This window comes from Fluviicola sp., assembly GCF_039596355.1.
In the GTDB taxonomy this organism is placed as follows: domain Bacteria; phylum Bacteroidota; class Bacteroidia; order Flavobacteriales_D; family Crocinitomicaceae; genus Fluviicola.
Genome location: NZ_JBCNJW010000017.1, coordinates 1 through 57,671 on the forward strand (window position 1 = coordinate 1; position 57,671 = coordinate 57,671).

The 57,671-nt window shown below is 44.7% G+C and carries 46 protein-coding genes, 1 tRNA gene and 1 pseudogene (1 of these 48 running past the window's edge); 10 read left to right on the forward strand and 38 right to left on the reverse strand.

Annotated elements, in window-relative coordinates; genetic code table 11:
• The 5 genes and pseudogenes from ABDV94_RS19520 to ABDV94_RS19540 form a co-directional block, all read right to left on the reverse strand.
• Window positions 1-1,553: pseudogene (locus ABDV94_RS19520) on the reverse strand (hypothetical protein); the annotation flags it as partial.
• The gene (locus ABDV94_RS19525; protein ID WP_343748907.1) at window positions 1,550-2,281 is read right to left on the reverse strand and encodes a hypothetical protein; all 732 of its coding nucleotides are present in this window, start codon (window positions 2,279-2,281) and stop codon (window positions 1,550-1,552) included. The gene ABDV94_RS19525 and the pseudogene ABDV94_RS19520, both read right to left, overlap by 4 nt.
• Window positions 2,254-3,387: an AAA family ATPase gene (locus ABDV94_RS19530; protein ID WP_343748908.1), complete on the reverse strand. Its 1,134-nt coding sequence runs from the start codon at window positions 3,385-3,387 to the stop codon at window positions 2,254-2,256. Before ABDV94_RS19530 ends, ABDV94_RS19525 begins: the two co-directional genes overlap by 28 nt.
• Window positions 3,377-3,994 (reverse strand): hypothetical protein, encoded by a 618-nt coding sequence (locus tag ABDV94_RS19535; RefSeq protein WP_343748909.1) that lies wholly within the window; start codon window positions 3,992-3,994, stop codon window positions 3,377-3,379. Before ABDV94_RS19535 ends, ABDV94_RS19530 begins: the two co-directional genes overlap by 11 nt.
• A gap of 468 nt (window positions 3,995-4,462) precedes the next feature.
• Complete coding sequence (locus ABDV94_RS19540; protein ID WP_343748910.1) at window positions 4,463-4,651, reverse strand: hypothetical protein; 189 nt, start codon at window positions 4,649-4,651, stop codon at window positions 4,463-4,465.
• A gap of 395 nt (window positions 4,652-5,046) precedes the next feature.
• On the opposite strand from ABDV94_RS19540, the gene ABDV94_RS19545 reads away from it, so the two are divergent.
• Both ABDV94_RS19545 and ABDV94_RS19550 read left to right on the forward strand, forming a co-directional pair.
• Entirely contained in the window at window positions 5,047-9,957 is a 4,911-nt protein-coding gene (locus tag ABDV94_RS19545) for a PKD domain-containing protein (protein ID WP_343748911.1), read from the forward strand.
• 239 nt (window positions 9,958-10,196) lie between these two features.
• Window positions 10,197-11,081 carry a pentapeptide repeat-containing protein gene (locus ABDV94_RS19550; protein ID WP_343748912.1) on the forward strand — a complete coding sequence of 295 codons (885 nt, stop codon included), beginning with the start codon at window positions 10,197-10,199 and terminating at the stop codon, window positions 11,079-11,081.
• 66 nt (window positions 11,082-11,147) lie between these two features.
• Here the strand turns inward: ABDV94_RS19550 and ABDV94_RS19555 are convergent, their stop codons facing one another.
• The 6 genes from ABDV94_RS19555 to ABDV94_RS19580 form a co-directional block, all read right to left on the reverse strand.
• Window positions 11,148-13,388, reverse strand: coding sequence for a phospholipase D-like domain-containing protein (locus ABDV94_RS19555; RefSeq protein ID WP_343748913.1), 2,241 nt, complete (start codon window positions 13,386-13,388; stop codon window positions 11,148-11,150).
• Between the two features lie 217 nt (window positions 13,389-13,605).
• Window positions 13,606-14,367: an SIMPL domain-containing protein gene (locus ABDV94_RS19560; protein ID WP_343748914.1), complete on the reverse strand. Its 762-nt coding sequence runs from the start codon at window positions 14,365-14,367 to the stop codon at window positions 13,606-13,608.
• Window positions 14,368-14,487: 120 nt separating this feature from the next.
• Window positions 14,488-14,907, reverse strand: a complete 420-nt coding sequence (locus tag ABDV94_RS19565; RefSeq protein ID WP_343748915.1) for a hypothetical protein — start codon at window positions 14,905-14,907, stop codon at window positions 14,488-14,490.
• A 60-nt stretch (window positions 14,908-14,967) separates the two neighbouring features.
• Entirely contained in the window at window positions 14,968-16,635 is a 1,668-nt protein-coding gene (locus ABDV94_RS19570; protein ID WP_343748916.1) for a WG repeat-containing protein, read from the reverse strand.
• Window positions 16,636-16,643: 8 nt separating this feature from the next.
• Window positions 16,644-17,921 carry a DUF2268 domain-containing putative Zn-dependent protease gene (locus tag ABDV94_RS19575; RefSeq protein ID WP_343748917.1) on the reverse strand — a complete coding sequence of 426 codons (1,278 nt, stop codon included), beginning with the start codon at window positions 17,919-17,921 and terminating at the stop codon, window positions 16,644-16,646.
• 5 nt (window positions 17,922-17,926) lie between these two features.
• The gene (locus ABDV94_RS19580; protein ID WP_343748918.1) at window positions 17,927-19,090 is read right to left on the reverse strand and encodes a serine hydrolase domain-containing protein; all 1,164 of its coding nucleotides are present in this window, start codon (window positions 19,088-19,090) and stop codon (window positions 17,927-17,929) included.
• 152 nt (window positions 19,091-19,242) lie between these two features.
• Here ABDV94_RS19580 and ABDV94_RS19585 point away from each other — a divergent pair, with 152 nt between their 5' ends.
• A complete protein-coding gene (locus ABDV94_RS19585) occupies window positions 19,243-19,710 on the forward strand; it encodes a DUF4375 domain-containing protein (RefSeq protein WP_343748919.1) in 468 nt (155 codons plus the stop codon).
• On the opposite strand, the gene ABDV94_RS19590 is transcribed toward ABDV94_RS19585, so the two are convergent.
• The 6 genes from ABDV94_RS19590 to ABDV94_RS19615 all read right to left on the reverse strand — a co-directional run bounded on the left by ABDV94_RS19590 (window position 19,694) and on the right by ABDV94_RS19615 (window position 25,531).
• The gene (locus tag ABDV94_RS19590; protein ID WP_343748920.1) at window positions 19,694-20,797 is read right to left on the reverse strand and encodes a hypothetical protein; all 1,104 of its coding nucleotides are present in this window, start codon (window positions 20,795-20,797) and stop codon (window positions 19,694-19,696) included. The two genes, ABDV94_RS19585 and ABDV94_RS19590, sit on opposite strands and share 17 nt — an antisense overlap.
• Before the next feature lie 126 nt (window positions 20,798-20,923).
• Entirely contained in the window at window positions 20,924-22,099 is a 1,176-nt protein-coding gene (locus tag ABDV94_RS19595) for a retropepsin-like aspartic protease (RefSeq protein WP_343748921.1), read from the reverse strand.
• Window positions 22,100-22,242: 143 nt separating this feature from the next.
• Window positions 22,243-23,667 (reverse strand): carcinine hydrolase/isopenicillin-N N-acyltransferase family protein, encoded by a 1,425-nt coding sequence (locus tag ABDV94_RS19600; RefSeq protein ID WP_343748922.1) that lies wholly within the window; start codon window positions 23,665-23,667, stop codon window positions 22,243-22,245.
• A gap of 45 nt (window positions 23,668-23,712) precedes the next feature.
• On the reverse strand, window positions 23,713-24,111 hold the full coding sequence (locus ABDV94_RS19605) for a hypothetical protein (RefSeq protein ID WP_343748923.1): 399 nt from the start codon (window positions 24,109-24,111) through the stop codon (window positions 23,713-23,715).
• 235 nt (window positions 24,112-24,346) lie between these two features.
• The gene (locus ABDV94_RS19610; RefSeq protein ID WP_343748924.1) at window positions 24,347-24,736 is read right to left on the reverse strand and encodes a VOC family protein; all 390 of its coding nucleotides are present in this window, start codon (window positions 24,734-24,736) and stop codon (window positions 24,347-24,349) included.
• A 30-nt stretch (window positions 24,737-24,766) separates the two neighbouring features.
• A complete protein-coding gene (locus tag ABDV94_RS19615; protein WP_343748925.1) occupies window positions 24,767-25,531 on the reverse strand; it encodes an AraC family transcriptional regulator in 765 nt (254 codons plus the stop codon).
• Between the two features lie 332 nt (window positions 25,532-25,863).
• Between ABDV94_RS19615 and ABDV94_RS19620 the strand changes: the two genes are divergently transcribed.
• The gene (locus ABDV94_RS19620) at window positions 25,864-26,301 is read left to right on the forward strand and encodes a hypothetical protein (protein WP_343748926.1); all 438 of its coding nucleotides are present in this window, start codon (window positions 25,864-25,866) and stop codon (window positions 26,299-26,301) included.
• Window positions 26,302-26,603: 302 nt separating this feature from the next.
• Here the strand turns inward: ABDV94_RS19620 and ABDV94_RS19625 are convergent.
• Window positions 26,604-26,677 (reverse strand) — tRNA-Arg (locus ABDV94_RS19625).
• 112 nt (window positions 26,678-26,789) lie between these two features.
• Here ABDV94_RS19625 and ABDV94_RS19630 point away from each other — a divergent pair.
• Window positions 26,790-29,108, forward strand: a complete 2,319-nt coding sequence (locus tag ABDV94_RS19630) for a two-component regulator propeller domain-containing protein (RefSeq protein ID WP_343748927.1) — start codon at window positions 26,790-26,792, stop codon at window positions 29,106-29,108.
• Window positions 29,105-29,812, forward strand: coding sequence for a DNA repair protein RecO (recO, locus tag ABDV94_RS19635; protein ID WP_343748928.1), 708 nt, complete (start codon window positions 29,105-29,107; stop codon window positions 29,810-29,812). Before ABDV94_RS19630 ends, recO begins: the two co-directional genes overlap by 4 nt.
• Before the next feature lie 163 nt (window positions 29,813-29,975).
• Here recO and ABDV94_RS19640 read toward each other — a convergent pair whose 3' ends face one another.
• Both ABDV94_RS19640 and ABDV94_RS19645 read right to left on the reverse strand, forming a co-directional pair.
• Window positions 29,976-31,610: an ABC-F family ATP-binding cassette domain-containing protein gene (locus tag ABDV94_RS19640; protein ID WP_343748929.1), complete on the reverse strand. Its 1,635-nt coding sequence runs from the start codon at window positions 31,608-31,610 to the stop codon at window positions 29,976-29,978.
• A 121-nt stretch (window positions 31,611-31,731) separates the two neighbouring features.
• Entirely contained in the window at window positions 31,732-32,013 is a 282-nt protein-coding gene (locus ABDV94_RS19645; RefSeq protein WP_343748930.1) for a hypothetical protein, read from the reverse strand.
• A gap of 151 nt (window positions 32,014-32,164) precedes the next feature.
• Here ABDV94_RS19645 and ABDV94_RS19650 point away from each other — a divergent pair, with 151 nt between their 5' ends.
• Entirely contained in the window at window positions 32,165-32,797 is a 633-nt protein-coding gene (locus tag ABDV94_RS19650; RefSeq protein WP_343748931.1) for a hypothetical protein, read from the forward strand.
• An 81-nt stretch (window positions 32,798-32,878) separates the two neighbouring features.
• Here ABDV94_RS19650 and ABDV94_RS19655 read toward each other — a convergent pair whose 3' ends face one another.
• The 10 genes from ABDV94_RS19655 to ABDV94_RS19700 form a co-directional block, all read right to left on the reverse strand.
• Window positions 32,879-34,897: an FG-GAP-like repeat-containing protein gene (locus ABDV94_RS19655; RefSeq protein WP_343748932.1), complete on the reverse strand. Its 2,019-nt coding sequence runs from the start codon at window positions 34,895-34,897 to the stop codon at window positions 32,879-32,881.
• A 34-nt stretch (window positions 34,898-34,931) separates the two neighbouring features.
• Window positions 34,932-36,056: a hypothetical protein gene (locus ABDV94_RS19660; RefSeq protein ID WP_343748933.1), complete on the reverse strand. Its 1,125-nt coding sequence runs from the start codon at window positions 36,054-36,056 to the stop codon at window positions 34,932-34,934.
• Window positions 36,057-36,489: 433 nt separating this feature from the next.
• A complete protein-coding gene (locus ABDV94_RS19665) occupies window positions 36,490-37,671 on the reverse strand; it encodes a hypothetical protein (RefSeq protein ID WP_343748934.1) in 1,182 nt (393 codons plus the stop codon).
• 72 nt (window positions 37,672-37,743) lie between these two features.
• Window positions 37,744-39,444: a lysine--tRNA ligase gene (gene lysS / locus ABDV94_RS19670; protein ID WP_343748935.1), complete on the reverse strand. Its 1,701-nt coding sequence runs from the start codon at window positions 39,442-39,444 to the stop codon at window positions 37,744-37,746.
• 197 nt (window positions 39,445-39,641) lie between these two features.
• Window positions 39,642-40,517: a hypothetical protein gene (locus ABDV94_RS19675; RefSeq protein ID WP_343748936.1), complete on the reverse strand. Its 876-nt coding sequence runs from the start codon at window positions 40,515-40,517 to the stop codon at window positions 39,642-39,644.
• 7 nt (window positions 40,518-40,524) lie between these two features.
• Window positions 40,525-41,442, reverse strand: a complete 918-nt coding sequence (locus ABDV94_RS19680) for a pseudouridine synthase (protein ID WP_343748937.1) — start codon at window positions 41,440-41,442, stop codon at window positions 40,525-40,527.
• A 256-nt stretch (window positions 41,443-41,698) separates the two neighbouring features.
• Entirely contained in the window at window positions 41,699-42,325 is a 627-nt protein-coding gene (locus ABDV94_RS19685) for a hypothetical protein (protein ID WP_343748938.1), read from the reverse strand.
• The gene (locus ABDV94_RS19690; protein WP_343748939.1) at window positions 42,309-42,662 is read right to left on the reverse strand and encodes a YraN family protein; all 354 of its coding nucleotides are present in this window, start codon (window positions 42,660-42,662) and stop codon (window positions 42,309-42,311) included. The genes ABDV94_RS19685 and ABDV94_RS19690 overlap by 17 nt, the downstream gene beginning before the upstream one ends.
• Window positions 42,663-42,786: 124 nt before the next feature.
• Window positions 42,787-44,493: a hypothetical protein gene (locus ABDV94_RS19695; RefSeq protein WP_343748940.1), complete on the reverse strand. Its 1,707-nt coding sequence runs from the start codon at window positions 44,491-44,493 to the stop codon at window positions 42,787-42,789.
• Between the two features lie 58 nt (window positions 44,494-44,551).
• Complete coding sequence (locus ABDV94_RS19700; protein WP_343748941.1) at window positions 44,552-45,205, reverse strand: LysE family transporter; 654 nt, start codon at window positions 45,203-45,205, stop codon at window positions 44,552-44,554.
• 219 nt (window positions 45,206-45,424) lie between these two features.
• On the opposite strand from ABDV94_RS19700, the gene ABDV94_RS19705 reads away from it, so the two are divergent.
• A complete protein-coding gene (locus tag ABDV94_RS19705) occupies window positions 45,425-45,784 on the forward strand; it encodes a hypothetical protein (protein ID WP_343748942.1) in 360 nt (119 codons plus the stop codon).
• A 79-nt stretch (window positions 45,785-45,863) separates the two neighbouring features.
• Window positions 45,864-46,829: an acyltransferase gene (locus ABDV94_RS19710; protein ID WP_343748943.1), complete on the forward strand. Its 966-nt coding sequence runs from the start codon at window positions 45,864-45,866 to the stop codon at window positions 46,827-46,829.
• Between the two features lie 73 nt (window positions 46,830-46,902).
• Here ABDV94_RS19710 and ABDV94_RS19715 read toward each other — a convergent pair whose 3' ends face one another.
• The 8 genes from ABDV94_RS19715 to ABDV94_RS19750 all read right to left on the reverse strand — a co-directional run bounded on the left by ABDV94_RS19715 (window position 46,903) and on the right by ABDV94_RS19750 (window position 56,972).
• Complete coding sequence (locus ABDV94_RS19715) at window positions 46,903-47,619, reverse strand: glycosyltransferase family 2 protein (protein WP_343748944.1); 717 nt, start codon at window positions 47,617-47,619, stop codon at window positions 46,903-46,905.
• 27 nt (window positions 47,620-47,646) lie between these two features.
• Window positions 47,647-48,303 carry a CoA transferase subunit B gene (locus ABDV94_RS19720; protein ID WP_343748945.1) on the reverse strand — a complete coding sequence of 219 codons (657 nt, stop codon included), beginning with the start codon at window positions 48,301-48,303 and terminating at the stop codon, window positions 47,647-47,649.
• 5 nt (window positions 48,304-48,308) lie between these two features.
• Entirely contained in the window at window positions 48,309-50,099 is a 1,791-nt protein-coding gene (locus ABDV94_RS19725; RefSeq protein WP_343748946.1) for a hypothetical protein, read from the reverse strand.
• Between the two features lie 7 nt (window positions 50,100-50,106).
• On the reverse strand, window positions 50,107-51,852 hold the full coding sequence (locus ABDV94_RS19730; protein WP_343748947.1) for a hypothetical protein: 1,746 nt from the start codon (window positions 51,850-51,852) through the stop codon (window positions 50,107-50,109).
• Between the two features lie 53 nt (window positions 51,853-51,905).
• On the reverse strand, window positions 51,906-52,604 hold the full coding sequence (locus tag ABDV94_RS19735; protein WP_343748948.1) for a CoA transferase subunit A: 699 nt from the start codon (window positions 52,602-52,604) through the stop codon (window positions 51,906-51,908).
• A 2-nt stretch (window positions 52,605-52,606) separates the two neighbouring features.
• Window positions 52,607-55,129 carry a transglycosylase domain-containing protein gene (locus ABDV94_RS19740; protein WP_343748949.1) on the reverse strand — a complete coding sequence of 841 codons (2,523 nt, stop codon included), beginning with the start codon at window positions 55,127-55,129 and terminating at the stop codon, window positions 52,607-52,609.
• 342 nt (window positions 55,130-55,471) lie between these two features.
• Window positions 55,472-56,221 carry a uroporphyrinogen-III synthase gene (locus ABDV94_RS19745; protein ID WP_343748950.1) on the reverse strand — a complete coding sequence of 250 codons (750 nt, stop codon included), beginning with the start codon at window positions 56,219-56,221 and terminating at the stop codon, window positions 55,472-55,474.
• Window positions 56,222-56,252: 31 nt separating this feature from the next.
• Complete coding sequence (locus ABDV94_RS19750; protein WP_343748951.1) at window positions 56,253-56,972, reverse strand: DUF4271 domain-containing protein; 720 nt, start codon at window positions 56,970-56,972, stop codon at window positions 56,253-56,255.
• Between the two features lie 275 nt (window positions 56,973-57,247).
• On the opposite strand from ABDV94_RS19750, the gene ABDV94_RS19755 reads away from it, so the two are divergent.
• A protein-coding gene (locus ABDV94_RS19755) for an acyl-CoA dehydrogenase family protein (protein WP_343748952.1) crosses the window boundary here: on the forward strand, window positions 57,248-57,671 show its start. Its footprint extends 776 nt past the window's final position; 424 of the gene's 1,200 nt are visible here — the first part of the coding sequence; its start codon is at window positions 57,248-57,250; the stop codon falls past the right edge of the window.

Consider the following 57,671-nt stretch of genomic DNA (forward strand, 5'->3'; position numbering starts at 1 on the left):
AATTCCCAGCCTTTGATAATCGTTTCTGCCGGAACGTTCGGGTTCAATTCCCGGTGGTAGCGGAAAAGCATCTGGTTTTTGGAAAGCAGGAAGCATTTTTGACCGTCCGAAGAAGGAATGACTTCACGTGTCTGGGGAGTCATGAACAAAATCGGGTAGTGTCCCTGGAACAGTTGCATCGGAGTTTTGGATCTCTTTCCCGGTGTTTTCCGGGTCCATAATTCCACCAATGGCAGTTTCAGATACTGCAACAGGCGTTTACTGTGCTGTTGACGTTTGTAAACGCTGATATCTCCTTCCGAAGAAGTGTAAATCCAGTAATCGACCGCCTGATGGTATTCATTGACGGTTCGGAGCATCGCTGCCCGTTTGATCGTGGATTCCTCGGTAATAACAAAGACTTCTTTCTTTCCTTTTTGAGGATAGTTTTCCAGGAAATCCCGGATTCCGGAAGCGGCATCGGGTTGTGGTTCCAATTCTTCCAGTGCTTCAATCACGGCATCCACCGTTTGGGTAGACACTTCTTTGTAGCCTTTTCCAATTACAAAACATCGGCATGGGATGTCTGTTTTAGGATGCGAAGAAATGGCGGTTGCGATGGCAAATGCCATTGTCCGAGGTGTTCCCCAGTTTCTCAGGGAAACATCAATCAGGATCAGGCGTTCCGTTTCGTTTTGGTGCGGAGGAATTTCACGCTGTACGTACAAGGCTTCGTTGTTTGCCAAACGCGAAAGGAAAACCAGGTCGTCATTGGCAAATTCGGAAACCAGCAGTTTGTCGAAATCTCCTTTGTTAGTCAGATCCGCAATACCGCCCAATGGCTGATTGCTGGGTGCAGAACTGTGAGCCGGAATGGAAAGTCCGCCCCACAAGTAGCGGATCAGTGCTCCTACCTGGAAGGTTTGATTCCGTTCCATGAGCTGATCCACCAAGTCTCCGGTTTCTTCCGGGGTAGGTTCTCCGGGAATTTCCTCCAAATCCGGGATGTATGGAAGGCTCGCAATCGCTTCCAGGATTTTCTCCGGGGAAGGAAAACGCCGTCCGATGATACTCAGCTGGCGAAGTTCGTTGGAAAAAATCTTGGTGTTGAAAGGAATGTGTGTTTCGTCCCGCCCGATTGTTTGCGGAGCATTTCTCAAAACGGTTGCAATCCGGGCGGAATCCTGGATGGATAATTTGCCGTGACTGTTTTCAAAGATTGCTTTGAAGAGCAAAACCCGTCCGTTTTTCTTTTTGTATTGGGGTGGAAGTTTTCCCAGGACTTTCAGAAAATCCAGCGCTTCCAATACGTATTCTCTGTCTTTGAACGGCTCAGGAAAGCGCGCGTATGCCTGTTCAATAGCTTCGGAACCGTTTACGTTCGTTGCGGCAAGTGCCAAAACCAGGCTCCCAAAATAGGGAAGTCCCTGGAATTCGATTGCCTGGATGATTTCGACCAGCACTTCCTTGTAGGCAATGGTACTTCCGTGAGGGATAGAGACCACGTTTCCGCCTTCTTCCCATTGCCAGAAATACGATTCCTGTGTCCGAAAGTATTCTTTCCTTGTTGTCATAGTGTTTGCAAAGTCATTCGGTAAGAACTCCGTGATAACGGAACCAGATCACTGTTTTTGATGTGTATATATGTTCCGTTTTCGAGGAATAAAGCGGATTCTCCCGGGTTCAAATCAAGGATTTCTGCTGCCAGTTCGCCCAAAAACGGGATTTCCAGTTCGTAACCCGTCGGAAGCAGCCATTTGCCATGCTGCCAGTAGGTTTTTCCGTTGACTGGCAAGAGCGGTTTTCCCAGTAGTAAAACGGAATGGTTTTCCAGTAAAGTCCACCGGATGGCTTTCAGCCTCACCTCAGGAGCCGTTGCGATATAGTCGTTCAACTGTTCTTTGGTGCAGATCATGCCAGATGCTTCCTGTTCGGAATCACTTTCCTTCAGGTGGATTTCAACGAATTCCGAAACTCCGAAATAGTTGTGGTTCAAAGCAGGAAGTTTTACCGGCAGCGCCCGTTCAATCGGAGTCCACATCAAAGCAGGTGTTCTTCCTTCCGGCAGCAAACTGTTCAGTGGAAACAACTTTCCGTCTTTCTCGTAGAAGCACTTTTTATCGGGAATGGTGGCCACTTCCGTCGCATGAATCTGCGCATAATCCAAATCCTTGATCCAGATTCCGTTTTCATCCAGCCCCACTTTCAGATTGCTCCACATCCGGATCGCTCCGAGTGCATCTTTCTGTTCATGCAGCACGAATAAAAAGTAGGTCAGATGGTCTGAAGCATCTTTTGCCATAATCCTTCAATCTCGGTTTGTATATGCTGTTTGTGTTCCGGGTTTTTAATCCAGGAAGACCGTGTTTGAACATAGCGGAGCTTGTCTTTGATCACATTTCGTTCTTCAAAAGACAGGTCTGTTGCATCCCATTTAATTCCCAGCATCCCGATTTCTTTCATCAATTCTTCCGGATTCGGAACTTTGTTGAAGAGGGCTTGGGGGTGTGCAGGGCTTGCGGTATCTTTTTCGATGATTCCGTCAATGACTCCTGCCAGGATCTCAATTTGTTCTTCCGTATCCCAGATGTACTTCAAGACCCACAAATCGGAGAGAATCGCTTCCTGGCGGTTGCACATCAGGGCACTCGCGGCAATGATGTTCTGAATTTTGACAGCCCGCCGGTCAGAAACTTTGATTCCCGTATTCCGGAGGTTGTGAATCAGGTTTACGTATTCTTTGCGGATCGGTGAAAGGTCTACCTGACGGCATAATTTCTGGAGTTCCGTAATTTCTGTCGGCGTAATCGAAGGGATTTCTGTCGGGGCCTGGTTTTCCAGTTTCCAGCCCGCCAGCAACACTTCTTCCAGGTGATCGGTGTCTACGTAATCACACTGAATGCGGATCAGGAAACGGTCGAGCAATGCATTGAGGGATTCATCTTCCGGCAACACGTTGCTTGCTCCCACGAACATCAGCGCCGGAAGCTTGCGGCTTTCTTTTCCGCGCCGGAACAATTTTTCGTTCAAAGCCATGAGTAAACTATTCAGGATGGCACTGTTGGCATTGAAAATCTCGTCGAGGAACACCATCGATGCTTCCGGGAGCATTCCTTCCGTGTTGGTTACCAATTCTCCTTCTTTCAGTTTCCGGATATCAAACGGCCCGAAAAGCTCATTCGGTTCGGTAAAGCGCGTAAGCAGGTACTCAAAGTTTTTCCCATCGCGAATGCAATTGGATAACTGACGAATGATGGCACTCTTCGCTGTTCCGGGAGGACCCAGCAAAAAGGCATTTTCGCGCGCAATCAGGGTGATTCCCAGCAAGTCGATGATTTCATCTTTTCCTACGAACGATTGCTTCAGGTGCTGAAGAACCGCATTCAATTGATCTATTTTATTCGTCATGTTGTTCCAGTTTAAAGGCCTTCCAAAAATGATCCGCATACAGACCGAGATTGGCTTTTACGTGATGCTGAATCAGTGGATGTGCCGAAAGTTTTAAGTTTTTATACCCAATGACCCTGTCGGTATATAGTTGAAGCAAAGAAGGATCGGAAACAATTGCTTCAAAATCGAGTTGTTCCGTTTCCCGGATATACCGGATGGCGGAATAATGCCAGGTTTGTGCGATCTGTTGCAACAGCGGGATCAGTGCATCTTGCGAATCGATAGCTTCGAGTTGGTAAAGCACATCAGGTAAAAACCGCAAACACAAATCCGCCGAAACGATTGCTCCAGCATCAACCGGGTTTTCAAAAGCCGGGAAGAATGGTTGCAGGTCTTTCTCCTGGTGGTTTCGGTACAAAATAAATTGCGCTGCATTGTAAATGATCTTAGCTCCCCACAAAGCGGCTTCCGGGTTGAAAGACAACGAATCCGAAGGGAAATTCAGTGTTTCGATGAGGTATTCGCGGTGCAGGTAATCGGTTACTTCGTGCTGTTCCTGCTCATCAATGGTCAAAACATGCGCATATAGCACCACTTCCTCCTGTTGACGGAGAACCTGGATCATGTTTAGGAAGTATTGTTGATGCACGTTAAGTGAGTTGAGTTATTTGATCGTAAATATACTAGAAATTGAGTTTCGAAGCTTGTCCGGATGATGATTATTCTGCCTTTAATCAACTGTTTTTAAGAATGGAATAACGACATAGAGTGCTAAACCGGAAAGGCACAAAGTTTATACCATTCATTTGCGAACTTCTGCGCTCTCGTTCGACTGCGCTCACGCCGAAGTCTGCGGGATACATAAAACCACATAGGTATATAGAGCACATAGAAGGTTTACTACGTTATCTGCGGGAATCTTGATAAATACAGAACGTAATATCTTACGATCATTGGAAACTGACCGGGAGCAAACTTTAAAAACTGCTGAAAATGATCTTCAGGCTGGTAACCAGGGAGGAAAACATACCGAATGTCTGGTTGGTATCTCTGATGTGTTCTATGTTTCTATGTGGTTTCGAAAATAGCGAATTTAATATCTGTTCTGATTTTTCGCATGCAAAACCAGTGCGATTAACCCTCCTGCGAAAAGAACGGAACCGGAAATTATTTCTGCGGTGCCTGATGGGTTGTGGAAGTCCAAATCATGCATGCCGCCGAGCAAAAGACATAAGCCGAGAATTAATGCAAGTGTTATCAGTGACCAGATGAGGTATTTCATAAGATAGGATTTGAGCCAAAAGTAAGTAGAAATAGGAAGCGGATTTTGATCGTATTTAAAAACGAGCTCAAAAACGTGATCTGGTTTTAAAAATCAATTCCGAAACCCCAGTAAATAGGGTAAGAGTTCTGATCCGGAACGATTTATTTTGACAACCGGCTTCGGAGATAAGGGATTTTTACCTATCATTGTGCCACTATTTACCAATCACTATTAAATGAATTACAATCACTCACGTGTGATTAACACGCTCAAATCCAAATTCAAAGAACGTCTTTTATCCTGTTTGTTTTCATGCTGAAAAGCGTGGAACTGATTTGACTATTGACTACTTTGAGAGAGCGTCTGTGTGCGGTAAAGGGACTATTACTTAGAAACAATTAAACACAGCAAACATGAAAAGACCACTATTCAAGCGGGCTTGTCTGTCTGCATTGATAGCCATGAATATGGCCTTCAGTTATGGACAACAAGTACAAAACCGAGCCTCGGTTCCCTGTTATTCCGATGAACTGATGTCCGAACAGCTGAAAAAGGATCCGTCCATTCAGAATCGGGCAAACGAACGGGATTTTTTAATCCGGCAGTTTATCAAGGATAAACACAAAAACGAAGGATCGGGAACTCTGAAAAGCCTGAACGCGAACCTGATCATCCCTGTAGTTGTTTACGTCGTCCACGAGTATGGGGTGGAGAACATCACAGACCTCCAGGTAACCAGTCAGATCGACGCGTTAAACACGTACTACGCACCTTACGGAATCCAATTCTGTCTTGCGACTAAAAAAGGGACTCAGAACCTGACTTCCATTACAACACCTTCCGGAATCACCAGTTCCACTCCCGGAATTTTCCATTACGGGAGCTCTGTTTTGACCAATCACAACGTGAGTCAGCAGGCTGCATTGACAGCCATCGGAAGTACTTTGCCGGCAGACCAGTATCTGAAAATCTGGGTGGTGAAAGGAATTACTTCCAGCACGCTGCCCCCGGGAGAAAAAATTTTGGGTTACTCCATGCTTCCGGAATTTGCTGCTCCTGCCACAGACGGTATCGTGATGTCATACGATGCGTTCGGAGACATTGCTTCCTGCTCCTGCAGTACGCTGGCAGCTTACAGCCAGCATGGAAAAATCCTGGTGCATGAAGTAGGTCACTACCTTGGGCTTTACCACACGTTCAACGGTGGTTGCCAGGGAATGACTGCTTCTGATTGTGCTACATCCGGAGACCGGGTGTGTGATACACCTCCTGTAAATGCTCCGAACTCAGGTTGTCCGCCAAGTACCTGGAATACCTGTAACGAAACTCCGAACCTGCCGGATGATATCCACAACTACATGGATTATGTGTCCGAAACCTGTATGACCGGGTTTACAGATGGTCAGAACGACCGCATCCTGGCGGAAATTAACTTGTTCCGTGCGAACCTGGTAAGCTCCGGTAACCTGACGTATACAGGAGTGAGCTGTACAGGCGGACTTCTTTCCGATTTCACGGCGAGTAACTACAGCCCGTGTATCAATACGGCGATTACATTTACTGCAATTGCAAGCCCGGGAGCAACTTATACCTGGGATTTCGGTGACGGTACAACCGGTACGGGAGTAACCACTTCACATACGTACACCAGCGTTTACCAGCCTGCGAGCGTGGTGCTGACCATCAGTAACGGAACCAATTCCGTATCTTCTACCCGCATGATTTTCGTTTCACCATGTGAGCCGATCAACAAAGACCAGGGAATCTGGTATTACGGACAAAGAGGAGGAATGAACTTCGGTTCGGGAGCACCCGTTTATGACAACGGATCATACATCCACGGAAATTATGTCGATGAAGCGTGTGCCGTTCAAAGTACCACTTCCAATACCTTGTTGTTCTATACAAACGGAATCAATGTGTGGGATGTGAACCACGCAAGTATCAATACCGGAAACTTGTTGAAATCAGATATGTCTGCACACCGCGGAGCACTGATCGTACAAAATCCGGGGAATGCCAACCAGTATTACCTCTTCACAAAAGACGGAGGATATTATACTTCTACACTTAGCAATACTGTTCCGGGAAACAACGGATTCAGATACAGTGTGGTACAGGTGAGTGGTGGATTGGCTTCCATGACTTCCAACTGGAACGTTCCGATTGCACCACCGTCTTCACTGGGCTACATGACCGGTAACGACGGAGCAGTAATGGGAGGTGAAGGAATTACGGCGGTAAAATCCTGTAACGGTTACTGGATTTTGACAACCAGCAAAAAAGGAACCCAGTACTACATTACGATCTTCAGTTTGACTTCAAGCGGTTTGGCATACCATTCTGAAACCTTGAGCCCTTTCAATACTTCACAGCAGGCATTGGATGTATCGCGCAACGGACAGAAAGTAGCTATCGGATCGGGAACAAACGGTTCGCTTGAAACAGCGGGATTGGCTGTTTTCGACTTCAATACATACACCGGAGTACTTTCCAACCAAATCATTCTGAACAGCTTCCTGACTTACGGATTTTCGTTCAGCCCGGATTCCAAATTGCTGTATTCCAGTGGTTGGAGCGGAAGTAACCTGTACCAATATGATTTAACAGACCCTTCTCCGGCATCATCCGGAATCGTGGTATCAAATTCAGCTTCCTATGCGTGTGAGATGCAGTTGGGGCCTGATGACAAATTGTATCTTTCCAGCGGAACAACTTACGTACAGGTTGTTCACCAGCCGAATGTGAGAAGTACGACAACGAACCCGAATGCGTGTTTGTACACTCCGACCGGGCCTGTCATGCAGACAACATTGACACACAGCATGCCGAACCTGATTGATGCAACGGGGAATTCCGTGTATTCAAATACAATCGGTGTGACGCGACTCAGCTGTTTGCAGTACAGTTTCAGCAGCCAGCTTTGTGCTGCTTCGGTGACCTGGAACTTCGGTGACCCGGCATCCGGATCAGCGAACAGCTCCACATTGTCAAACCCAACGCACACATTCTCTGCTCCGGGAACATATACCGTAACAGTGAGTGGCGGTGGAACAACGCTTTCCACAACGGTTCAGATCGGAACGTCCTCTACCATTTCGGGGTCTCCGACGATCTGTTTGTCAAGCAATCATACCGGGAATTACGCAACAAACCTTCAACCGGGACAAACAGCTTCCTGGTCTGTTTCAGGAGGTGGAATTGCAGGTTTGAACAACCAGCCGGATGTCATGGTAATCTGGACATCTCTTCCGGGAACAGTGACATTAACAGTGACTGATCCTGCTACTGGGTGTTCTTCCACATCGACTTTTGTAGTAACCGAATCGTGTGATTCGTGCACAAGCTGTGCGGTAGATCCGTCATTCACGTATTACATCAATAACAATACCTGTGAGGTGACATTCGTTGCTCAGCACGGAGGGAATCCTTGTTTACAGAATGTCACGTACGACTGGACGTTTGACGGAGTGCCTGCAAGCGGAAGTACCGTAACCCATACGTTCTCAACTGCGGGAGCACATACGGTTTGTCTGATTGTAACAGCAGCGTTGGATGGGCAGGAATGCATCAAACAGGTTTGTCAGACAGTTGTAACGAATTGTCCTTCTCCATGTGACTGTAAACTGAAACCGACGTTCAAATACACCCTGGATGCCAACACATGTACGTATTACTTTGAAGGATATACGGGTGGGCCATCTTGTCTGCAGAATGTAGAATACCACTGGGATTTCGGTGACGGAACAACTGCTACGGGAGTGACACCGGATCACATGTATCTTGCAGCAGGTAACTACACGGTTTGTTTGACAGTGACTGTGCGAAACAGTAAAGGCGATGTTCAGTGTGAAGAGAAATACTGTGAAGACATCGATGTAACGTGTGAAGGTAAATGTGACTGTAAATTGGATCCATATTTTTACCATTGGGTAGATGAAAGCACGTGTACGTATACCTTCAGAGGATATACCGGAGGGCCATCTTGCCTGCAAAATGTGGAATACCACTGGAACTTCGGAGACGGAAGCACCGGATCGGGAGAAATTGTGAATCACATGTACACAGCAGCCGGATATTACGATGTATGTCTAACGGTGATTGTACGCGACAGCAAGGGAGACATCCAATGTGAGGAGAAATTCTGTGAAACGGTTGAAGTAAAATGTGCAGGAACCTGTCAGTGCAAGCTGAAACCGGAGTACAAGTATGTTGTCGATAGAAAGACCTGTATTTATTCCTTCGAAGGAGCAAGCGGCGGACCAAGTTGTTTGTCGAATGTAGAATACTACTGGAATTTCGGTGACGGAACAACAGATGTAGGACAGTATACGAACCACATTTTCACATCAACAGGAACATTCACTGTTTGTTTGACGGTTGTTGTGTATGACAATAAAGGCGATGTACTGTGTGAAGACAAATACTGCGAAGACATTGAAGTGACTTGTAAGGGTGATTGTGAATGTAAATTGCAGCCTTACTTCAAACTGGAAGTCGATAAGAAAGAGTGTATCTATACCTTCAAAGGATTCTCCGGTGGACCGAACTGCTTGCAATTTGTAGAGTACTACTGGGATTTCGGTGACGGTACAACGTCAATGGGACAAAATGCAGGACACGTGTATGCTGCTCCGGGAGGTTATGAAGTATGTCTGTATGTCATTGTTCGCAATGATAAAGGAGATGTAGTCTGTGATGAGAAATACTGCAGAAAGATCGAAGTGGAATGTCAGGGCAGATGCGAATGCAAATTGGCACCTGTTTACACGAAAACGAAGATCGGAAGTTGTAACTACCTCTTCACCGGATCTTCTGGTTCTCCGTGTGCGAATATCGAAGAGATCAGATGGTATGTGAACGGCAGCTACGAAGCTTCCGGACAGAACTTTACGTATGAGTTCCAGGTGAACCAAAGCTATTCCGTTTGTATGCTGGTGATCGGTTACCTGCCTACCGGAGAACGTTGTGAAGATACATACTGTGAATATTTCTTCTATACAGACTGCTATCCGTTGTTCGCAGCGAAATCAGTAAGTGATGGCGGAACAGGTATTTCTTCAGACCAACACCTGGAGCTGTATCCGAACCCGGCGCACGATGAGTTCCGTTTGAAATTTACGGATGCATTGGATGGTGCAGTTGAAGTGACACTGAAATCCATGGACGGAAAAGTGTTAGGAAACACTGTTTACAGCCGATTGGATGTAACGAAAGAACTGACTGTACAGCTTCCAGCTTCCCTTGTAACCGGATTTATCATGGTTGAAGTGAAAGCAGAAAACCGTATTTATACAGAGAAACTGATGGTTTTGAGAAATTAATCACAGGTGATCGATTGAAATGAATGAACGCCCGCGCAAGCGGGCGTTCGCTTTTTAGAACGCTTTGACATGTTGTTTCAGGATCGTAATCCCGATATTCTTGTGAATACTACTAATGGTTGCTAAATAACAACTAAAAGTAGTGCATTTACAACTATAAGTATTTGTAATTTTCAGGATTCGGAGAAGGCTCCCCATACCTTTGCAGTATCGCAAAATTCAAAAACAGGTTGGTAGATATGGAAACAAAGATCATTGGTAATAAAATTGCCGAAGCACGAAAAAAGAACACGATTTCCCAGGCGCAACTGGCCGAGCGCTTATTCATCAGCCCGCAGGCTGTCGGGAAATGGGAACGGGGTGAATCACTTCCGGATATTATCACGTTTAACCGGCTGGCGAAAATCCTGGGAGTGGATCTGAATTATTTTTCAGAAGACTTTCCGTCAGTTGGAACGGGAACAGCTGTTTCTCCGGTTGAATCTTCCGAATTGGATTTTCCATCAGGGAAGAATAAACTCCATTGGGATATGTCGCGTGGAAATTGGGTGGATGCGGATTTTTCCGGGTTAAAAGACCTGCACGAAAAATTCAGTTCTTCCAACATGAAGAATTGCCGTTTCATCGGATCGGATTTGTCGGGATTACTGCTGAAGAGCAACAACATTGATCGCTGTGATTTTTCGGATTCCGACCTCAGCGGTAGCCAGATCCGGAACTCAAACCTGGCGAATAACCAGTTCAAAAACTGTTCGTTGAGAGATGCCGAATTTTCTGGAAGCCACGTAAGCGGTTGTGACTTTACCGGAGCAGATTTTACAGGGGCGTTGATCAAATCCGGCGGGTTGGAGAAAGGATCGATGTCACAAGTAATCTTGAAGCGCACAGCGTTTCATGCAGCCTATCTTGCCGACCTCGTTTTCGACAGCACATTGGAGGATTGCTCGTTTGAGAACTGTTCATTTGCCCGCGTCACGTTCCAGAATGCAACATTGGTCAACACCTTTTTCAAGTGCCGGAGCCTGAAACGGATCAAATTCATTGATTGCCAGGCAGACCGCATGACCTACGAGTTCCTGAAAAATGGCCGGGCCGATCTGAGTGGGATTACTCTGATAGCATAAGAAAACAAAAAAGCGCCCCAAACTTGGAGGCGTTTTTTGCTTATTTGAATGTTGGTATGCTTTCGCTTACTGGATCAGGATGCGTGTTGTCATTGTTTTTCCGTTGGTTGTGTAGTTCAACAGGTAAACGCCGCGTCTCAGGGAGGATGTTGTGATATCAAACGTGTTATTCCCCTGCACCGTTTGGATTTCCGTTGTGTAAACTTGTTTCCCGGTGATGTCCGTCAGAGATACTTTCGCTGCACTGCCGTTGCCCGGTGTGTTGAGGATAAATGTCCCGTTATTCGGATTGGGGAATGCGTTGATTTGCTGATCTCCGCTTAATTCGTTCACTCCCAAAAGACAGTTACCGTTATTGCGCTCACACCATCTGCCCATGAATTCCTGGTAATACTGATTGGCGATCGAAGCATCGTGTACAATGACCGTATTTTCATCGTTCATTTGGTTTGCGCCGCTGCTCCAGTTATGCGAACCGGTCAGCACCGTTGGGTCGGAAGCAGGATTGGATTCATCCACAACCAGGTATTTGTGGTGGAAGATCCAGTTGTGGCCGTTTACAGCAAGGTTTTGACCCATCTGCGGAGAAAGAATCGTATAAGCGGCAGAAGAGGAATTGGCATCATCCACCATTCCTTTGGAATCCAAAGACTGCTGCTGAATCTGGTCACGGATTGCATACCCCAGGTCGGTGCGTGTGATCACCATCACTCCGAAATGCAGGTCGCTGTTCGCTGTTGCGATTGTTTTTAAGATTTGTGCATTGGTTTGATCAGACGGACTGAAATACGACTCCACACGTTTTCCCCCGATGATGTATTCATGCGGCGTGTTATCGGTCTTAAACTGCCCGAATCTGGACAATGAGGTATTCGCAGGAGCTGTTTGGCTGGTATCTCCCCACATTTCGTCGAATTCCATTTTGTAGCCGCGTGCCAAACTCTGATCCTGGAAGATGATCACATTGTTCGCATCGTCCACGAGTTGTCCGCCGGTGAAATTCGTTGATCCCGTCCATACAACCGGGAGATTCGGGTTCGCTGCATTGGCATCCATGATCACAAACTTGTTGTGCATAATGGAATAGCTGCTTCCTTGCGGAGAGTTCAGAACCGGAATCTGGCTGTTGATGTAGTTCAGCGCTACGTTCGTAGTACTTGCATCGTTGATGACACGGATTTTCACGCCGCGGGCATACGCATTGTTTACTGCCGTAATGATTTTGTTCCCGTAGGTAGAGTGATCCCAGTTGTAGATACAAATATCCAATGAGTAGTTTGTCCGGTCAATGTAAGCCGCCAGTGTATCTGCCACCAGGTGGTTCAGGTAAACAGCATTGCTTCCGGTTGAATAACTGGTATCGGTGTATCGGTTGAAATACGCTTTAATTTCTCCGGTAGAAAGTGATTGTGTGGCAAAGGTGCGTTCCAGTGTCACAGCGCTGTCTGCATTGTTCCAGGAATAGGCACGCACATAATAAATCGTTGCGGGAGATAATCCGCTGAGTGAAGCTGTGTGATTTGCCGTGTTTCCGGAAGCAAGTGTTCCCAGCTCCAGCGCAGGTGTTAATCCGTATTTGATGTAGGAATTGGTTCCGCCGATGTTGGTGGACCAATGAATGTCAAAACCGGTAGTCGTAATGGCTGAAGTACTGATCGGAGCTGTTTGGTAAATGGATGAACTGCTGACGATATCGTTTACCGTTCGTAGCAGCATTTGATACCCGGAAGTACAGCCGGTAGTCGGAGAGGTACAATATTGCGACATGATTCCCGTCAAATCCACCTCACCACCCGGAACAACCTGTCCGATGAGCGGACTGCCGTTGAGAATGCGGATCTGGAATGTTTGCCCTCCGCTGGTGACATTGTAATTGGTGTTTCCTGCAAAGGTGGCTCCTCCGTTGGCGAATGTACACGCATTCACACGCACCAGCTTGCTTTCCTGCAAGTCACTGATCGTAGAAACATCCGTAATGACTTCCGGTGCGGGAAGCGCTACATTGGAGATCACGTTGAAGGAGGTAACGGGTGTTACCTCTGCCAGGTTGTTGTAATTCGTCAATGTTCCGGTAACGAGTACGGAGTCTCCCGCATTGATGGAACTCAGGTTGGTTCCATAGATTGCAATTCCGGCAGCAGCATCCTGGATGTACCGGATGTTGGGTAATTCAGCCCCGTTCAACGAAACTCCGCGGAAGGTAACCGTACTTCCCAATGCCGCATTTCGGGCTGTCGAAATATCCTGTGCATGCGCCGAAACAACCGACAGAAAGCAGCTGATACCCGCTATTAAATGTATCTTCATCCTAATCAACTATAAAAATCAGCAACAAAGGTGGGGAATAGCTGTTACCTGATTATTAAAGAATTATATTTTAATAAATTTCTAATGATGAGGGGCTGTTTTGCTTTGTAAAGACAACGATCGAAATGGCTCAAAAAAATCGGGATTACTCGTCACAACGAATAATCCCGATTTTTTACCTAACTTCTGATTATAAAGATTTTTTAAAGACGATGATTTACTCCAGGAACCAAATCAATGTCACGGATTCCTGCAGTTCCATTTCCTGTGGAGCAAAACGCAGATCAGCACCGTCAGACATTCCTGAATCTGCAAATGCGCGCATTTCTGCTTTGTAGTAAACCGGCCCCGCGTTGTCAACTCCGTAGATGATTGATTTCACTGCTGCGAGTTTCACACCTGCCGCTGCAGCAAGGTTTGTTGCTTTCTTACGTGCATCAGCTACTGCTTTTCCCTGGAGGTCTGCTTCTGTTTTTTCACGCAGCGCATCGGAAAGGTAAAAACCGATGGTGAAATCTACCGGGTCTTTGGATTCGGAGAAACGCGCCGCAATTTTCTGTAACGTTGCCTGGTTGTAGGCAAACTTCACCGTCAGGTTTTGGGAAACCACGTAACCGCTGTCAACCGGGCCATTCTGACGATAGATTCTGTTTTTCGAAGCAGCATAGTTGGTTGTTTTCACATCGGATTCCTGGAACCCGAGCTGCTTCAGAATTTTCAAAAATTGCTGGGTTTGGTCACCGATCGCTTTCGTCGCATCTGCCATGTTCATTTTCACTGATGAAAGATGAATGTTGAGCTCTGTCATATCGGGAACAATGGAACCTTTGGCTGTCCCGTTTACGGTCACAGTAGGTTTTGAAGTGTGCTCTGTTTGCCCGAACACGATTCCTGAAGTCAGGAATAGGAAGAGAAAGCAAAGCTTTCGAAGACTGAAGCCAGCCGCTTGCGGCGTAGACTGAAGGAAGAGCGTTTTCATGATTACTTGTATTTGTTTCAACTTATGTATGGACGATTAAGCAAGACTTGTGCCAGAAATTGTGGCTTTCCGGGAGTGGCTGAGAATGAATTGAATCCGGTTTCCCAAATGGGTATTATTTCATGACCAATGACCACAACAACGCCTTTTGATGATTCTCAACAAACGTTTTGGTGCTTCATAGCTCTTGTTTTCGATGTGAATCATGCTGCGCTGATTGTTAAAACCAACCATTTTGGTGTTACCGTTCTGATCCTGGTAGCAAATCACAAAGTTACAGGATTTCAGAACTTTTGGTTCTATCGTATCCAACTGTTCAATCCGGGAAATCTCATCGGAAATTTTGGTGATACTCTTCCGGTCACTGATCACACTCTTCTTCTGATAGTGAGAGATGATTCTTTCATGAGGCAGCGTATATGCTCCTTTTGAATTATCGTAATAAAAGACGGATATGAAGACACTTCGTTTGCGTGCGGAAAAGCTGCTAAGCATCAAAGCACACAGCAAAATCAGACCAATACTTCTCAAAAACGACATCCCTCTATTCGTTTGGGTTCAGAAACAAGATACTCATTTCCAGGTTCTCAATGAAACAAACTACCGCTTATTTTTCCAGGGCATTTGTTTGTAAATCTCATCCAGTTCCTTTTGCTTCACACGGATTGCGATTTCAGCAATTTCCGGGTTCGAAAGGTATTTCTGGTATTCTTCTGACATGTTGTTGAAGGATGTGGTCACATGTTCGTAAGACGGAAACCGGTCAATCAGCGTTCCACGATAGTTGATAAACAGAACTTCTTTTCCTTTGTAAATTTTAAATACTCCCGACTGGGTAAACTGATAGTGTTTGTTTTCACTTAACGAATAAGACTGATCCAAATGACAGCTGTCGCAGGAATACACCACTTCGCCGGTTCCGTTCGTCATGGTGAGCACGGTTCCCTGCTTTGAAATCGCGGTATTTGTAAACGGATCAAAATAGCTGTCCGTAGAACGGTAGGGGAAAAGCTGTTCTCCTTTGAGATTCACGAACGTGTATTCGGCAACGCCCGACTGCTTGTCTTTCCGGATGATACAGGTCATAAAATCTCCCGGATAGGAAAAGAAGGAGTATTTGTAGTGTTCATCGTTCCGGGCGAGGAAGAACTGTTTTTCGAGTTTCGAATTGTAGAGCGTTTTTCCTTTTTCTTCTACTGCAAAGAAATACTCCAGGCCGGTGATATCGGTAAATTCCAAACCATCCTCACCGAAGATCCCGTTTTCCAGTTTGAACACCGTGTTTCCGGCGGTATCGATGATCTCTTTGACAAATACGTTCTTGTTGTTTTCCCGGAAGGTATGATAGATCAGCGTATAACCGTGTTCGTTGAAGTCGTTGTAGATCGAAACCGTTCCGGGCCTGTTGCTGAAATCGATGACTTCTTTCCCGGTTTGATCCACATACAACCCCGTATCGCCTTTGAATACAAGCGCTCTTCCTTCATGAAATGCCGGTTTGTATTCCCAGGCCGACATGCCTCTTCCTCCGGTCAGGTATTTTGCCGAATAGATCGGTTGAACAGCTATTTTTCCTTCCTGATTCAAAAAGCCGATGGTTCCGTATCGTTGTCCCAGTCCTCCAAAAATGATCGGGTACATGACAAAAGCGGTCATTCCTTCCGAACTTCCCAAAACCTTGAAAACGTAGCGCGAATTCTTCAGCTTAAACAGCGTATCTCCCTTTTTATTCAGCAAAGCATAACTGTGAGTGGATTCGGAATCGTGGTATTTAGTGCTCAGGTTCACACTGCGCAAGCCGCTTCCCGGATCGATGAGGTAATTCCCCGATACTTTTCCGTTTTTGTCCAGGTTGAGGTATTTTCCGGCCGTGTTTTTCACGCTGAATATCCCATTTGCGTAACTGGGTTCCTCCAGGTAAATGCATGGAATGATTTCTTTTCCCAGGCAATTAATGGCTCCGTATTTACCTTGTTTTCTCACAATCAGGATCCCGTCTTTCCAATTGGGTTTGTAGGGTTTAGAAGCTTCGCTGCTAACGTTCCCCAATTTGTCATACACCGGCGCAACGACCCAGTTTCCCAACGCATTCACCATTCCGAACTTCCCGTTTTGGACTTTCACACTCAGGAAGGAAGCCGCAACCGTATCGAAGGATACCGAAGGATTTTCCAGGTCAAGGTAATCTTTGAGGGAAATCTGACTGTAGCTGCGTTGAGACAAGCCGATTACTAAGAACGAAGAAAGGATCAGAAGCCGAAATTTCATTGGAGTTTCTATTGATACGTTTTTATTTTTTCTTCCCATTGGCTGTCTTTTAAAAACTGCCGGTAATCCGTGATGTGGAACATGTCGTAAATGGCTTTTTGCTTGTCGGCTGCGTGTTCGTAATACGATTTGCAAATTTCATATCCGATCCAATATCCCAAATCGGGGAAATTGTCTTCGGAAGCATTCTCGTAATTGGCGATCCAGTTGCCGTAGCGGTTAAAATACATGTCTTGTTTGAACCGTTCCCACACTTTCTGCTCTTTTCCTTTTACCCATTCCGCTACCTGGGGATTTGCCGATTTGCCGCTGATCAGTTCCCCGATGAAATCCGCCATTCCTTCATTAATCGCATACCCAAGCGTTATCGTGTCGTTGATATTTCCGCCCTGTTGGAAATGAATGAGTTCGTGTGCAATCACATGTGGGAGCATTTCCAGTTTGTTCATTAACAGCTGTTCTCCGAAATTCAGTTCTTCCAGGTTGGTGCTTTCGTCTTTGCAAATCTGGTTCACCCCGATTAAAAGTCCGGATTCCGAAACGGTTCCGCCGCTGGTGAATGCTCCGATTACGAAGTACACATCCGGGAATACGGCCTGCGGGTAAAGGGCTTTTAGCTGTTTAAACGATTCGTAAAATCGGGGTTTAAAAGCATCCACTTTGAGCGTATTCTCCCGGATGGAGCCATACAATTTCGGGTGGGTTTTGATGTGCCGAACAAATTGGTTGATTGAACCTACTTTCATTCCCATGTAATCGCCCATTCCGACGCTTGCCGGTTTAAAGTAATTCGCTTTGAAAATGGAACACGCATTCGAAGTGTCTTTCAGGTACAGGCCGTAACTTTTCCAGAACCGGTGCACGTCGTCCGTTACGAATCGGGCTTTTTCCGGATTGGTATTCAGGGGCTTTTTGTCTTTTAATGTTGCCAGCAAACGGTTCCATTTTTTATCGGCGTGCAATGAATTCAAATCAGGATCCTGCAGCAGGTTGTTCTTGTCGATTCGTCCGAATTGAGCCGCTTTTTCCAGGAGGAGGAAAGCACTGTCTGCTTTATGCTGCAATGCCAGGCAGCAAGCTGCATTGTAGGCTGCACCGACCTTTTTGGAGTTGAAATCGGCAATATCTGTGAGTTGAATGTAGTATCCGGCTGCTTTGTCGTATTCTTTTGCCTGGTAATACCAATCTGCTAAATCACTGGTTCTTTGCGGATCGGGTTCGGTCTGTGCAGAAGCAAGCCGCACCAGGGAAAATGCCAACAGCGTTGCAATGTATTTCGTTGTCATTGGTTTTATTTCGTTTCAATATCAATGATTTGTTGTCCCTGATCGCCCAAATAATGCCTGATCAACGGTTCATAGACGTTTACGCCCGTATCTGAATTGGTAAAAATCAATAATCCGTTTTTAGTCTTGGGAAAGAGAAAGAAGATGGTTTGCACACCTTTGTCAGAACCGCCGTGAGATAAAACGATTTCTCCGTTACTCAGGGTATAGATTTCAAAACCTAACCCCATATGTTTGCCCCGTGTGCTTGCGACCTGGGGTGACATCATTTCCTGAAACACCTTGTTAGTCAGCCCGTCACTGTTCAGAACACTCACTAAAAAAGTTCCGTAATCCTCAAGGGTCGTCAACAAGTCATCTGCTGCATTGGGTGTTTTGTTTTTGATGGTTTCGTAGGCTTTACCGTCTTTGTCATAGCCGGTTGCCAGCCGTGTTGTGTCCACCTGTTTGTTCCAGACATACCGTGTATCGCTCATTTTTAACGGTTGAAAAACAAGTTCATCCGCTAACTGCTGCAATGATTTTTTGAACTTCTTTTCCAATGCCCTTCTCAAGTATTCCATCCCTTCCCCGGAATACTGATACGCTGTGCCCGGGTCAAACTGAAAGTGCAATTTTTGGTCATCGTTCATCCAGCGCCAATTCGAAAAACCCGTTTGGTGGCTCAAAATCAGTCGCGTAGTCAATTTTTTGCTGCGTGGATCGCCGGCAATATCCGGATCTGTCCAGTACTTGTAAACAGGCTCATCCAAATCCCATTTCCCCAGGCTGACCAATTTCAGCGCAACCAGTGCCGTTACCGGTTTGGTTAGGGAAGCTACGTTGAAAATGGTGTTATAGGGTGCTGAAATACCCGGAGTAATTTCGCCGAATACTTTTACCTGTTGCAACTTACCTCCTTCGATAATTCCAATTCCCAATGTCGGCACGTGAATGTCTTTCAGCCGATTTGCAATTGCCGGATCATTGTCAAAAAGCAAACTGTCCTTTGAATCAAGGGGTTTAGAGCGTTCCGGATGTTTGTCAGCCTGTGCAAATGCTGAAAAAAGGGTCAGGGTAATAAAAAAGGTAAGTAGTTGTTTCTTCCATTGATTCGTGTTTGTTTTTTGTCCGGAAGAAACCTGCACCAGGGAAAATATGAACAGCGTTACACTATCTTTCTTTGTCATGGGTTTTTAATCGGTTGTTGGACGAAGTTAGTGAATATTGAGTTACACAATGCCGGCGGAATGATAAACGGAGCTGAAGCTTAGCCGGATGAGGAAGTAAGAAGGATGAATCAAGAAATATGTTTATCATTGTGATTCTAAAAAACCGGCCTATGAAAGCAATCTTAACAACCCTGACAGAAGAAAATAAAGCAGCTGTTTACGAACAGATCATCGACCCGATTTGGGATAAATGCAGAGACGGATTTGCCTTGGATCAGCTGAATGCATTTGAAAAACCACTGATTATTGCACAAATCATTGAAGATTCCATCAACGGTGGCGGCATCAATTCGTACTTCTACAATACCTGTAACAAGTACATAGCCGATGGACTGGCTGCCTTTCAAACATTGGGAATGACACACGTTTACGACATCTTCAAACAGGCTGTTGATGCTTTTCCTGCGTCTGAAATTCCGGGTGACCTTGAAACTTGCAGACAGCTCATAGAAGCACTGCCGGATGAAAATCCAGCGGATGAAAAATGGAATGCGCTGACCAATGAGTTTTACGACCTGCATGATTACATCCTCGACAAAAAACTGGAATATATCCGGGAATCTATGGAGAGGGGGTGAGTTGGAGAATACCTGCAGATGAGCTTATCTGAAAAGTTTCTTCCACCACTTCAGGTTCGTTTTGGGGGGAGGTGTTGCTATCTGTAGTTTTCCTTTCCGGTACTTTGTAGCGTTTGACGTCTTTCGTTAAATCAATTTTGCCTTCTTTGGTAATGACAATAAATTCATTGTTCTCAAATTTATAGGGACAATAGATGGGTAAAGTTGAGTCTAATTTAGTAATGGAATTGGTTTGAAGGTCGATAGCAACCAGTTTAAACCCCTCTTTCCGGTTGAAGGTCGTGCAGCAAAGAAACTGATTGTTGTCGTCTGCAACAAAAGGTCCGCCGATAGCTTCCGGAAGTTTTTTATTGTTTAGTTCCAAATCCGTAATCAATGGACTTGCCATGGCAAATTCACTGATGCCGCCGGTTATTTGAATGTTTACGCCCAGGTCTGAAAGCTCCCTGATTTTTTTATCTGTATAATTCCACGGATTTTCAATCTCGTGAAACCAGAGTTCATCGTTGTTGATGTTTAGCCCAAGCGATTTTTCGATTTCTCTGGATTGGAATTCATCAAAGGTTGTTTTGGGCCAGGTATTGTTTAATTGTGTCCAGATTTCAATTTCCTGCAATCGGTATTTTTCCCGAAACCAATCGGGCTGTATATAAAGCCAGCTGATTATTCCTTTGGCAAATGATGCATTACTCCCGATGTTTTGAGTCAGGTAATTTTGTGTTCTCTCCTCATCGATATAAAACATCAATCCTCTTGACAAGGCTTCAATGATTTTTTCATTTTTGGCTTCCAACAGCCATTGATAAATCAATTCGAAAAAATCGACCCGGATTCGTTCCTGATTATACGGGCTTGAAAGTTCCCTGGCGAGCTTTAACTGATCATTTTCATTGCCTGATATCGCGATATTTACAACCACAACTTTTCGAAAGTCAGGAAAACATCCGTAGATATGTTCCAATGATTTGTAGTAACCTTCAGAAGTCCTTTCGGCGTATATGTCAACTAAGAAGTGCCGTTTTGATTCTTCGGTAAAAGCTGCAAACAGATTCTCTCCTTTTGTAACATCTTCCGGAGAAATTTTCATGATTCGGTATAGTTCGTCTTTGATCATAAATCACACCACTTGCTTATAAAATTAGTGGTTTCATCAAGATTTAGAAGGAACCCGAAGTCTGCAATCACATAAAATCCGCGCTAACCCTTCGTCGTTTTAATACATCGAACTGTAAAACAAATTATTGGGCCTTAAATACATGCAGTTGTTTTTGAAATCAATAATGGTTGTGAACCGTTTTAAAATCAAATTGCCGATGTTTCCCAGTTTATCCGGCGTTTCGGGATCTTTCTGCGGAACATTTAACGCCAGGTTATACAATTCAAAACCACCGACTTGTAACCGGGGTAGTAACAGGACGTCTATTTTTACTTCAATACCGGCACTCCCCATGGAGATTCCTTCACCCATTTTTGGCAGTTTTCCCTGAAGGTGATTTTGAGTGAAATACTCATTGGAGATGCTTAATGATCCGTCTGAACCGGAATCGAAGTCAAACCATTCCTCGTATACTTTCCCGCCCACAATGAGGTGGCATTTGATGTATGGAATGCCATCGATCAGTTTGAAATCGACTTTTGTGAACTCACTATCGATTTTCGGCAGCGAATCAGATACGGTCATTTTTTGGGATTCATAATTGATTTTCACTACTTTATTCTGAAAGGCGACCCAGCCTAGAACCGCATCAAAAGGCGAGTCCCCAAAATCGATGGCTAAAAGCGGGACCTTATTCCAGGTAAATCCTTGAATATCAATCGTGTTTTTAGAACTTGTTTTTACGCGTTCCATGCCGTCAGTACCACCGTTTAATACAGAACCATCGATTGTTGCTTTTACCTTTTTGTCCAGTACGGAAGTGGATACGACCATTGCAGATGCACCCGTGTCGAATAGAAAATACAAACTATCCGACTGGTTTATGGTTCCCTTCAGGTAAATGCGGTTATCATCTCCGATTTCAAATGGAATGGTGTTCGTTTCGCTGGTATACGTATAGTTCGGGTAGCTGACTACCTGGTTGCTAAACGTATTAATTTGGGTGTAGATGGTGTCTTTATTGTTTTGAATAATGAGGAAATCGTATTTTTTGTTTGGCTTCACATGGAACGAAATCGAATCAATATCAGAGATATAGGTGATTGTTTGTGTTTTTGCAAAAGGTTTCGGCACATAAACGTCAGGCTTTGCCATGGCCACCGGATGCTGCTCGTGAATTTCACGAACACCCTCCCTGATTTGGATGGTTTTTCCAGTGGATTTAAGAACAGGTAGTTGAGCCGCTGCATGGTTATGCAATACTACGGAGAGGAAAAAAAAGATCACTTTCATATTTTTATGAGTTCATCAAGACAGATGCAAAAGAACAAACTCCGGCCGCAAAAAAATAGAATCAAATTAGCCTGTTTGGAGGTTTGGGAAGAATTTGGACTTGCCACCCTCCTTAATCCTCTCTCAAGGGAGGAGACTCTAATTCACTTGATCTTCCGCTGACTTCTGAACAGCCTCTTTTTAATAACGACCCGGTTATGTGGTTTTTCATCATAGGTTACGACTTCGAATTGATCGGAGGTAACTATTTTGCCATCTACATTAAATCTAAAAAAGTATTCATCGGGAACTAAAGAATATTCTCCCACCCATTTATCACCCACTTTCACCAGCAAATTTTCAAATTGATAATAGGAGAATCCATCAATCAGTACATATGTTGCGTCCTTAAAATCATCCAGTTCCAACCTGTAATTCTTCTTAGAGGGGAATTTTCCTTCCAGTTGGTTTTTGAAATCGGTTAACGTTTCATCCTTCGGGTAGTTTTTCAATCCTTCGGTTAAAGATTCGATTGCTTTTTCTTTTTCACCTCTGCAATACAACGCAAAACTGTTTATGTAATAATCTTTTGCCTCGGGTTTTATTTGCTTGAAAAAATGTTCAAATACCGGGTAAGCATCAATATTTGCTTCCATATCAAGCAAACCGGTAACAAGTAAACGCATCATTGTTAAACGTTGTTCCGGATCTTGAATGGATTCAATCAGTTCAATGGAGGTTGCATACTCTTTATTTTCCGCCGCGGTATGCGCTTTGACCAACATCTGATCTTTGAACAGATCGCACAGATAGATGGATGTTTTTCCCCTTTTCAACAATTCCTGAATCGATGTTTTGCAGGCATTCTTAAAATCCAACCCGAAATAGAACCAGATTTCACCGGTCGACAAATTGTGAATGTTCGAATAGATTGTACTGGAACCACTGGGATAAAATTGATGGGTCGAATCACAAATTTGTGTGAACAATTCAAATGAAGGTTCGTTGTTTTTTAATAGGCGTTGTGCAATCGGCATCCGGAAACACGGATCGTCCTGCTGGTCTCCATGGCACAAATTATAATTCGTGGAAGCCAGGTGGTTTTCTTTGGTGATCCACATACTATCCGCAACGATAATTCCTAAATTCCCAAATTTGTCTGCCAAATGAAGTTGACTGTATTCAAGTCCGGGAATTCTATATTTTTTGTAAAGATCCATTACTTCCTGAACCGTTGAGAAATGCTGCATGATGTACTCAAACATTTTCACATGTCCCCCGGGGTAATACTCCTTTTTTTCATTCGCCTTACTTTGAGTATATTCCACCGCATTGAAGTCAAAAAAGAGCCCCGCCTCATTGACACCTCCCTGCATTCCCTGTTTGGGATCATTATACGTGAAAAACACATATCCATAGCTATCACTGCCGGAGGGAACGATATTGATCAGATTTTTGAAGGTGAAAAGATTGTCTTCATTGTTGCCCGTCCAGACCTGTCCTTTTTTATCCTTTGCGCTGATAATTGTGCAGGAAAACGCGTGTAATTGAGCGAATAAGGCAACGGTAATAAATAGTGTCTTTTTCATTGATTTGGTTGATTTGTTATACTTGCAAAACGCTTAAACTACCGGCTAATTTGCAACATGTTTCAATGTTATGACAATTAATTCTTCTTCAAAAGTGACGGATTCTAATTTTGTTCCGAAAACGGCTTTGTTCAATGCCAGAAATGCCGCATTCATCGAATCATCCATGCAGTGTTCATACTCCAAACTAATGAAATCAAACTTCCACTTTTTCTTATTTAGTTTTTCCATTAAAACAGCGTACGATTCCTTATTTCTTTCAAAATCCTGAAAAAAATCACAGTACACACCCGTTAATTCGAGGAAACCTTCGTGTTTGTATAATCTGATCGGGTTATTGTTCTTTAAATAAACCGATATATTTTCCGGCATATCGCTTTTTTCTTTTTGTACGCAGGAAGAGAAAAGCGAAAGTGATAGTAGAATTCCTAAAATGAATTTCATTTTTTATGTATTATCAACAACATAAAGATCTCCCATTTTGGATGGTCTGCTTACAATGGAGGATCTCTGGTTTATGGACGAATATAACTAGTTTTTCCGGTTATGAGGTAATTCGGATTCCTGTAGCTTTGATCCGTTGTTCGTACTCACTATCCGCTCTCGCTCTGAAAAATAAAAGCACCATCCGCCCTGGCAGACAATGCTTTTATTTTTGTGATCTTGAGCGGGGAAATCTTCAGAGGTCGGAGTCCCCTTGTTTGAAAGGGTTAACACTTATTTCGATCATCAGATTTTCAAAATAAAAATAGAACCCGAACGTATCTCTGATTTTCTTTGGACCGCTCTCAAACGATAATCCCTCCACAGCTGTTAGTTTTTGATAAACTGCGTGTACTGCGTCTTCATTTTCCTGGTAAAAGCCAATATGAAAATTCTTCGGATAATTGGGAACCTGCTCCTCCTGGTTTAGCACTTGTCCCCAGAGTACGAGTGCGAACGTATCGTTTTCCAGCACGGCCATCATGCTATTTCGGTTCGTTATCAGGCTGAAGCCCAAAAATCCGGTAAATAAGTTTACAGCTTGATCTACATCTTTCACGACGAGATTTACGTGATTTAAATTCATTTGTTCCTGTGTTTATAATTGGGAACCAAATTAATCTTTGGGTAAGAGGCTCAATTGGATAAATCGGTCATTTTCGTTTTTTCCCAGTACGGTAGGCTTCACTCCTGAAAACTTCTTTACTTCGCGGATAAAATGGGATTGATCCACATAATTCAGTTCCGGGTAAAAATCTCCGTTTTTCAATTGTTTCAGGGAGTTTGAAAAACGAATAACATTGATGTACGATTTTAGTGTTATTCCAAGCCAGGCATTAAAATAGCGGTTGATCTGCCGACTGCTCCAACCCGTTTTTTCGGACAATTCTTTTACACTGATTTCGCCTTTCGACGTATAAATAAGCTCGAATAAATTCTTTTTACGGTAATCAATCTCTTTTGTCAGCATTCCGGTTATGATCCGGCAGGCTTTTTTGCAGAAGTTGTCAAAATCTGTCAGATCCGTTACTGAAAATCCCCAATAATCTGCAGGAAGCATCAGACTTGTGTTCTTAAGACCGGAAAATGATTGCTTGAAAATGTATTCGGCAGCTACGGGATAAAAGCTGATGGCGAACATCGTCGAATGGGGAAACGGAGGTTTTATGACAGGCTGTGTACAAATCCCGGAAATAAACAGTTCAAAATCGCTGCCCGCTTTATCAAACAGGAACAAGTCGATCTTACCGTCCGGAATGATAATTCCTGTTGTGCTTTCACCTGAATAGTTTCTTACCATCCAGATACTCTCCACGATGTCTGTAAGTGATTTTTCGGGTTTAACCGCGACGTATTTCAACTCAAGATGCTCTGAATCCATAGTGGAAATGTACGTAAAGCATCTCGAAAACCGGGTTTTTATTTATCCATGTTCTTACCCAGGTTCAAGGTTGACTACGTTCAGGATGATCTGTTCGTCTAAATAGTCAAATGACGTCTGATTGACTTTCTCTAAAATTGAAAGCGCATTTTCGTCAATTGTTCATCCGCTGGCACAAACTGATTTGAAGTCAATGAGTGTATCTGCATACTCATCCACTTTCCTGAGAAGAAAAGGAGCACTCGACTTGTGTTAAATTCAGATCGAAATGTTAAAATAAAGCACTGTAATGAATAATAAATTACTTTCAGCACTAATCTAAAAATATCACTATGAAAACAATCACTTTTTTGGCCTTCGTGCTAACCGCCTACGTCGGGATTTCTCAAACAGTAATCACTCAAAATGTTAAACATGGTAATAGTTCGGGCATCGGGACTACCAATGGTTGTTCTACTGTCAGACTGATCGTAGATTACACCGTAGGTGGTGTAGGTTATTCCGTGAGCAGCGCGAACACGTCCTTAGATGAAGGAAATACGGTTACATTAAGTGCAACTGTACCTGCATCTGCCGGGAGCCGGCCAACAATCACAGCTAAGAGATTACTGATTTCGGCTCCTTCAAACTCGTATGTTTACACCATTACGGGTGCGGCAAACGGTGTGACCATTAATTATCCAACGCAATTATGCCCAAATGAGGTATACTCAACACAGTTGTTGATTGATGAGATCCCAACTTTGGTTGAATACGTGTTTACCTATTAGAAAGAAGATAGGATCTCAATACGAAACAAATGTAAAGGCTGTCTTATGTTGAGACAGCCTTTTTTACTTAAAGACCGGCAAGATGTTGGTATGAAATCAATGATTTTCGGGAGAATTGGATGTATCCTCCCCCCTTTGTCCCCCTCCCAAACCGGATTGAAACTTCGAACACCAATCCCACTCTCAAAACTCACACTCGTCCCTGAAAAGAAAAAGCCCTGAAAAACAGAGCGAGTGTGAGAGTGAGTATTGAGGGGAAAAAGAAAAAGCGAATTACGGTAGTAGTTCGCTTTTTCTTTTTGTGACCCCGGAGGGATTCTAACCCCCAACCGCTGGAGCCGAAATCCAGTGCTCTATACAGTTGAGCTACGGAGCCTTTTTGACCGGAATTTCCGGTTCAGACCCCAAAAATAGTTCCTTTTTTCACTTCTCTTGCGAATTTTCCAATAATTTTGATGAGTTTGCGTTTATACACCAAAATAATTTCCATGCGAAACGCTCTTTTATTAGCTTCTATCGTTTTTTCTTCCACGGCTTTTTCCCAGCTTGGAACCGGCCAATGGCGGATGCATGTTGCGGCATCCCAGGCAATTGACGTTGCTTATGGGGGCGGCCTCGCGATGGCGGCTCTTGGAACCGGAGTGATCGAATACGATGAAGCGGCCGCAGAGAGTAAAATTTACAACGACCAGAACGGACTTTCCGATATCCAGGTCTCCTGCATTGTATACGAACCCGGTACAAAGTGCTTCTTCATCGGATATGACAATGGAAACATCGACCAGCTGTATACCGACGGCTCCATCGTCAATATTCCGGCGGTCAAACTGGCAACCGTTACCGGGAACAAGCGCATCAACAGCTTCACGGTACGCAACGGAAAAGTATTTGCCGCAACCGGGTTTGCGATCATTGTGCTCGACCCCGTAAAACACGAGGTAAAAGATACCTACTATCCGTTTTCGATTCCTAAAAACTACCAGTCGGTGCTGTTTTTGAACGATTCGATCTATGTGTTGCACAACGACGGAATGGTGCGGGCGCTGGAAAGCAATATCCTGTTGGGAAACCCGAATAACTGGACTGTCGATGCACGTGTGGGAGCACCCGCTTTGGATGTGTCCTATGCAAGTGCGTCTGCTTACAACAACGACATCTATATTCTGGCGAAGAAAGAAATCTACGGAAGCGATTCCATTATGAAAGTCACATCTTCCGGGCTGCAACTATTTATCGGGGATGCCTTTGACATGGAAATTCAACGATTCCAGGTAGTAAACAACAAATTCGGAGTCAGCTTCTCCGATACGTATATTTTGTTTAATGAGGATAAGTCCATTTTCTTCGGAAGTTCCAGTTATTCCAACCCGTCTCCGCAGATTCGCGGGGCCGTTTTTGACGGAAACAGTTACTGGTTTGCAGATTACAAAAACGGATTGGTTCGCTACGATACTTACGGAAATGCGAAGATTATTTCGCGGGAAGGTCCGCCTAAGAACGACTTTTTCAGCATCAACGGACAGGACGGAAAAATTGTTGTAACCGGAGGTACAATCGACCGCATCGAGTTGAATTACAGCCTTGCGGGAGCGTATACGATGAAAGACGAGGTTTGGACCTTGTTTGATAAAACCAGCCAGGCTCCGAAATGGGACAACGAAGTGTGGGCAATCGGTTCGGCGGCAATTAACCCGAAAGACCTGGAAGAAGTTGCGCTTGGAGGATATTGTGCCAACGGGCTGAGTATTGCCCATGGGAGCCAGATTACGGATGTGTACAATGCGACGAATTCGATCCTGGAAAATACAACCGTCGGGAATAACCAGATGTGTATCACTGACCTGGAATACGATGAAGACGGGAATTTGTGGATCGCCAATGCGTATTCCATGAAACCGCTGAAGGTGAAAACAGCTGGTGGAAGCTGGTATGAAATGGCGACTCCTAATACGGCTGCTACGGTTTATATCACCAAACTGGCGATCGATTACAATGGGAATAAATGGATTGGAGTTTACGGAAAAGGTTTGATGGGGTACAAAGACAATGGAACGATTTCCAACACAGCCGATGATATCAACCGACTGATGCAGACCGGTTCCGGATCCGGAAACATGCCTTCCAACAACGTAACAGCGCTGGCTGTTGACTTTGACAACGAGATTTGGATCGGGACGGATAACGGATTGGCCGTTCTATACAACAGTGCAGGAATCTTCAATACTGCCGGAACAACCGATGTTTCCCGAATCCTCGTAACCTATGACGGAAATGTGGAAATGCTTTTGGGAACGTCATATATTTCGGATATTGAGGTCGATGGAGGAAACAGAAAGTGGATCGGAACCGCTGAATCAGGAGTGTTCCTGGTTTCTGCCGACGGACAGGAAGTGATTGCGAATTTCAACAAAGACAACTCCCCGATGATTTCCAACAACGTGCTGGATATGGAATTCAACCAGCTTACGGGAGAATTGTTCATCATCACCGATAACGGGATGGTTTCTTACCGTGCAGATGCTACGTATGAAGACGCGGATTACGCTTCGACAATTGTTTTTCCGAACCCGGTTAAACCCGATTATTTCGGACCGGTAACCATCCAGGGAATCAAATACGGAAGCGATGTGAAAATTACAGATGCAGCCGGAAACCTGGTCTACAAAACCACTTCAAACGGAGGAACCGCAACCTGGAACGGGAAGCGATTGACCGGAGAAGATGTGAGTTCGGGAGTGTATTTCATTTGGACAGCGCCGACTGACGGAAAAGGGAAGAAGGTTGGTAAAGTGGTGGTCATTCGATGAAAATAACGGATAAAGCCATTGTTTTATCGCGTTTGTCCTATTCAGAATCCAGTCTGATCGTCAACTTGTTTACCCTGGAATCGGGGCTTCAAACCTTTTTGTTCCAGGGAGCTAAAAAGAAGAAGGGATTGATCCTTTTTCCACTGGAACTGGTCGAAATTGCCTATTACAAGCGCAATGACAGCAGCCTGATGAAGCTAACGGAAATGCAGGCGCTTGAGCCCTTGCACCATTTGCTGGACAATCCCCTGAAATCAAGCATTGCATTTTTCATTTCCGAATTGATGATGAGCTGTCTGCGAGACAATCACCAGGACAAGAAACTATTCCTGTTCCTGAGCGAACAGATCCACTGGCTGAACCTCACCGAAGAGTTGAGTAATTACCTGATTTGGTTTTTGGCACAAATTTCCAAACTGGAAGGCTTTCAACCTGAAATTCAGCATGAGAATCCGCGGTATTTTGAGCTACAGGAAGGAAAATTCACGACTGAACTACCTTTTCTGCCGTCTTACCTGGAAGAACCCTGGCTTCATTGGCTCACGGATAGTTTGCGGTTAGAAAAACTCGATTTTCTCGCACTTTCCATCCCCAAAGACGAACGCGTGAAATTAATCGATGCCTGGCTGGAGTATTACCAGTTTCACGTGAGCGGCATGCGCAAACTGAAGTCGCTGGAAGTGATCCGGACGGTGTTTAGTTAATTGAATGAGACTTAAGACTTTGAGAGACATGAGTCAAGACATTCGGAGAAAAGACACCAAGACATCAGGAGTCAATACAAACACTGGTTTTTATTCTTGTCTCTTGTCTCAATAAGTCCTGACTCTATAAATCGCGCCTCTACAAGTCTTGTCCCAATGTGAGTTACTTTCGTTCAATTTCCTTCAGGTTTTCCATCTTTTTCGTTGCCAGGAATCCGTTGATATCATCGAAATGCGTTTTTACCCGCTTATTTCCGAATTCGTAGACCTTGGTTACCAGCCCGTCCAAAAAGTCACGGTCGTGAGAAACGAGGATCAAGGTTCCGTCGAAAGCATTCAAAGCGTCTTTAATGATGTCTTTGGTTTTCATGTCCAAATGGTTGGTCGGCTCATCGAGAATCAACAGGTTGACCGGCTCAAGCAATAATTTGATGAGTGCCAAACGCGTTTTTTCCCCTCCTGAGAGCACTTTGACCTTTTTGGTAGATGAATCCCCGCCAAACATGAAAGCACCCAGCAAATCCTTTATTTTCGTGCGGATATCGCCTTCTGCAATGCGGTCGATCGTTTCAAAGATCGTCAGCTCCTCATCGAGCAAAGATGCCTGGTTCTGCGCAAAGTACCCGATCTGGATATTGTGGCCCAATTCCAGGTTTCCATCGTAGCCGATTTCCTGCATAATTGCTTTTACCAGCGTTGATTTACCTTCCCCGTTTCTTCCTACGAAAGCCACTTTTTCGCCGCGTTCAATCGTTACGTTGACATCGTTGAAGACGACATGGTTATCGTATTTTTTACTCAATTCGGTAATCACCACCGGGTATGAACCGGAACGTGGTGCCGGTGGAAACTTCAGGCGGAGCGCAGAATTGTCTACTTCATCCACTTCAATGATGTCGAGTTTTTCGAGCATTTTCACACGGGATTGAACCTGCAGCGTTTTCGAATACGTTCCTTTGAAGCGCTCGATGAATTCGGTTGTTTCCGCAATGAATTTCTGTTGTTCTTCGTATTGTTTCTGCTGCTGTGCTCTTCGTTCCTTGCGCAGTTCGAGGTAGTGAGAATATTTCGCTTTGTAATCGTAAATACGTCCCATGGTCACTTCAATGGTGCGGTTCGTAATCGCATCCACAAATGCGCGGTCGTGAGAGATCACTACCACCGCTTTGGCACTGTTCACCAGGAAATCCTCCAGCCACTGAATGGATTCGATGTCCATGTGGTTCGTCGGCTCATCCAGCAGGATCAGATCCGGTTTTTGAAGCAGGATTTTTGCCAATTCAATGCGCATTCTCCATCCACCGCTGAATTCGGAAGTGGGGCGGGTGAAATCTTCGCGCTCGAATCCCATTCCCTTCAGCACTTTCTCTACTTCACCGTCGTAATTGATCTCTTCGATGGAGTAGAATTTTTCGCTCAGTTCCGAAACGCGCTCAATCAGTTTCATGTAATCGTCCGAATCGTAATCCGTGCGCACCGTCAGTTCCTGGTTCAATGCCTCAATCTCGTCGCGCATGGCGAAAATGCTTGCAAATGCTTTGCTGGTTTCTTCGAAAACCGTACAGTTGTCTTCCGTCAATAAGTGCTGTGGCAAGTAAGCAATCACGGCATCTTTCGGAGCAGAAACGCCTCCTTTGGTCGCTTTGTTCACACCTGCAAGGATTTTGAGCAAGGTTGATTTTCCTGCACCGTTTTTTCCCATCAATGCAATTTTATCTGTGTCATTGATTACGAAAGACACATCACTGAACAAAACTTTTCCGCTGAACTCAACCGTTACACTATCAACTGAAATCATATTTCCGATTTTTTAGAGGTGCAAAGGTACTGACAACTTTGGACTTCCGGGAGTTTCAAAACACAAAAAAGGTTACCTGACGAAGAGGGTAACCTTTTTCGGTTATTGGTATCGGTTTCAGTTAAACGAGGAATAGGACGATCATATCAACCAGGACTGTGAAGATGAAAGCGTTCAGAATCCATTTCATCGGAGCTACAGCCAGGAGCAGACTCAGGGTGGTCATGGTTGGTATGACAACTGCAATCAAAGACCATGTATGGAGCGCGGCACCGTAACTCATGGTGATGCCGCCCAGACAACCTATAATTAGTAATGTGATTGCAATTACGCCAAATCGATATTCACTTGCTGCGGTTTCTAACTTCATCCAAGTGGTTTGTTTTATTTCCTGCGGTTTCATAACTTACTGATTTTGATAGTTCAAAGTTCCGGAATGAAAGGCGGAGTAAAAATGAGACGAATCACAAAAAAACCTGATTTATGTTAGTAAATCACTATTGTTTCATCTACTTCCTTATATTTGATTTAATAATTAGAGTAAAAAAGTGGTTATGAAAAAGGTAAAAATGATGCTGTTGTTGGCGGCTTTAGGGTTGTCTTCCGGCAATTTGCAAGCTCAGGGATTTGGAGGAAGTGGAAGCAGTTATTTGCAATTGGGCTTAGGTTTGAACCAGCACTATTCCATTTATTCGGATTATGACAAGGCGTACAATACCAATTATGGTGCGTTTAATTTTCAGATGGAATTCGGTGTTCACAAGTACATTGGAATTGGATTTATGGTGGGGGCAGAAGTCGCAGTGAGAACTTCCGGGTATTATTACGGCGGAGTATACGCTCCCGGGTATGTTGTGCCATCTAATTCTCCGTACTGGAATTTCGGTGTGCCGATCGGTTTTATTGCGAACTTTCACTTCCTGCAGCTGATTGCTGATAAGACAGGAAAAGGATTTGCGAATAAAATGGACGTTTATGGAGGATTAAATATCGGAAGTGGACCGGTTTTCCGAAATGTACGTAAGAAATACGACAATGACCCGTATTACGACTCACATGTAGGTGCGTTGTTCTTCATCGGGCCGCACGTTGGATTCCGCTACTTCCCAAGTGAAAAAGTGGGAGTTTATGCGGAAGCAGGTTACGGGAAATCATTGATTACAGGAGGAGTGATCTTCAAGATGTAATCCGGAAATCAAGAAAATAAACATAAATAAGAAGGGGACGCGATGCATCGCGTCCCCTTCTTATTTGAATACAATTCAACCTTACATTTTAATAAATGATTCGGAATATTTCTCTCCGTCTTTCGTTTGGATCACCAGGAAATAGCGCCCCGGAGCCAGGGATGAGATGGAGATTTTCGCATCTTTCTTTTCGGTTTCCATTACTTTCTCGCCCAGTTGGCTAAAGATTTGGATGTTGGAAGCATCAATCAAATTGAAGTTCTCAATGGTCAGAATGTCTGTTGCAGGAACCGGGTAGAGTGCAATCTTTTTGCCGTTGATCTCCAATAAACTTAACGGATGTGCGCCTTCTACCACCGTGAGTGGCTGGTTGATCGTCGGGTTGTTGACCTGGTCGATGTGTCCTGAAGGCCATTTGATCATCACGGAGTCAATGGTTGTTGCAGTACCGATTCCGAAATGCGCGTTCAGGGTATTCATGTATTTGAATCCTTCACCGCTTCTCACATCGCGGATTTGTTTTCCCCATGATCCGTAAATTTCAACACGTGCACCAATCGCATTGGAGTTACTTTGAATTCCCTGCAGTTGAATTTTGATCCAGTTGTTGTCGTTTCCGTCATTCATGTAGACTGTGTTTCCGTTGCGTACATCGAGGAAACCGTCGTTATTCAAATCTCCGATTGCTCCGTTGGTGAAGCTGTAAACGATCGGGAAGAAGGTGAAATCCCCGTTACCGAACATGATTTTGTTACCACCACCCAAAACATCCGCAAAACCGTCGTTATCGAAGTCATAGGAAACGTGCTCGATGTTCAGGCTGTTATTCAGGTTCCACCCAGATCCTGCTGTGATGTCTGTGAAGGTTCCGTCTCCGTTGTTTCTCATCAGTTTGTGCATTCCATCATCCGCAGAACTCGCACCTACCAGGGCATCCATCCACCCGTCGTTGTTGTAATCGTTCCAGGCAGAAGACCAGGTTTGAATCGGGTCGGCCATGTTTGCCTGCGTAGAAACATTGGTGAACACGCCGTTTCCGTCATTGCGGTGAAGTTCATTGATTTTCGCTGTTGAAGCACCTCCGCGACATTTTGCAATAAATAAATCCTGGTCACCGTCGTTGTCGTAATCCGTCCAGATGGAACCGTAATTTCCTCCTTCCGGGTGATCTCCCAAACCTCCCTGGTGGAAAGTCAGATTCCCGTTCCCGTCGTTGATGTAGTACACATTCGGATCAATGTCGTGGCATGAAAAAGCATCCAGGTTCCCATCGTTATTGATATCTACGAAGTTGGTTCGCTGGCAGAATACATATTCCGTTCCTGAGATTTCCGTAAAACCGGTTCCTGTTGCATTGGCTTTCATGAACGTAACTCCGGATCCGCTTCCGTACATCATGTCGTTGAACCCGTTTTTATCAATATCCCCGATCGCCATACTCCAGCTGGGCTGGAACATCGTAGTGGTGGTCGGTATGTTGGTGGTAACAAAAGTTCCGGAAGATTGCTGGTACAGAATCTGGACATTGGAACTCGATACCGTGATAATATCATCCAGGTAATCGCCGTTCATGTCCGTTACTGCCAAACCGTAACTTCCGCTGATAGTAGGAAAAGTAACGGGTGTGAACGTAACAGGAGGTGTAGCGGGAACCACAATCGGATTCTCAGTTAACTGGAAGCTGAATCCGTTGGAAGACCAGCGGTTATCAAACGCGATGGTATAGGTCGTTCCAGTGGTGACATTGAAGGTTGCCGTAGAAGTAAGTCCTGAACCGTTGTCGTCATCTCCTGCCACGCAAGCCAATGCCCCGCAGACTCCGGAATACACGTGAAAACGGGTGTCTGTTCCATTGGAAGCAGGTAAGTCGGTTGTGAGCTGAATGGTGTAATCGGCCGTAGGAGTATAGGTATACCATTCGGCGGCTGTTACATTGGTTGCCCCGTTGGGAGCGCAAATCACGGTTGGGGGTTCTGTTCCGTCAACGGCGGTAACGACATAGGTTCCTGCTGTGACAGGAAGTGCTGTGGAGCAGGTGTTTTGGGCTTGTGAAAGCAGCGGTAGTCCAAGCAAAAGAAAAAAAGTACATGTTGTTTTCATTTTGTAGGGTTTTAAGTTTATAAACAGGGTTTAGTTAGTTGCAAGTTTGCTTCCAGTTGATCCAGTCTTCCAGGAGCTGTAGTCCTTCTTCATGAACAATGCTTCTGCCCAGCAAAGGCATGCGTTCGCTTGGAACCACAGAACCTAAGCGGTAATACATCATGGAACGGTTTTTATCACTTGGCTTGATAATATATGCCAGTGATGAATTGATGAATTCTTCCGGCTCTACACACAATCCGAGATTGATCGGGTCAGAAGTTTCGGAGAACGCAAGGCGCATTGGACGGTAATCACAATGCTTCCCTTCGCTGTGGCAATGTGCACAGTTGATATCGACATAGGAGCGGAAACGCTGATCAATGGTTTTGGTCTGATCCATGTAATTCACGGTCGAAACAATGTTTCCCGGAAGATTGTTAGTGAGATAACCAACCGCGATTAGTTTCTGGAGCTGGTTTTGGGTTCCGTCTTCGTAGGCATAATCAACGTTGAGATTCTGCGGTTTCACCCCGATTGGAATCGGCTGATCATTGATTTTGTGACAGGTATGACATTCGGTTTCGGACGGGATGCGGTAGGCGGCGCTTTTGGTTTGTCCGTTTTGAAGCCAGCTGATATTGGTATAACTTCCGTTCATGTCGAGGTATGCCTCCGTTTGTTGCGTATTCCAGACATAATTGGCAAAAATCCAGCCGGAGGATTTCCGGATCATAATCCGTGTTTCAATGATGCGTGTTCCACCGTCTGGCTGTACATCGTCGTAGTAAAAAGTCTTGATGAGTGCTGTTCCGACCGGGAAATCGAGGACTTCGTGATCACTCGTATAATTCGCTTTTGTACCCGCCGGAAGCCAGATGAAACGTTTCTTGTGCGCATAATCCGTAAACAAGGCAGAAGCGGGTTCGTAAGGAAGAACGCCATCTACCGGATTCTGATCCTTCATCGTGCCTTCGAAAAAGCGGTAATCGGACAGTTTTGCATAGGGAACTTTCGTGAGGTCTACCGACACACCGGTTTCTTCTTCAACAGGTGGGGAAACGGGTTCTACCGTGGGCTTCTTTTTACAGGATGGGAAAAGAAAAAGCAATAGGGTAAATGCGCCGACGGCACAAAACCATACCATGAACCGACTTGAATTCGCCTTGCTCTGTTTCATAAGAAGTGTAGTGTTTGCCAGTTAAATTAACGTTGGAAATAAATGGGTTTTCATTTTTTTTGAAATACCGTTTCAATTCCGTAACAGTTGTTTCACACTCTATAGATTGAGAATAAAGGGCGATAGTTGCTTTGAAAAGCTTGTTTTGTGAAAATTTGGTTAGATTACCGTGAATTTATTTGATTTTTAACGGGTTGATTTATTTACCCTGGTAGGTGGTGGGTAAGTGTACACTTATCCCTGATTTGCAAAAAAGAGGAGCGCCTTGCGTGAAACAATGTTGTATTTATGAATAAAGAGGTCCCGAAGTTTCAGGATTAAGCGCCTCCAACATTTGGGGTAAAATATAACACATGTTGTGTTTAAAATGATTTGGGTACAGAGAGTACTCTATCCCATCAATTTGAGAAAATAGTCGTATGGAAGCTTGCAATTAAGGAAATGCATATGGAAAACGCTTGTTTTTAAATGACTGAAGCTGTTTAAAAGAAATCGTAAACCCTTCCGTCTCACACACCCTTGCTGCTCTGAAAACCGAAGCATAAAACACAATGCCTTTTCCGGTAAACTCCCAGGAAGCAAAGGTCCAGCTTTGCGGATCGAGGTACAATTCATTGCAGGAATCCTCCTCATCCGGGTTTCCTTCGGGATCCGCCGGGTGGATTTGTTTATTCGTGAGTAAAAGCTCAATGAGTTTCGGTGCAAAATAATCCGTGCGGTAAGTTGTAAACCGGTTGAAAGATTCCGAACTTCCGTTTTCTTCATACTTCGCAACAGAAGGATCGAATACCAACACATCTTCGAGATCATACTCTTTCCCGTTGTTCAGATCGAAAAGGTATCCCATTTTGCCAAAATCCGGATGCGCGCCACCGCAATAGTAGGAAGACCAAATGGTAAAACTCAGCAGGTTTTTGTTGAGGAAATTCGGGGTAACATCATACTCGATGTTATTTCCGGAGCTGTAATCAAAACCCGACGAACAACCCAATTGATCCATCACATTCTGAAACAAAATTGCTTCCAGTTTGGGATTGATGCGTTTTTGGACTGCCGGATCAAAATCCGAACCCAGGTAAAATCCGAAAGTCGCTCCATGTTTTTCGTGAACCCAGCGGAGGGTTTTTCCTGTGAATGTACTGGTCGAATCATCCTGGAACTGTACCAATCCGGAGCGTACATACTCATACAGGTCTGTTTTCTGGTATTTTTCCACCAATGGGATGTGGTTGTATGGATTGGGATTGTTCTCCGGCTTAATCGGGGCGAGAGACACCGGGAGTTTTTTGCCTTTCGCGTTTTCCCAGGTTCCTTTGAAAATACCGTTTGTTTTGGTAAGGGTAAACTTTTCCTCGAAGCCGGAATCGTGTTTACCAAAGTAAAATACGAAGGTATTCTTGTTTCGGACTCCCTCCAGGACGATGTCTTTCAGCGAAGATTGGTAGAAATAGCGCACATCGACAATCCGAGGCTCGTCTTTGGGATAATCCATGGTGTAATCCTCGAATTTCATACAGATTTTTGACTTCCCGACCGTTCCCTGCAGCGTGTACAAGACAGAAGCAAAAGCGCCGTTTCCGGCAAATAGAAAAATGAAAAAAATCCAGGATTTCATGTATCGTCTGTTTGTGGTTATTTAAAAGCAAAAACCGTTCCCCGGATTCCGGAAAACGGTTTTCAATCTGTATTAATCAACCAGGTCGACAATCAGGTTGTCTTCCGTTTTGGTCACTTTTAAAAGACTGTTCTTCGTGAGGCCTTTGATGCTGGTATCCCACTGCTTGTTGCTCAAATTGGCAGCCGTTTTCAATGCATTCAGATCCATTGATTTTTCGCGTTTCATGATGTCGAAAATCAACTGTTCGTTTTCGTTCAAAACGATTTTTACCGTTTTTTCCGGGCGCATTTGCGGGAAGAATAGCACTTCCTGGATCGAAGGATTGTTGGTCAGGTACATGATCAAACGATCCATCCCGATTCCCAAACCGGAAGTAGGAGGCATTCCGTATTCCAGTGCACGGAGGAAATCCTGGTCGATAAACATCGCTTCGTCGTCTCCTTTTTCCTGCAGGCGCAATTGCTCTTCAAAACGTTCGCGCTGGTCAATCGGATCATTCAACTCGGAATATGCATTCGCGATTTCTTTTCCGCAAACCATCAATTCGAAACGTTCTGTCAGTTCCGGGTTGTCGCGGTGTGTTTTACACAATGGCGACATTTCTTTCGGATAATCTGTGATGAAAGTCGGTTGGATGTAGTTTCCTTCACACTTTTCACCGAAGATTTCATCGATCAGTTTTCCTTTCCCCATGGTTTCATCCACAGCGATTCCCATTCCTTTGGCAGCAGCTCTCAGTTCCTCTTCCGATTTTCCATCGATGTCGAAACCAGTGAAATCAATGATCGACTGGCGCATGGTTACACGCTTGTACGGTGCTTTGAAATCGATGGTGTGCTCGCCGAAAGTCGTTACGGAAGTTCCGTTTACTGCAATGGCGCAGTGCTCCAAAAGCCGCTCCGTGAAATCCATCATCCAGTTGTAGTCCTTGTAGGAAACGTAAATTTCCATCGCCGTAAACTCCGGGTTGTGCGTACGGTCCATTCCTTCGTTGCGGAAGTTTTTGGAGAATTCGTAGACACCATCAAAACCACCTACGATCAAACGCTTCAGGTACAATTCATTCGCAATACGCATGTAAAGCGGAATGTCCAGCGCATTGTGGTGCGTGATGAACGGACGGGCAGAAGCTCCACCCGGGATTGCCTGTAAAATTGGAGTTTCAACCTCCATATATCCTGCGTCGTTGAAGAAACCACGCATGGCAGAGAACAATTTGGTGCGTTTCACAAAAACCTCCTTGACCTGCGGATTTACAACCAAATCCACATAACGCTGGCGGTAACGCAGTTCCGGATCAGTAAATGCATCGTGCACTTTTCCTTCCGCATCGGTTTTAGGAAGCGGAAGCGGTTTCAGCGACTTGCTCAGCAATTGGAATTCTTTCACATTCACGGAAACTTCTCCGACCTGTGTTTTAAAAACTTCCCCTTTGATGCCGATAAAATCGCCCAGGTCCAACCACTTTTTAAACAGATCGTTGTAAAGCGATTTGTCTTCTCCCGGACAAATTTCATCGCGGTTGAAGTACACCTGGATTCTTCCTTCCGAATCCTGAATTTCAGCAAAAGAAGCCTTTCCCATTACACGCTGGCTCATCATTCTTCCGGCCAGACACACCTGTTTACCTTCTTCAAACTGGTTCTTGATAGAAGTGGAGTAATCTGTTACCGGGTAGAGAGCCGCAGGATAAGGATCAATTCCTGCATCACGTAAATGCTGCAACGTCTGACGTCGCTGGATTTCTTGTTCTGATAGTTCTTGTGACATTTTATTTTGCTGTTGGGACGTTCAAATTTAAGATATCAGTACTTAAATCGAACGTCTGTAAATTGTTATTCGTTCGTATTTTAATTTTTGTGTATGATGACTGAGCGGAGTCGAAGGCGATCATACACATTCGTTTATTTGTTCCGGCTATTGGTGATTGAGTAAAGCCCGCTACATGGTATAGTGAGCTTGTCGAACTACCAATGCGGACAGCTATCACAGCCATTCTTGGTTTTGATGTAGAACATCAGCCCCAAAGATACGTTGTATGTTGCTAATCCGAAAGCCTGTTTCGCCCGTTGATTGCGGTCATTCGGACGGGTGTGTACTCCCGGAAGATGTGCAAAAGCCAATCCGCCTTCTGCCTGGAGGAACACGTGCTTGAAAAACTCGAATCGCATGCTTGCGTTGGCCCCGATTCCATATCCCGAAAGTGCTGTTGCCCGGTTGGTCTGCTCATTGGCAAACAGGAAGTTGGTAGTTGTGAGCATAGGCCCCAAATTCAACCCTACATTTCCTGTAATCGCAAATTGGCGTTGTCTTCCGGCTTCCCAGATATCGTAAGAGCGCATGAGTTCGATCCGCAGATAATTCAAGCCTCCCGAATGTTCGTAGTGAAAATGCTTCGGATCGATGGTGGTCGATTCCTGCTGGTAGTTTCCTGTCCACACAGAATCAACACCGATCCCGAAATGACCGTCCATCACCACTTCATTGTTGGGAGCCATGACGTAATTGAAATGATCTACTCCCACCGAAAGTGCCCATTTCTCCGTGAAATAATACCCGATGCGGAAATTATATTGCGGAATGGTCATGTTGGCCGGATTCAGATACAAATTTGCTCCGAACTTCGGTTGCCTGTCTGTTGCTTTTACTCCTTTCAGTTCAAAATCGTAATCCGATCCGATAAAATGGATGGTCGATTTGGTGTAAGCGGTGCGGTTATAGCCCCAGTAGAAAAAAAGCGTACCGGCATTGGTACTTCTTTTTCGCTGGTGTCTGCGAATTTGTGCATCGGCAGGGGCGGCAATAAGCGCTAAAAGTAAAACAACAAACAGTCTTTTGTACATGCTTGAATTATTTAGTCATTTTTAAAAAATGAACCTCTTGTTCGGTCAGATGTCTGTAATAACCTCGCGGCAAATCTTTCTTCGTTAAGCTGGCAAACTGAACGCGATCCAGTTTCACGACTTCGTAGCCCAGTTTTTCAAACATCCGGCGCACAATGCGGTTTTTCCCCGAGTGAATTTCAATTCCCACTTCACGGGAAGATTTTCCGTCTTTCACGTATTCAGCCTTATCCGCCTGAATGCGTCCGTCTTCCAGGTCAATACCGCGCATCAGCAATTCCAGGTGTTCCGATTGAACAGGTTTATCTGTTTCCACGTGGTAAATCTTGGTTGCTTCATAACGCGGATGCGTCAGTTTCTTCGCCAGGTCACCATCGTTGGTGAAAAGCAGCAAACCGGTTGTTTCGCGGTCCAGACGCCCCACCGGGTAAATCCGTTCCTTACACGCATTGAATACCAAACGCATGACCGTTTTCCGACCTAAAGGATCATCCATCGTAGTAATAAACCCTTTCGGCTTATTTAGTAACACATAACGCTTCGTTTCTGCGTTAATTGTTTCCCCGTCGTATTGTACTTTGTCCCCTTTTTTGATCTTGTAACCCAATTCGGTAATGATTTCCCCGTTCACGGTTACGACACCTGTCTGGATTAATACATCTGCCTCTCTGCGGGAACATACTCCGGCATTGGACAAGTATTTGTTCAAACGGATTTCGTCTTCATTGAATGAAGGCAGGGGATCTCCTTTACGGACTTTCGGTTTGAAATGAGGTTTCGAAGAAGCATCCGCTGCAGGTTCTTGTTTTGCAGGAATATTCGTTCGTTTTACAACGGGTTTTCCCGTTCTTGAGGAAGGTTTGGAACCTCTTCCTGTGTTGTTGTTTGTACGGCCTTTGCCTGTACCTGTTTTTCTTGTGTTCATCACGAGCAGAATTTAACTGTTTACTATCTCAGTAGACGCGGCAAAGATAAGACGTTTAATTGAGACTTCAACAAGAGTGCTTTGAAAGAATAGGAAGTTGATTGTCAATGCATTTAATTCAACGTACAAAAATCAAAAAAGTGCTTCGTTAAGAGTTGAAATGGAGAAGGGTTACTTGGACTTAGTTCGGCAAGCTCACTACAAGTCACTCAGTATGAATTACGACTTGAAACCTATTCGCTTTCGCTGAAGAGTTCTATTCTGTAATTTCTCTTGTCCGTAATCCTTTTTTGAGAAAAATCGTTTCAAGTTGTTTGTATTGGATCTTGCTAAACCCGTAGATGCCAAAATTCCGGATTTTACTGATGGAACTGCAAGTAAAACAAATCTCCAGGTAGCTCAGCAAATTCCCGTCTTTGTCGAAGAACAGAATTCCGTTTCTGGGTTCATAGCACGAGCCGCTGGTAATGGTGGTGTTTTGGGTGCTTGAGATCAGCGTTTTAAACAGGTCGTCCGGATTATTAAGCAATCTCCGGTGAAACACCAGGGTAGAATCCAGTTCCTGATTTCTGATCGCGCCCGCGTAATAACAACGCGTTTTCCCGCAAGTGGGCTTCAATTCACATAATTCTACATGATCTACCTGTGATAAAAACTCCCTTACCCGGATAGAATCTCTTGTAAAGCGATTTATTTCTTCCTGGGAGTGTAATGTAAAACTACTCAGAAAGAAAAACAGAAAAAATGCGCCTGGTTTCATAACCATCAGATGCCCGGAAATCAAAAATTCCATAAAATAAGAACGGATTTGTGCTCCTGTCGGGCTTTTATTCTGTGCAATCTGCGCAATTGGCGGGAACAACAACTTACGTCGAAAAAGCATCCTCGATATGCTCCAGTTTGGTGCGGTACTGATTGTGAACGATCGAAATGATATCGAAACGCACTTCCTGGCTCAGATTCCCGGATTGAACATAGTGATCTGCACACAAGATAATCTGCCGCTGTTTCTTTTTGGTAACTGCCATCCAGGGTTCACCAATTTCAGCCGTCTGCCGGGTTTTTACTTCCACCACGACGATTTGATCGTTCTTCTCTGCAATGATGTCGATTTCAAACTTGAGATAGCGGTAATTCGTTTTCCGGATAGTGTACCCGTTTTTCAGCAGGAACCGCTGCGCCATTTGTTCTCCGAACATGCCTAATTCCTGATCAGTCATAGCCTCTTTCTTCTTGAATATAAGAAAAAAGACCACTTCATCCAACAAAAAAGCTCCTTCGACTCCGCTCAGGCTGCTTTTTTGTTGTGTATATTTATGTATGCTGAGCGGAGTCGAAGCATGCTTATCTTGCTTTAAACTGAATATTGCTTCCGCCGGGAGTTTTGATCACCTGTTGTCCGAATTCGAATTCCAGTTCCTTGATCACTTTTCCGCGTTTGTCGAAGAGCTTCATTTTTCCGTGTTTCAGACCGTCTTTGTATTCGGTTTCTGAAATAACGTTCCCTCTGCGGTCGAGTTCGGTTGTTTTTCCGTGCAGTTTTCCGTCTTTGTATGTGTTGGTATTACTCGGAATTTTACCTCCCGGCCAGTAGGTATACCACACGCCGTCTTTTTCCCCGTTTTTGTAATCTCCTTCTTCGATTTTCTTGTAGTCTTTTTGAGAGAAGGAAACGGAATGACCGTCCTTGATGCTTTCTTTCACCTCGAAATCTTTCAGAGGACCATTTTTGATCTTGGTTTTCTTGGTAATGACCTTGTAGGTGAAAATATCCTTTTCCTTCCCGTTTTCGAAGAAGCTGGTCCATTGGCCTGTTTTTTCTCCTTCTTTGTAGGAGCCGAATACGTTTGGTTTACCGGTAGGGTAGTACGACTCCCATTTTCCGTGCATCAAGCCGTTTTTGAATGTTGCGATGTTTTTTTCTTTTCCGTTTTCCCAGTAATTCACCCAGGTTCCTTCTTCTTTCCCGTTTTTGTATACACCCGACATCAGGAGTGTACCGTTCTCATACCAGGTTTCCCATTTTCCGTGTTTCTCGTCGTTCTGGAAAGGACCCGTTTTGAATTTGCTTCCGTCTTTGTAGAAATAAGACCAGGTTCCCGTGCGTTTGTCGTGATCGTATTCCGCATGGTAGCTAACCTGCCCGGTAGGGTAGTAATACGTCCATTTCCCGTGTTGTTTTCCGAGATCAAAACTTCCTTCCTGATCCTTAGTTCCCTTTTTGGTGTACCAAACCCACTGTCCCGATTTTTCACCGTTTTTGTAGAACCCTTCTACGTTCAACTGTTTGTTGTCGTAGTAATATTGGTATGCACCGTCCAGTTTCCCATTGAGGTAATTGGTTGTTTTTTCAATGGAACCGGTGTAATAGTAATAATTCCAGGTGCTGTCTTTTTCCCCTTCACGGAACTTCCCGTTGATGAGCAGGTAGCCGTAAATGGAAAATTCCTCAAATGCACCGTCTTTTAAGCCGTTTTTATAGTTGTACCATTCCTTTTCCATCCCGGTATCGTAAAACGTCAGGTATTCACCGTTTCCGTCGGTGATTTTTTGGGTATGGAGACTATCGGGCAACCAAAATTCACGCATGTAAACCGTCGTGTCGATGACCTCTTCCACTTGTTTTTTTTGTCCGGAGAGGTAATAGCGTTCCCAGATTCCGAATGGTTTCCCGAATTTGAAATATCCTTGAACACTCAGTTTTCCCGTTTCATTCCATTCCCGGAACACACTGTCCTGTTCGCCCATCTTGAAATAACCTTCCTGTTTGCTTTTTCCGTTGGGATAATTGGCAATGACTCTTCCGTGCAGTTTCCCGCGGTAATAATTCCGTTCTTCCACTACGTTCCCGAAGCGGTCATAATACAGCCATTTTCCGTGTTTGTCTGCCGTTTCTCCCAACGGATCTTTGTAGTAACTTCCGATTGATTCCAATTGTGTTTGTTTGAAATCATAGTAGTTTTTGACCTTGGGAGTCAGGTTTTCCTTTTGAACGACCTGACCGAAGACCGTGAGCGCAAAGAAGGAAAAAAAGATACAAAGGAATTTCATGGAATGTGAATGATTGTTCAATTTGAATAAGCAGAATTTTTGCGAAATGTTACAGGAGCTATTTTGCCAAAAAACCTTTAATGATCAGCAATGCACCGGTTCCTATGATGATCAGTCCGATCAATCTGTTTAGACTCAGCAACAGGTTGTCTGTGATGAAAGGTCTCAGTTTTTTCGCCCCGAAAATTTTTAGCAAATCTATGGAAAAGAACGTCACCATGATGATGAGAATATACCAGTAGGTGCTTTCTTCTATGGCATTTCCTGAATTTTCCTTCCCGTCTGCACCAAGTGCAATCACGGTAATCCAGTAAAAAATCACGCCCGGATTTGCGAAATTGAGCAAAAAGCCTTTCAGTCCCAGCAGGATGAGGTCTTTCGTTTGGCTATTCAGTTGCTTGTCTGCTTCTTTGATGCCATCTTCTTTGGGCTTTTTCAACAAGGTAACCAACCCGAAAATCACCAGAATTCCGCCGCCGACAATCGAAATGATGTGCCCGTACTCGCCGGAAGTGATTTTACTGACCTCCGAATAGAAGATCACAGCAATGATGATGTAGATGAAATCAGAGAGGAAAACTCCCAGGTCAAACGCAATAGCGGCCCTGATTCCTTTTCGGATGCTGGTTTCCAGTAAAAGAAAGAATACCGGCCCGATCATTATACTAAGTATAAACCCGGTTAAGATGCCTTTGAGTAAAATATCGAGCAAAAGATTGGTTTTTCTGTTTTTACAAATATAAGCATTCGTTTTTTTTAGAAATATTAAATCTGAAAGAATGCAAAAGAAGAAGCCTGCCCCGGATTCATGAGTTCACACGTTTTTTGCAAAAAAACAGGGCCGATGTTATTTTAACTGCCAAGAAGTCATTACATTTGCATGTCTTGAAAGGCGTAGTAAAGTAGTTACGGTCCTGAAAATAAGTGAAGTATGAAAACGGCCATTGCCAATAAAAAATTAGAAACAATTATTTCCAATGTGGAAAAAGAGGGAATTGCTTACAAAGGCCTCGTAGAGGATTTGAAAGACTTGCGTGAGCAGGCGTTGAAAGAGCAGGATCCGCTGGTGGTAAAAGTTTTGCGTTTATCATACGAATTTTTGCAGGATAGAAATGCATTTGACGTACAGGCTCAATACGAAGAAGATGAAGAAGGAAACGAGTATCCTTTGGAAATCGAAGACCAGGAAAATTTCCTGTATTTGCTGAACCTGCTGAAAAATGCAGAACACAAAATCAACAGAGAAGAAATCAAAGATTACCGCACAGCCTTGAAACAAGAGTTGTACTAATCTCTCAGAGATACTGGAAAGCCCCGGCGAAATCGTCGGGGCTTTTTCTTTGCATGAAAACCGTTAACTTAGTCCTGAATTGAAAAAACAGGACATTCATCTGGGACACATTGAATCATTGAGAGCCATTGCGGCGCTGATGGTACTGATTTTCCATTTTATTTCATTTGAAGATCCGAAAGGCCCGCTTGTAAGCAATGAATCCGTCCGGAAGTATTCGGAGTTCGGGGCACAGGGTGTTGAGCTCTTCTACCTGATTTCCGGGTTTGTGATTTACTATTCGCTGTCAAAAGGCGTCTATGGATTCAAACACTATCCGAAATACCTGCTCAAACGCATCACCCGCATTTTTCCGCCCTTTTGGGGAATCATCCTGCTGATCTGTCTCGCACCCCTGATGTGGGATTGGCCTTTTCCTTATTCGGCAAATCAGGTGGTTCAAAACGCTACGCTCACAGTGGATCTTTTCGGGAACACGGAATGGATGAACCCGATTTTCGTCACGCTGAAAGTAGAGTTTATGTTCTACCTGATTATCGGACTGCTGGTTGTGGTGATGAAACGAAACGATTGGAGTTATGGGATCATCGTCTTCTCCAGCCTGGTTGCAGCGTATTATTTTTGTTCGTTCGACCTGGCTCACAACATCCCGTTTTTCCTGATTGGGATTGTCTGCTGTGAAATTTATAAGACGCGGCAAATTGTTCTGAACTACTGCCTGATGGCCTCCTGTTTGCTGTTTCTGTGCCTGTTTTTCCCGGTAGAAGACCTGGTGATTTCGCTAATTGGAGTGGTGTTCCTGCTTTGGATTCCGATCACGAACCGCGCTTTCAGATTTACGGGACAGTTTTCCTATTCGCTCTACCTCACGCATGGGTTTTCCGGCGGATTGTTCCTGACCTATTGCAAGAACCAGAAAGGGGTAGACTGGAATCCGTGGGTGTATATTGTACTGGCAGTGATCGGCTCATTGGTCTTCGCCTATTGCTATTTCCTGGTGATTGAAAAGCGCGCAATGGGTTGGTCGAAGGGAATTCGGTACTAGCGTATGAGACATTAAGAGGCAAGAGTCATGACCAATCCTGACTCTAAAAGTCTGGTCTCTTGACGCTATCTTTTTAATTCGTAAACCGGTACTTGATAATGCAGTAAATCGCTCTGAAACCATCTCTCCAGCCGATTTTTTTCCCTTCTTCGTAGGTTCTTCCGTAGTAGGAAATGCCCACTTCATAGATGCGGATTCCTTTTCGTCTGGCCAGTTTTGCAGTGATTTCCGGCTCAATTCCGAAGCGGTTCTCTTTGATTTTGATGTCTTTGGCAATCGAAGAACGAATCAGTTTGTAACAGGTTTCCATATCTGTCAGGTTCAGGTTCGTCATCATATTGGAAAGCTCGGTCAGGAACTTGTTCCCTTTGGAATGCCAGTAAAACAGGATTCGGTGCGGCTGGTGTCCCATGAAACGGGAGCCGTACACTACGTCGGCATTGTCTACGTAAACGGGCTTCAGCAGCAAGTTGTATTCTTCCGGATCGTATTCCAGGTCGGCATCCTGGATAATGATGTATTCTCCGCTTGCTTCCTGGATTGCGCGGTTAATTGCAGCCCCTTTTCCCTGGTTATGAGGTTGGGAAAACAAGCGGATATCCATTTCCGGGTTCGCTGCCATGTATGCTTCTATGCGTTCAACCGTATTGTCTTTTGAACAGTCATTGACGATCACAATCTCTTTTTGAACACCGTGTTCCAGGTGTACGTTTTTGATCTTATCCAGGATCAAATGGATGGTTGGCCCTTCGTTATAGGCGGGAATAAGAATGGATAGCTTCTGAATCATAAGCAAGGATGAAAAGTGTACTAATTTTTAAATGCTCATTTCCGGTACAAAATCCGGTACAACAAGGTCTCCTTCAGTCTTGGAGACAATCTCTTCGACACTCACACCCGGAGCTCTTTCCAGCAGGTGGAACTGGTTGTTTTTGATTTCAAGCACCGCCAATTCGGTGACTACTTTCTTCACACATCCCACTCCCGTTAGCGGAAGCGTACATTCCTTCAGGATTTTGGATTCCCCGGCTTTATTGGAGTGCATCATCGCTACGATAATGTTTTCAGCAGAAGCAACCAAATCCATTGCTCCTCCCATTCCTTTGACCATTTTTCCCGGAATTTTCCAGTTGGCAATGTCTCCGTTCTGAGATACTTCCATTGCTCCGAGAACGGTCAACTGAACGTGCTGTCCGCGGATCATGGCAAATGACGTAGCGGAGTCAAAAAAAGCGGCTCCTTTTCGGGCAGTAATGGTTTGTTTTCCGGCATTGATCAAATCCGGATCTTCTTCTCCTTCAAACGGGAAAGGACCCATTCCAAGAATTCCGTTCTCCGATTGAAATTCCACTTCAATTCCTTCCGGGATGAAGTTTGCCACAAGCGTAGGAATACCGATTCCCAAATTGACGTACCAGCCGTCGCGCAATTCCTGTGCAATTCGTTTTGCTATTCCGTTTTTATCTAGTGCCATATGCCTTATTTTAACTCTATGATCTGAATCTCCGGGTTCGAAAGCGTTACCTGCTTTCTTTCCGGATTCCAAATATAAATAATCAATCGGGATTCTTCGCTGAGAAAATGCTTTGCGGCATAAGGATAATGCAATTGGAAGTGCCCGGCATTCTCTCCGTGATACCACCGCAGGTTCTGATATTCGTAACGCAGGTTCTGTCCGGAAGCATCGTTTGTTGAAACAACCGCGTTGAAATCGTTGAGTCCTTTCGGGGTTTTCGCATCCGCTTTCAGGTTGATCTGGATCGTTTTGTTGCGCCAGGACGTTTTCACCGGGCCGTCGTAAAATAAGATGTACTCGGCGTTGGTTTGCCGCTGTTTCCCGATGGAATCAAACAAGGGCACCTTTTCAAACGCTTGCTTTCGGCGCAGTGCCACATAATTATTCGCCGGGTCTTCTGCCGTTATGCGGTATTCACTGAAATCAACTCCTTCAAGGTAAGCTTTCTTCGTTAAAATCAAATCGGCGGTTGGAGAAAAGGTTTCCTGAACGGCTGCAATGTGTTTTGTTTTCCGGACCGGATTCCGGCGTTCGAAAAAGGAATAAGTCAACTGCATGATCGGGCAGACCGTGACTGTTTCGTCTGCTTTCAGTCCAGTCACCGCACGGGTGTAGAATGCCTGGCTCATACGGTCATCTGGCGAGAAAACCGAGGTATTTAAATTCAATTTTGCGATAAATCCGATCGGGAAGAAAAGCAGCACCAGCAGGAAATACTTTGAAAGCTTATACTGTGCAAAAAGAACGGTAAATGCCAGAATGCTCAGCGGAACCAGGTACATGGCCGCACGGTCTTCCGGGTAATTGACCTTCATCACTTTTGCCATAAACAGGATGGCGAGGATGTTTCCTCCCACAAGCATGCACAGCCAGAACGAACTTCCGGAGAGGAAACGCAAAATCGGTTCTTTTTTCCATTGCAGGAAGAAGATGACTGCTCCGGCCATTCCGATGAGGACGTATACAATCCGCAGCCAGTCTGCATCCAGGAAGAGGACATAGCGCGAAAGCGTTTTTCCGGTGACCCACCAAAGTCCATCCAAACTGCCGTAATAAAGTGCTCCGGCTTCTTTCAGTGCAAAAGTAAACTGGATAAGCGGAATCAACGAATAACAGAAAACAATGACCAGGAATGCGTGGAAAACGAGTGCTTTGATGCCAAGTTTCCGGGAATGCAGCAGGGTGATGAACACCACGTAGCATAGAATCATCAGGGTAGAAACCAGGTAAGTGAGGTTGGAAAGAACCGCTAAATACAAAAACAACAGCAACAGGATAAAATGCCCGGTGTGGTGGTCTTTGAGCCAGAGATACAACTGAAGCAACGCCGCCATAAAGAAGCCGATTGCCAGTCCGTAGCCGCGGGTATAACTGAAATAGTCAAAAATCCACGGGATGGTATTTAGCGCAACGAAACAGAGTTCTCCCCAAAGTCCGAGGTTTAAAGAACGGGTAAGTTTGCGGCTCGACCAAAAATAGAGGCAGAAACACAACACTGCGGGAAGCCGGAACAGGAAAAAATGCTCGCCGAACCAGCGGTAGGAGAGATTCCCCAGCCAGCTGTTCAGCAAATGATTGTTGGCATCCATCAACGAGCGCCCATCCTTGATTTCACCGGTTTCGATGTAGTGAAAATAAGTCGCTACTTCGTCGTGAAGCGGATCCGTCATCCAGGCTCTGAGTACGGCATAAACCAGCAGTGCGAGGAACAATCCCCAGGTTGCGATGCGTATATAGGAGTTTTTTTGCGTCAAAATAGTACTAGTTAATTCGGCTTACTAAATTATCGGAACTTTTGGTTATTCGCAGTATTTTAACACGAATCGCCCGGAGATTGACCGGTTTCAGGTCGTCATTGTAAAAACGGATGTGCAGCAACGTATCTTCGGGCAAAACAGCCGTCAGGTGATTCGGGTAGTGGAACCGGTAGTTGGTTCTTCTGCCGAAATACCAGTTGAAGCGCGTATTGTCCGTTCTTCTGAGTTCTCCCGCTTTGTTTTCAATTTCGTGCCTTAAATTCAATTCCAGGGTGTAATTTTCCAGTTGCACGACACCGTCGATTTCGGTTTGAATCCATTGATTTCGGTACGGTTCAAGATCGAAACTCACTACCGGAATCGCTTGTATGTTGTCTTGAACGAACGGAATCAGTGTGTCGAGAAGAATTTCTTTGTGGAAACTACCCGTTCGTTTGTAAAGTCGTGTTTTACTAACCGGATCAGTCAGAATGCAGGTATATCCAGCCCAATTCAACTCTTCGATCCAGGAAATGTGGTAATCACCGCGTGACATGGTATCGTTGGGTTGCAAATCACTTGCAAGATGTGGAATCCGTTCCTGCCGGGAAAGGTAAGCGTAACTTGCCTGGGAAACGTAATCTGCCGATATACAGGCATCTGCAGGGATTTTTTGCAGCATTTCCCGGTAAAAACGGCGGTGAATGCGGTCTTCGGGTGAGAAAACGGAAGTGTTCAGGTTTAGTTTGAACAGGAAAGAAAGTGGAAACCAAAGCAACAGGAAAGCGGAATGCACCAGCCACCGGTTTCGCTGCACACTGAATGCAAACGATAAGATGAAGAAGGGAACGAGGTACATTCCAACACGATCCATCGGATAATTAACATTCAGAACACGGGAACTGATTTCGATGCTAATGAGGTTGAGAATAAGAGCTGCCGGAATCCACCACGTCGGGTCGGTGAGTACTTTTTTGAACCCTTCCTGTTTCCAGCGGATGAACAACGAGAATATGATCAGCAGAATAATCCCGATAATCCCGTATTTCAGCCAGTTTTCATTTGAAAAGAGCACATTCCTGCAGATGGATTTCCCGGTTACTTCCCAAAGCCCTTCTTTACTTCCCCACCACAGCGCACCGGCTTTTTTCAGTTTGTTGATGTAAATGTAAACCGGAACGAGAAATGCGATGAAAAACAAGGTAGCTACCCAGAATCCGAACAGTTGCTTTTTGTTCATCAACCGGAAAGACCATACGGAATAAAAAATCAGAAAGAAAAGGAGAATCACAAGCGGAATCAGCAAGCTCAGGTTGCAAAGTAAAGCCAGCAAAAAGCAAAAAATAACGGCAATATAACTTCGAACCCGGAATGTTTCAAGCCAGTTTTGAATGGCACAGAAAGAAAACAGCAAAAAAGCCAGTGAGGGTCCGTAGCCCCTGGAAAAAGAGAAATAATCAAAAATCCAGTGAACGGAGAGCAATGCCGCAAAGACCAGGAACGAATACCGGATTCCGGATTTCAGCAGTAATTTCCGGGCTGCAAAAAAGTAAATAGGGAAGGTGCTCATCGCAAAGAGACGGTAAGCCATGAAATGATCCCCGAAAAGCCTGAAAAACTGGTGTGATACCAGGGAATTAAGCACATGGTTATTGGCATCCATTGCTGCACCCCGACCGGGAAGATAGCCGGTTTGGATATACCAATACAACGTTGCCAGTTCGTCAAAGAGTGGTTCAACAAACCAGGCTCTCAAGACGATATAGGTCATTAGGCATAAAAAAAGTGGCCATATCAGCCACTTATTATCTAGTCGAAAAAAGGTCATTGTCTGCTTCTGACAGTGCGTTGTTCGATGCGTTTTTCAAATTTTTCGCCCTGGAAAATGCGTTGTACAAAAATTCCGGGCGTGTGAATGAAGTTCGGATCCAGTTCACCTGCAGGAACCAGTTCTTCAACTTCTGCCACGGTGATTTTTCCGGCCATGGCCATCATCGGGTTAAAATTGCGGGCAGTTGCTTTAAACACCAGGTTTCCTTCTGTGTCACCTTTCCATGCTTTTACAATGGCAAAATCAGCCGTCAAAGCACTTTCCAGGATGTGTGGTTTCCCGTTGAATTCGCGCACTTCTTTTCCTTCTGCTACTTCTGTTCCGTAACCTGCAGGAGTGAAGAATGCCGGAATTCCTGCGCCACCTGCGCGGCAACGTTCAGCCAGAGAGCCTTGGGGAATCAGTTCCACTTCCAGTTCGCCGGAAAGCATTTGGCGCTCAAATTCTTCGTTTTCTCCCACATAAGAAGAAATCATTTTCTTAACCTGTCTGTTTTGCAGCAACAATCCCAGTCCGAAATCATCTACACCGGCGTTGTTTGAAATACATGTCAGACCTTTGGTTCCCATTTTCACCAATTGTGCAATGGAATTTTCAGGAATCCCGCATAGGCCGAATCCTCCGACCATCAAGGTCATGTTATCTTCAATCCCGATCAGGGCTTCTTCTACGTTTTTTACAACTTTGTTCATAGTTAAAAAGATATGTCTGGTGGAAGAACATTTGTCGAATCGGCGACGACCGGATCGATTTCCACACCGGTGAGCGTAAAGACGGAGTTATCAAAGTTCTTCGGAACTTCAAAATCCGTGGTCGATATGGCTATTTTAGGATCTTTGTAGATTTTATTCATGTAATAACCGTAGATCGGTAGTGCGGTTCGTGCACCCTGACCTTGTTCGGTACTTCTGAAACGCACGCCGCGGTCTTCAGCACCAACCCAAACACCTGTTGCCAGATCCGGAGTCAGTCCCACGAACCATCCGTCGGAGTTGTTTTGGGTTGTACCTGTTTTTGCTGCTGTCGGGTAAGGAATGTTTCCATACTCGGAACCTCCGCGCAATCTGCTGGCAGTACCTCCCTGAACAACGCCTTTCATCATTTTCAACACGGTGTAAGCTACATTTTCGTTCATGGCTTCTTTCGTGATGCTTTTCGCACTGTAAATCACGTGTCCGGAACGATCCTCGATGCGCAGAATGCTGGTCGGCTTATTGAAAATTCCTTTGTTGACAAACGTAGCCTGCGCACCGATCAATTCGTAAAGTGATAAGTCCATAGAACCGAGACACATTGCCGGAACGACATCCAGGTCGCGCAGCTCGATATCCATATCACGCATCAGTTTGGCAACCGTTTTTGGTCCGGCCAAAGCTCCCATCTGCTTCATGACGTAAACAGCGACGTTGTTTTTAGACAACGCAAGTCCTTTCTGAATGGAGATCGTACCACCGTTTCCGCTTCCGTCGGAGTTTCTCGGACACCATTGTCCGTCCGGGTTTCCGTTCGGATCGTACAAATCCACACAGTATGAAATGTTCGGGATCACCAACCCGGGTTTAATCACGTTCATTGTAATGCCAGCAGCGTAAACAAATGGTTTGATGGTAGAACCAACCTGGCGTTTACCCAGTTTCACGTGATCGTATGCAAAATGGTCGATGTTTGCTCCACCTACCCATGCTTTGATGAACCCGGTACTCGGTTCGATTGAAACCAACCCGGCCTGCAGGAACGATTTGTAATAACGCATGGAATCCATTGGAGTCATTACGGTGTCTCTTTCGCCGTTCCAGCTGAACACACGCATCTGAACGGGTTCGTTGAATGAACGTCTGATTTCTTCTTCCGATAAACCGGCTTCGCTCAGGTTTCTGTAGCGGTCTGAACGGCGCATGGACGCGTCCAGGATGCTTTTCACTTCCGCATCGGAAAGTGAATTGGAGAACGGCCAGTTTTTCGCCGATTTGTTGTTTCGGTCAAACTGTGGCTGCAATGTTTCTTTCAAATGTCTTTCCAATGCATATTCGGCATGTGCCTGCATGTCTGCATTCAAAGTGGTGTAGATGCGGAGACCATCTCTGTAGATGTCATACGGAAGCCCGTCCTCCCGCTTGTAAACCAGTGAACCGTCTGCTTTTTTCGTGTTCAACAGTGCTGTTACTTCGTTTCGAAGTGATTCCCGGAAGTACGGAGCGATTCCGCGCTTGTGATCCACGATCTGGTAATCGGTTACCAGCGGTTTTTTGCTCAGTTTATCGTATTCTTCCTGTGTCAGTTTCTGGCGCAAGGCATCGTTTCCTTCGTTGGAATTTTTCAGCCACTGCATCAATACCTGGTTGCGTCTGGTCAATGCGCGTAAACTGTCTGCTGCCCGTGCATCCGCAATTTCTTTTGCGGTAATGGATTCCGGGCTTACCTCTTTGTCGCGCGCAAGGGAAATGCGGTAATTTTTAATCTTGAAAGTGTACGGGTTGTAAAGGCCCGGATTTTTACACATCCCCACCAGCATAGCTGCTTCTTCCATGTTTAGCTGAGCCGGCTTTTTGTTGAAGTAAACCTTGGAAGCATTCGAAATTCCAACTGCGTTGTACAAGAAATCGAACTGGTTCAGGTACATTGTAATGATTTCTTCTTTGGTGAATCGTGCTTCCAAACGCGTGGCAATAATATTTTCACGTGCTTTTTCGTTCAGACGCGACCACATCCGCCCGATTCTCCCGGAAGATCCGGATTCGACTGCTTCGCCGTTTGCTCTGGCAAGTTCTTGTCGTTCGCGTAATTGGAGGGTGTAAAGCTGTTTTGCAAGCTGTTGGGTAATCGTAGAAGCACCTCCGGCTCCACCCACATTGATGATTGCACGACCGATTGCACGGAAATCTACCCCGGAGTGATCGTGAAAACGTTCATCTTCCGTTGCAATCAAAGCATCGGTTACGTACGGACTGATATTGCGGTATTCTACCGAAGTCCGGTTGATTTTCCAGTATCTTCCCAGTTCCGTTTCACCGTCGTCTGCGATGATCACGGAAGCCAATAATTCCGGCGGATTGTCCAGCATTGCAACAGGCGGAAGGTTGTCTTCCGACTGAAACAACAACAAAGCCGCTACGAAATAAAGCGGAAATGTAGCGATTAGCCAGTAAGCAATGGTTGCTCTTTTATGTTCTTTCGGTGAAAAAGACGCAGCGGTTGGTCCTTTACTTTTTTGTGCCATACGACTCATTTGAATGGTAAAAATAGCGAAATCCGGTTCGCGCAACAAATATCGATATTCCAAAGGAATAGTTCTTATCCTTTACAGATACTTTCTAACAAAAAAATGCTAAAAAGAATGGGTGATTGATTGGGGGTTAAAAAGATAGGGTCGCAATGCATTGCGACCCTATCTTTTTCTTGTTTTATATTCCCGAAGGAAGCAGTTTTTCTTTTGCTGAACTGCTTTAACGTTTGTTTCAATTCAAAAGATTGATCCTCTGAGTTGAACCGCGCTAACGCTTCTTAAACGGAAGATTTCTCTGTGAGAGCTGCTCTAACGTTTGCTCTGTTATCAAAAGTGTTACTTTTTCTTATTATGCTCTTTGATGTAATTCTCGATTGCTGCGGTCATGCTCGGAGCATTCGGCATCGGTGCGTGAACATCCAGTCGGAGGTTGTTTTTCACCACTGCGTTTGCTGTCGTTGGCCCGAAAGCGGCGATTAACGTTTTGTTTTGCTTGAAATCAGGGAAGTTTTTAAACAAACTTTCAATTCCTCCCGGACTGAAGAAAACAAGCATATCGTAGTACACATCTTCCAGATCACTCAAATCTGAAGCCACTGTTCTGTAAAGCATAGCTTTCGTGAACGGAATTTTCGCTTCTTCCAGGGTCATCGGGATTTTATCGCGCAGGATGTCCGTACATGGAAGCAGGAATTTTTCTCCTTTGTGTTTTTTGATCGGATCAATCAGGTCTTCAATGGTTTGTTTTCCAAAGAAAATCTTGCGTTTACGATACGTTACATATTTTTGAAGATACAAAGCGACTGCTTCCGAAATACAGAAGTACTTCATGGTATCCGGAACTTCGAAACGAATTTCTTCTGCGATGCGGAAAAAATGGTCAACTGCCGTTTTTGACGTTAAAATAACAGCCGTGTGCTCTTTAAAATCAATTTTATGAGTGCGGAATTCCTGAACAGAAACTCCTTCCACGTGAATAAAAGGTCTGAAATCAATTTTCAGCTTGTACTTTTCGGCCAAATCAAAATACGGAGACTTGTCGCCTTCTGGTTTCGGTTGAGAAACCAATATTGTCTTAATACTCAAGGTTTAATTTTGTTTTAGCGTTCAACATATACTAACCTATCCAACTTGAAATTTCACCCTTGAATACCAGTTTCATGACAATCAAAAGAGGTAAAATTTCGAGGGTCCAAAGGTACAAAATAATATAATACCACGCTACACCCATTTGGAAGACGTGATAAAAACCACGAATCATGCGTAAAACAGCAAAGAATAAAAAGGTTCCGGCAACTATCAATTTCGATTGTGCCATGAACTCCGGCTGAAAATAGATGAAGAAAAACTCGATCAGGATAACGATTCCGGCTGTTTGGGCCATCGTAAGCGTGAGCTGGTTCACTTCCAGAATGATCTCCCGCAGACCGGTAATGGTTCCGGCAAGCGATACAATGAACACGTGGTAAAAAAGCAGGATTGCCGGGAAGGCCGTGAGAACAATCGTCTGCCAGGTATTGAAATCGGTGAGTGAAAAATGGTTGTACCAATAAATGCAGACACCGCTGATAATAATGTATTGTACTACCAGGAAAACAGAAGTGAGTGTATTCTCGCGGATTCCGTTCTTATATTGTTCGGAAATGCTCTGGAAGAAAAAAGTAGTCTGTCCCAATACCGAAAAAACCTCGCGCTGTCTCAAACGGGCTGCAGATACCAGCAACAGACAGAAAACCAGTGCTGCAATGATGATGTAGGAATAATGCGTGCTTCTTTCCGTGAGGACCATCGCCTCATTGGAACCGGAACCCGAAAAGATTTGCGCACTGAACAACATGAATTGAAATAAGATTCGAACGCAAAGGTACTATTATCATTTCTATTTTGGATGAAGCTTTAAAGAGTATTGGTCTTTAGTTCTTTGCGTCCTTCGCTCCTTTGCGTTTTAAAGAGAAGTTCACATCGATAAAAAATTTTGAATGCATTCGCCTGAATGATTCTATTCAACTTATATTCATGAAAGTATGTTTGGTGCAAGCTAAGTGTGTGCCTCTATTTTTATTCATTCACTGATTTGATTACATTTGCATCGCAAATTGAAAAAAAACTCAAATGAAGTCTGATTTATATTCTCATCCGGACTACCTGTTAATGGATGAATTGCTTACGGATGAGCAAAAACTGGTACGTGACGCAGCTCGTGCGTGGGTGAAAAAAGAGGTTTCCCCAATCATTGATGAACACTACGAAAAGGCAACTTTTCCAATGCATTTGTTGAAAGGATTGGGTGAAATCGGTGCTTTTGGACCTTATATTCCTGAAGAATACGGTGGACCGGGTCTGGATCAGATTTCATACGGATTGATCATGCAGGAATTGGAGCGTTGTGACTCCGGACTGCGTTCAACTGCTTCCGTGCAAAGTTCATTGGTGATGTACCCGATCTGGAAATACGGAACCGAAGAGCAAAAAATGAAGTACCTGCCGAAACTGGCTACCGGTGAAATGATGGGATGTTTCGGTTTGACCGAACCGG

Coding starts and splice junctions, on each gene's coding strand:
- ABDV94_RS19525 (WP_343748907.1), bottom strand. CDS start 2,281: ATGGCAAAAGATGCTTCAGACCATCTGACCTACTTTTTATTCGTGCTG.
- ABDV94_RS19530 (WP_343748908.1), bottom strand. CDS start 3,387: ATGACGAATAAAATAGATCAATTGAATGCGGTTCTTCAGCACCTGAAG.
- ABDV94_RS19535 (WP_343748909.1), bottom strand. CDS start 3,994: ATGATCCAGGTTCTCCGTCAACAGGAGGAAGTGGTGCTATATGCGCAT.
- ABDV94_RS19540 (WP_343748910.1), bottom strand. CDS start 4,651: ATGAAATACCTCATCTGGTCACTGATAACACTTGCATTAATTCTCGGC.
- ABDV94_RS19545 (WP_343748911.1), top strand. CDS start 5,047: ATGAAAAGACCACTATTCAAGCGGGCTTGTCTGTCTGCATTGATAGCC.
- ABDV94_RS19550 (WP_343748912.1), top strand. CDS start 10,197: ATGGAAACAAAGATCATTGGTAATAAAATTGCCGAAGCACGAAAAAAG.
- ABDV94_RS19555 (WP_343748913.1), bottom strand. CDS start 13,388: ATGAAGATACATTTAATAGCGGGTATCAGCTGCTTTCTGTCGGTTGTT.
- ABDV94_RS19560 (WP_343748914.1), bottom strand. CDS start 14,367: ATGAAAACGCTCTTCCTTCAGTCTACGCCGCAAGCGGCTGGCTTCAGT.
- ABDV94_RS19565 (WP_343748915.1), bottom strand. CDS start 14,907: ATGTCGTTTTTGAGAAGTATTGGTCTGATTTTGCTGTGTGCTTTGATG.
- ABDV94_RS19570 (WP_343748916.1), bottom strand. CDS start 16,635: ATGAAATTTCGGCTTCTGATCCTTTCTTCGTTCTTAGTAATCGGCTTG.
- ABDV94_RS19575 (WP_343748917.1), bottom strand. CDS start 17,921: ATGACAACGAAATACATTGCAACGCTGTTGGCATTTTCCCTGGTGCGG.
- ABDV94_RS19580 (WP_343748918.1), bottom strand. CDS start 19,090: ATGACAAAGAAAGATAGTGTAACGCTGTTCATATTTTCCCTGGTGCAG.
- ABDV94_RS19585 (WP_343748919.1), top strand. CDS start 19,243: ATGAAAGCAATCTTAACAACCCTGACAGAAGAAAATAAAGCAGCTGTT.
- ABDV94_RS19590 (WP_343748920.1), bottom strand. CDS start 20,797: ATGAAAATTTCTCCGGAAGATGTTACAAAAGGAGAGAATCTGTTTGCA.
- ABDV94_RS19595 (WP_343748921.1), bottom strand. CDS start 22,099: ATGAAAGTGATCTTTTTTTTCCTCTCCGTAGTATTGCATAACCATGCA.
- ABDV94_RS19600 (WP_343748922.1), bottom strand. CDS start 23,667: ATGAAAAAGACACTATTTATTACCGTTGCCTTATTCGCTCAATTACAC.
- ABDV94_RS19605 (WP_343748923.1), bottom strand. CDS start 24,111: ATGAAATTCATTTTAGGAATTCTACTATCACTTTCGCTTTTCTCTTCC.
- ABDV94_RS19610 (WP_343748924.1), bottom strand. CDS start 24,736: ATGAATTTAAATCACGTAAATCTCGTCGTGAAAGATGTAGATCAAGCT.
- ABDV94_RS19615 (WP_343748925.1), bottom strand. CDS start 25,531: ATGGATTCAGAGCATCTTGAGTTGAAATACGTCGCGGTTAAACCCGAA.
- ABDV94_RS19620 (WP_343748926.1), top strand. CDS start 25,864: ATGAAAACAATCACTTTTTTGGCCTTCGTGCTAACCGCCTACGTCGGG.
- ABDV94_RS19630 (WP_343748927.1), top strand. CDS start 26,790: ATGCGAAACGCTCTTTTATTAGCTTCTATCGTTTTTTCTTCCACGGCT.
- recO (WP_343748928.1), top strand. CDS start 29,105: ATGAAAATAACGGATAAAGCCATTGTTTTATCGCGTTTGTCCTATTCA.
- ABDV94_RS19640 (WP_343748929.1), bottom strand. CDS start 31,610: ATGATTTCAGTTGATAGTGTAACGGTTGAGTTCAGCGGAAAAGTTTTG.
- ABDV94_RS19645 (WP_343748930.1), bottom strand. CDS start 32,013: ATGAAACCGCAGGAAATAAAACAAACCACTTGGATGAAGTTAGAAACC.
- ABDV94_RS19650 (WP_343748931.1), top strand. CDS start 32,165: ATGAAAAAGGTAAAAATGATGCTGTTGTTGGCGGCTTTAGGGTTGTCT.
- ABDV94_RS19655 (WP_343748932.1), bottom strand. CDS start 34,897: ATGAAAACAACATGTACTTTTTTTCTTTTGCTTGGACTACCGCTGCTT.
- ABDV94_RS19660 (WP_343748933.1), bottom strand. CDS start 36,056: ATGAAACAGAGCAAGGCGAATTCAAGTCGGTTCATGGTATGGTTTTGT.
- ABDV94_RS19665 (WP_343748934.1), bottom strand. CDS start 37,671: ATGAAATCCTGGATTTTTTTCATTTTTCTATTTGCCGGAAACGGCGCT.
- lysS (WP_343748935.1), bottom strand. CDS start 39,444: ATGTCACAAGAACTATCAGAACAAGAAATCCAGCGACGTCAGACGTTG.
- ABDV94_RS19675 (WP_343748936.1), bottom strand. CDS start 40,517: ATGTACAAAAGACTGTTTGTTGTTTTACTTTTAGCGCTTATTGCCGCC.
- ABDV94_RS19680 (WP_343748937.1), bottom strand. CDS start 41,442: ATGAACACAAGAAAAACAGGTACAGGCAAAGGCCGTACAAACAACAAC.
- ABDV94_RS19685 (WP_343748938.1), bottom strand. CDS start 42,325: ATGCTTTTTCGACGTAAGTTGTTGTTCCCGCCAATTGCGCAGATTGCA.
- ABDV94_RS19690 (WP_343748939.1), bottom strand. CDS start 42,662: ATGACTGATCAGGAATTAGGCATGTTCGGAGAACAAATGGCGCAGCGG.
- ABDV94_RS19695 (WP_343748940.1), bottom strand. CDS start 44,493: ATGAAATTCCTTTGTATCTTTTTTTCCTTCTTTGCGCTCACGGTCTTC.
- ABDV94_RS19705 (WP_343748942.1), top strand. CDS start 45,425: ATGAAAACGGCCATTGCCAATAAAAAATTAGAAACAATTATTTCCAAT.
- ABDV94_RS19715 (WP_343748944.1), bottom strand. CDS start 47,619: ATGATTCAGAAGCTATCCATTCTTATTCCCGCCTATAACGAAGGGCCA.
- ABDV94_RS19720 (WP_343748945.1), bottom strand. CDS start 48,303: ATGGCACTAGATAAAAACGGAATAGCAAAACGAATTGCACAGGAATTG.
- ABDV94_RS19730 (WP_343748947.1), bottom strand. CDS start 51,852: ATGACCTATATCGTCTTGAGAGCCTGGTTTGTTGAACCACTCTTTGAC.
- ABDV94_RS19735 (WP_343748948.1), bottom strand. CDS start 52,604: ATGAACAAAGTTGTAAAAAACGTAGAAGAAGCCCTGATCGGGATTGAA.
- ABDV94_RS19740 (WP_343748949.1), bottom strand. CDS start 55,129: ATGGCACAAAAAAGTAAAGGACCAACCGCTGCGTCTTTTTCACCGAAA.
- ABDV94_RS19750 (WP_343748951.1), bottom strand. CDS start 56,972: ATGTTGTTCAGTGCGCAAATCTTTTCGGGTTCCGGTTCCAATGAGGCG.